Source organism: Nonomuraea terrae (genome assembly GCF_004348995.1).
GTDB lineage: Bacteria > Actinomycetota > Actinomycetes > Streptosporangiales > Streptosporangiaceae > Nonomuraea > Nonomuraea terrae.
The window spans coordinates 1-57,671 of sequence record NZ_SMKQ01000027.1 but is presented as its reverse complement, the minus strand read 5'-3'; the positions used below and the strand labels follow the sequence as shown (position 1 = coordinate 57,671).

The 57,671-nt window shown below is 70.5% G+C and carries 51 protein-coding genes (1 of these 51 running past the window's edge); 16 read left to right on the top strand and 35 right to left on the bottom strand.

Going from position 1 to position 57,671, the window contains the following annotated elements; genetic code table 11:
* The 4 genes from E1286_RS12680 to E1286_RS12665 all read left to right on the top strand — a co-directional run.
* A protein-coding gene (locus E1286_RS12680; protein ID WP_132611967.1) for a hypothetical protein crosses the window boundary here: on the top strand, positions 1-512 show its 3' portion. Its footprint begins 217 nt before the window's first position; the window shows 512 of its 729 coding nt (coding positions 218-729); the start codon falls outside the window, past its left edge; the stop codon is at positions 510-512.
* 62 nt (positions 513-574) lie between these two features.
* Positions 575-1,738, top strand: coding sequence for a thiolase family protein (locus E1286_RS12675; protein ID WP_223189864.1), 1,164 nt, complete (start codon positions 575-577; stop codon positions 1,736-1,738).
* Positions 1,735-3,822 (top strand): 3-hydroxyacyl-CoA dehydrogenase NAD-binding domain-containing protein, encoded by a 2,088-nt coding sequence (locus E1286_RS12670; RefSeq protein ID WP_132611963.1) that lies wholly within the window; start codon positions 1,735-1,737, stop codon positions 3,820-3,822. Before E1286_RS12675 ends, E1286_RS12670 begins: the two co-directional genes overlap by 4 nt.
* A 100-nt stretch (positions 3,823-3,922) precedes the next feature.
* A complete protein-coding gene (locus E1286_RS12665; protein WP_165969705.1) occupies positions 3,923-4,303 on the top strand; it encodes an SSI family serine proteinase inhibitor in 381 nt (126 codons plus the stop codon).
* 50 nt (positions 4,304-4,353) lie between these two features.
* On the opposite strand, the gene E1286_RS12660 is transcribed toward E1286_RS12665, so the two are convergent.
* Together E1286_RS12660 and dxs are read right to left on the bottom strand one after the other, a co-directional pair.
* A complete protein-coding gene (locus tag E1286_RS12660) occupies positions 4,354-5,826 on the bottom strand; it encodes an amino acid permease (protein WP_132611959.1) in 1,473 nt (490 codons plus the stop codon).
* 114 nt (positions 5,827-5,940) lie between these two features.
* A complete protein-coding gene (gene dxs, locus E1286_RS12655; RefSeq protein WP_132611977.1) occupies positions 5,941-7,821 on the bottom strand; it encodes a 1-deoxy-D-xylulose-5-phosphate synthase in 1,881 nt (626 codons plus the stop codon).
* Positions 7,822-7,954: 133 nt separating this feature from the next.
* Here dxs and E1286_RS12650 point away from each other — a divergent pair, with 133 nt between their 5' ends.
* Together E1286_RS12650 and E1286_RS12645 are read left to right on the top strand one after the other, a co-directional pair.
* Positions 7,955-8,851, top strand: coding sequence for a neutral zinc metallopeptidase (locus tag E1286_RS12650; protein WP_132611957.1), 897 nt, complete (start codon positions 7,955-7,957; stop codon positions 8,849-8,851).
* 46 nt (positions 8,852-8,897) lie between these two features.
* Positions 8,898-9,662: a neutral zinc metallopeptidase gene (locus E1286_RS12645; protein ID WP_132611955.1), complete on the top strand. Its 765-nt coding sequence runs from the start codon at positions 8,898-8,900 to the stop codon at positions 9,660-9,662.
* Here the strand turns inward: E1286_RS12645 and E1286_RS12640 are convergent.
* From E1286_RS12640 to E1286_RS12570, 15 genes are all read right to left on the bottom strand, one after another.
* On the bottom strand, positions 9,655-10,866 hold the full coding sequence (locus E1286_RS12640; protein WP_132611953.1) for an ROK family transcriptional regulator: 1,212 nt from the start codon (positions 10,864-10,866) through the stop codon (positions 9,655-9,657). The genes E1286_RS12645 and E1286_RS12640 overlap by 8 nt on opposite strands.
* Before the next feature lie 35 nt (positions 10,867-10,901).
* Complete coding sequence (locus E1286_RS12635) at positions 10,902-12,164, bottom strand: sugar ABC transporter permease (protein ID WP_132611951.1); 1,263 nt, start codon at positions 12,162-12,164, stop codon at positions 10,902-10,904.
* Positions 12,161-12,925: an ATP-binding cassette domain-containing protein gene (locus tag E1286_RS12630; RefSeq protein ID WP_132611949.1), complete on the bottom strand. Its 765-nt coding sequence runs from the start codon at positions 12,923-12,925 to the stop codon at positions 12,161-12,163. Before E1286_RS12630 ends, E1286_RS12635 begins: the two co-directional genes overlap by 4 nt.
* Before the next feature lie 58 nt (positions 12,926-12,983).
* The gene (locus E1286_RS12625; RefSeq protein WP_132611947.1) at positions 12,984-14,093 is read right to left on the bottom strand and encodes a sugar ABC transporter substrate-binding protein; all 1,110 of its coding nucleotides are present in this window, start codon (positions 14,091-14,093) and stop codon (positions 12,984-12,986) included.
* A gap of 368 nt (positions 14,094-14,461) precedes the next feature.
* Complete coding sequence (locus E1286_RS12620; protein WP_132611945.1) at positions 14,462-15,337, bottom strand: sigma-70 family RNA polymerase sigma factor; 876 nt, start codon at positions 15,335-15,337, stop codon at positions 14,462-14,464.
* Positions 15,334-15,726, bottom strand: a complete 393-nt coding sequence (locus E1286_RS12615; RefSeq protein ID WP_132611943.1) for a VOC family protein — start codon at positions 15,724-15,726, stop codon at positions 15,334-15,336. The genes E1286_RS12620 and E1286_RS12615 overlap by 4 nt, the downstream gene beginning before the upstream one ends.
* Before the next feature lie 301 nt (positions 15,727-16,027).
* Positions 16,028-17,008, bottom strand: a complete 981-nt coding sequence (locus E1286_RS12610; RefSeq protein WP_246074798.1) for a sugar-binding transcriptional regulator — start codon at positions 17,006-17,008, stop codon at positions 16,028-16,030.
* A 134-nt stretch (positions 17,009-17,142) separates the two neighbouring features.
* Positions 17,143-18,144, bottom strand: a complete 1,002-nt coding sequence (locus tag E1286_RS12605; protein ID WP_223189860.1) for a D-ribose ABC transporter substrate-binding protein — start codon at positions 18,142-18,144, stop codon at positions 17,143-17,145.
* Between the two features lie 80 nt (positions 18,145-18,224).
* On the bottom strand, positions 18,225-19,364 hold the full coding sequence (locus E1286_RS12600; RefSeq protein WP_132611939.1) for an ABC transporter permease: 1,140 nt from the start codon (positions 19,362-19,364) through the stop codon (positions 18,225-18,227).
* Positions 19,357-20,898 carry a sugar ABC transporter ATP-binding protein gene (locus E1286_RS12595; RefSeq protein WP_132611937.1) on the bottom strand — a complete coding sequence of 514 codons (1,542 nt, stop codon included), beginning with the start codon at positions 20,896-20,898 and terminating at the stop codon, positions 19,357-19,359. Before E1286_RS12595 ends, E1286_RS12600 begins: the two co-directional genes overlap by 8 nt.
* Positions 20,895-21,572: a DUF2291 domain-containing protein gene (locus E1286_RS12590; protein WP_132611935.1), complete on the bottom strand. Its 678-nt coding sequence runs from the start codon at positions 21,570-21,572 to the stop codon at positions 20,895-20,897. Before E1286_RS12590 ends, E1286_RS12595 begins: the two co-directional genes overlap by 4 nt.
* Before the next feature lie 12 nt (positions 21,573-21,584).
* Positions 21,585-23,048: an FGGY family carbohydrate kinase gene (locus E1286_RS12585; protein WP_132611933.1), complete on the bottom strand. Its 1,464-nt coding sequence runs from the start codon at positions 23,046-23,048 to the stop codon at positions 21,585-21,587.
* Entirely contained in the window at positions 23,048-24,001 is a 954-nt protein-coding gene (locus E1286_RS12580) for a transketolase family protein (RefSeq protein ID WP_132611931.1), read from the bottom strand. The genes E1286_RS12585 and E1286_RS12580 overlap by 1 nt, the downstream gene beginning before the upstream one ends.
* Entirely contained in the window at positions 23,998-24,906 is a 909-nt protein-coding gene (locus E1286_RS12575; RefSeq protein WP_132611929.1) for a transketolase, read from the bottom strand. The genes E1286_RS12580 and E1286_RS12575 overlap by 4 nt, the downstream gene beginning before the upstream one ends.
* Positions 24,903-25,934 carry a sugar phosphate isomerase/epimerase family protein gene (locus tag E1286_RS12570; protein WP_187368153.1) on the bottom strand — a complete coding sequence of 344 codons (1,032 nt, stop codon included), beginning with the start codon at positions 25,932-25,934 and terminating at the stop codon, positions 24,903-24,905. Before E1286_RS12570 ends, E1286_RS12575 begins: the two co-directional genes overlap by 4 nt.
* Positions 25,935-26,234: 300 nt before the next feature.
* Between E1286_RS12570 and E1286_RS12565 the strand changes: the two genes are divergently transcribed.
* A complete protein-coding gene (locus tag E1286_RS12565) occupies positions 26,235-27,722 on the top strand; it encodes a DUF1593 domain-containing protein (protein WP_165969704.1) in 1,488 nt (495 codons plus the stop codon).
* Positions 27,723-27,794: 72 nt separating this feature from the next.
* On the top strand, positions 27,795-28,841 hold the full coding sequence (locus E1286_RS12560) for an aldo/keto reductase (protein ID WP_132611925.1): 1,047 nt from the start codon (positions 27,795-27,797) through the stop codon (positions 28,839-28,841).
* Positions 28,842-28,853: 12 nt separating this feature from the next.
* Here E1286_RS12560 and E1286_RS12555 read toward each other — a convergent pair whose 3' ends face one another.
* The 4 genes from E1286_RS12555 to E1286_RS12540 form a co-directional block, all read right to left on the bottom strand.
* Positions 28,854-29,750: a carbohydrate ABC transporter permease gene (locus tag E1286_RS12555; RefSeq protein ID WP_132611923.1), complete on the bottom strand. Its 897-nt coding sequence runs from the start codon at positions 29,748-29,750 to the stop codon at positions 28,854-28,856.
* Positions 29,747-30,574, bottom strand: coding sequence for a carbohydrate ABC transporter permease (locus E1286_RS12550; protein WP_223189859.1), 828 nt, complete (start codon positions 30,572-30,574; stop codon positions 29,747-29,749). The genes E1286_RS12555 and E1286_RS12550 overlap by 4 nt, the downstream gene beginning before the upstream one ends.
* Positions 30,575-30,653: 79 nt before the next feature.
* Positions 30,654-31,949, bottom strand: coding sequence for an ABC transporter substrate-binding protein (locus E1286_RS12545; protein WP_132611919.1), 1,296 nt, complete (start codon positions 31,947-31,949; stop codon positions 30,654-30,656).
* Between the two features lie 51 nt (positions 31,950-32,000).
* On the bottom strand, positions 32,001-32,882 hold the full coding sequence (locus tag E1286_RS12540) for a nucleoside hydrolase (RefSeq protein WP_223189858.1): 882 nt from the start codon (positions 32,880-32,882) through the stop codon (positions 32,001-32,003).
* A gap of 237 nt (positions 32,883-33,119) precedes the next feature.
* On the opposite strand from E1286_RS12540, the gene E1286_RS12535 reads away from it, so the two are divergent.
* On the top strand, positions 33,120-34,130 hold the full coding sequence (locus E1286_RS12535) for a sugar-binding transcriptional regulator (protein ID WP_132611915.1): 1,011 nt from the start codon (positions 33,120-33,122) through the stop codon (positions 34,128-34,130).
* A 17-nt stretch (positions 34,131-34,147) separates the two neighbouring features.
* The gene (locus E1286_RS12530; protein ID WP_132611913.1) at positions 34,148-34,396 is read left to right on the top strand and encodes a hypothetical protein; all 249 of its coding nucleotides are present in this window, start codon (positions 34,148-34,150) and stop codon (positions 34,394-34,396) included.
* A 3-nt stretch (positions 34,397-34,399) separates the two neighbouring features.
* Here E1286_RS12530 and E1286_RS12525 read toward each other — a convergent pair whose 3' ends face one another.
* Complete coding sequence (locus tag E1286_RS12525; protein ID WP_246074797.1) at positions 34,400-35,140, bottom strand: sulfite exporter TauE/SafE family protein; 741 nt, start codon at positions 35,138-35,140, stop codon at positions 34,400-34,402.
* A 365-nt stretch (positions 35,141-35,505) separates the two neighbouring features.
* Between E1286_RS12525 and E1286_RS12520 the strand changes: the two genes are divergently transcribed.
* The gene (locus E1286_RS12520) at positions 35,506-36,099 is read left to right on the top strand and encodes a flavoprotein (protein WP_132611911.1); all 594 of its coding nucleotides are present in this window, start codon (positions 35,506-35,508) and stop codon (positions 36,097-36,099) included.
* Here the strand turns inward: E1286_RS12520 and E1286_RS12515 are convergent.
* Positions 36,072-36,749, bottom strand: coding sequence for an AraC family transcriptional regulator (locus tag E1286_RS12515; protein ID WP_132611909.1), 678 nt, complete (start codon positions 36,747-36,749; stop codon positions 36,072-36,074). The genes E1286_RS12520 and E1286_RS12515 overlap by 28 nt on opposite strands.
* Positions 36,750-36,831: 82 nt before the next feature.
* On the opposite strand from E1286_RS12515, the gene E1286_RS12510 reads away from it, so the two are divergent.
* Positions 36,832-37,596, top strand: a complete 765-nt coding sequence (locus E1286_RS12510; protein ID WP_132611907.1) for a neutral zinc metallopeptidase — start codon at positions 36,832-36,834, stop codon at positions 37,594-37,596.
* Positions 37,597-38,212: 616 nt separating this feature from the next.
* Here the strand turns inward: E1286_RS12510 and acnA are convergent.
* Positions 38,213-40,954 (bottom strand): aconitate hydratase AcnA, encoded by a 2,742-nt coding sequence (gene acnA, locus E1286_RS12500; protein WP_132611905.1) that lies wholly within the window; start codon positions 40,952-40,954, stop codon positions 38,213-38,215.
* Positions 40,955-41,097: 143 nt separating this feature from the next.
* Positions 41,098-41,826 (bottom strand): metal-dependent hydrolase, encoded by a 729-nt coding sequence (locus E1286_RS12495; protein WP_281282668.1) that lies wholly within the window; start codon positions 41,824-41,826, stop codon positions 41,098-41,100.
* A 371-nt stretch (positions 41,827-42,197) separates the two neighbouring features.
* Here E1286_RS12495 and E1286_RS12490 point away from each other — a divergent pair, with 371 nt between their 5' ends.
* Together E1286_RS12490 and E1286_RS50155 are read left to right on the top strand one after the other, a co-directional pair.
* The gene (locus E1286_RS12490; RefSeq protein ID WP_132611900.1) at positions 42,198-42,953 is read left to right on the top strand and encodes a PadR family transcriptional regulator; all 756 of its coding nucleotides are present in this window, start codon (positions 42,198-42,200) and stop codon (positions 42,951-42,953) included.
* 137 nt (positions 42,954-43,090) lie between these two features.
* Complete coding sequence (locus E1286_RS50155; RefSeq protein WP_246074793.1) at positions 43,091-43,648, top strand: DUF1707 SHOCT-like domain-containing protein; 558 nt, start codon at positions 43,091-43,093, stop codon at positions 43,646-43,648.
* Here the strand turns inward: E1286_RS50155 and E1286_RS12480 are convergent.
* The 10 genes from E1286_RS12480 to E1286_RS12435 all read right to left on the bottom strand — a co-directional run bounded on the left by E1286_RS12480 (position 43,611) and on the right by E1286_RS12435 (position 55,717).
* On the bottom strand, positions 43,611-45,989 hold the full coding sequence (locus tag E1286_RS12480) for a glycoside hydrolase family 2 protein (protein WP_132611899.1): 2,379 nt from the start codon (positions 45,987-45,989) through the stop codon (positions 43,611-43,613). The genes E1286_RS50155 and E1286_RS12480 overlap by 38 nt on opposite strands.
* A 9-nt stretch (positions 45,990-45,998) precedes the next feature.
* A complete protein-coding gene (locus E1286_RS12475) occupies positions 45,999-46,877 on the bottom strand; it encodes an ATP-binding cassette domain-containing protein (protein ID WP_132611897.1) in 879 nt (292 codons plus the stop codon).
* Positions 46,877-47,818, bottom strand: coding sequence for an ABC transporter ATP-binding protein (locus tag E1286_RS12470; protein ID WP_132611895.1), 942 nt, complete (start codon positions 47,816-47,818; stop codon positions 46,877-46,879). The genes E1286_RS12475 and E1286_RS12470 overlap by 1 nt, the downstream gene beginning before the upstream one ends.
* Positions 47,815-48,699, bottom strand: a complete 885-nt coding sequence (locus E1286_RS12465) for an ABC transporter permease (protein ID WP_132611893.1) — start codon at positions 48,697-48,699, stop codon at positions 47,815-47,817. The genes E1286_RS12470 and E1286_RS12465 overlap by 4 nt, the downstream gene beginning before the upstream one ends.
* On the bottom strand, positions 48,696-49,691 hold the full coding sequence (locus tag E1286_RS12460) for an ABC transporter permease (protein ID WP_132611891.1): 996 nt from the start codon (positions 49,689-49,691) through the stop codon (positions 48,696-48,698). Before E1286_RS12460 ends, E1286_RS12465 begins: the two co-directional genes overlap by 4 nt.
* A 67-nt stretch (positions 49,692-49,758) precedes the next feature.
* A complete protein-coding gene (locus E1286_RS12455; protein ID WP_132611889.1) occupies positions 49,759-51,513 on the bottom strand; it encodes an ABC transporter substrate-binding protein in 1,755 nt (584 codons plus the stop codon).
* A gap of 351 nt (positions 51,514-51,864) precedes the next feature.
* A complete protein-coding gene (locus E1286_RS12450) occupies positions 51,865-52,464 on the bottom strand; it encodes a response regulator transcription factor (protein WP_132611887.1) in 600 nt (199 codons plus the stop codon).
* Positions 52,461-53,552, bottom strand: a complete 1,092-nt coding sequence (locus E1286_RS12445) for a sensor histidine kinase (RefSeq protein ID WP_132611885.1) — start codon at positions 53,550-53,552, stop codon at positions 52,461-52,463. Before E1286_RS12445 ends, E1286_RS12450 begins: the two co-directional genes overlap by 4 nt.
* Positions 53,549-54,667, bottom strand: a complete 1,119-nt coding sequence (locus E1286_RS12440) for a sensor histidine kinase (protein WP_132611883.1) — start codon at positions 54,665-54,667, stop codon at positions 53,549-53,551. Before E1286_RS12440 ends, E1286_RS12445 begins: the two co-directional genes overlap by 4 nt.
* Positions 54,668-54,718: 51 nt before the next feature.
* Positions 54,719-55,717 (bottom strand): glycoside hydrolase family 18 protein, encoded by a 999-nt coding sequence (locus tag E1286_RS12435; RefSeq protein WP_132611881.1) that lies wholly within the window; start codon positions 55,715-55,717, stop codon positions 54,719-54,721.
* A 119-nt stretch (positions 55,718-55,836) separates the two neighbouring features.
* On the opposite strand from E1286_RS12435, the gene E1286_RS12430 reads away from it, so the two are divergent.
* Together E1286_RS12430 and E1286_RS12425 are read left to right on the top strand one after the other, a co-directional pair.
* A complete protein-coding gene (locus E1286_RS12430; protein ID WP_132611879.1) occupies positions 55,837-56,742 on the top strand; it encodes an LLM class F420-dependent oxidoreductase in 906 nt (301 codons plus the stop codon).
* A 41-nt stretch (positions 56,743-56,783) separates the two neighbouring features.
* Positions 56,784-57,671 (top strand): 3' terminal RNA ribose 2'-O-methyltransferase Hen1 (locus E1286_RS12425; RefSeq protein WP_132611877.1); only part of this gene is annotated, 888 nt, incomplete at its 3' end.

Genomic DNA, 57,671 nt, shown 5'->3' with positions numbered 1-57,671 from the left:
CACTGGCCGTCACCCAGTACGTCTGGGGCGTGCGCGCCCGCCGGGTCCGGCGTCGCGAACGCGAGCTGTACGGCCTGGCCCGCTCCGGCCGGGCCCGCCCGCTGACCCGGCTGGCCGTCGCCTGCGGCTGGACGGTGACGCTGCTGCTCGGCTGGACCCTGCCGCGCTTCTTCCACGAGTCCGCCCTGCACGCCTTCGCCAACGCGCTGAGCTGGGCCGTCGAGGCGCTGTCGGTGGTCAGCGTCGCGGCGGGGGTGTCGTTCGCGCTGTGGTGGGCACGGGACGTTGTGGGGATACTGGCGCGTGCCGTGCGCTCGGGTGGGTCACCTGGCGATCCTTGGGATCCCGGCCGCGGCGCGCGCCCACGCGTGGGCCCGGCACTCCGGACGGGTGCGGTCCTCGCGGTCGCGGTCCTGATCGCGGCCCGCGCGCACCTCTGGGAGCCGGCCTCGTGGCTGGTCTACCTCCTGGTCACGGCAGCCCTCGTCTGCGCGGTAGTTACCGACGAGTAGCATTGGGCGCGGAACCACATCCAGCAACGAGGAGCGAATCCGTGCCTTCCTCTCGTGACGTCGTGTTCGTCGACGGCGTTCGCACCCCTTTCGGCAGGTCGGGGCCGAAAGGGCTGTACGCCGAGACCCGCGCCGACGACCTGGTCGTCCGGGTCATCCGCGAGCTCATCAGGCGTAACCCCACCCTGCCGCCCGAGCGGGTGGACGAGGTCGCCATCGCCGCGACCACCCAGATCGGCGACCAGGGACTGACCATCGGACGCTCGGCGGCGGTGCTGGCCGGGCTGCCCAAGACCGTGCCCGGCTACGCCATCGACCGCATGTGCGCGGGCGCGATGACCGCCGTCACCACGGTCGCGGGCGGCATCGCGTTCGGCGCGTACGACGTCGCCATCGCGGGTGGGGTCGAGCACATGGGCCGCCACCCGATGGGCGAGGGCGTCGACCCCAACCCGCGCTTCCTGTCGGAGAAGCTGGTCGACCCGAGCGCGCTGGTCATGGGCATGACCGCGGAGAACCTGCACGACCGCTACCCGCGGATCACCAAGGAGCGCGCGGACGCGTACGCGGTGCTGTCGCAGGAGAGGGCGGCCAAGGCGTACGCCGACGGCAAGATCCAGCCTGACCTGGTGCCGACCGCGATCCGGACGGCCGAGAAGGGCTGGGGCCTGGCGGTCGAGGACGAGGCGCCCCGGCCCGGCACCACGATGGAGGCGCTGAGCGGGCTGAAGACGCCGTTCCGGCCGCACGGCCACGTCACGGCGGGCAACTCCTCGGGCGTCAACGACGGCGCCACCGGCTGCGTCGTGGCCGCCGCCGACGTGGCGGCCGAGCTGGGCCTCACGCCGAAGATGCGGCTGGTGTCGTACGCGTTCGCGGGCGTGGACCCGGAGGTCATGGGCGTGGGGCCGATCCCGTCCACGGAGCGGGCGCTCCGCCTGGCGGGTCTCGATATTTCGGACATCGGGTTGTTCGAGATCAACGAGGCGTTCGCCGTCCAGGTGCTGGCGTTCCTCGACCACTTCGGCATCGCCGAGGACGACTCCAGCGTCAACCCGTACGGCGGCGCGATCGCCTACGGCCACCCGCTCGCCTCCTCCGGCGTGCGGCTGATGACGCAGCTCGCGCGGCAGTTCGGCGAGCGTCCCGACGTGCGTTACGGCATCACCACCATGTGCGTCGGCATGGGCATGGGCGGCACTGTGATCTGGGAGAACCTGGCATGAGCGGTATCGAGACCTGGCGCGCGCTGCTCGGCGAGCGCAACCCGGACGAGGTCGTCACCAAGGCGCTGGTACGCGACGTGCAGCTGCCCGGCGGGGCCGGCACGATGGCGCTGATCACGCTGGACAACGGCTTCGACCACACCAAGCCCAACACGTTCGGCACGCGCGGCCTGCTCGCGCTGAACGGCGCGCTGTCGGAGATCGCCGCGCGCACCGACCTGGCCGCGGTGGGCGTGACGGGCAAGCCGTTCATCTTCGCCGTCGGGGCCGACCTCAAGGGCGCGGCCGACGTGACCACCCGCGAGCAGGCCCTGGCCATCGGGCAGCTCGGCCACCACGTGTTCCGCCGGCTGGGCGAGCTGCCGATCCCGTCGTTCGCGTTCGTCAACGGCGCGGCCATGGGCGGCGGCCTGGAGATCGCGCTGCACTGCACGTACCGGACGATATCCTCGGGTGTGCCCGGGCTGGCGCTGCCGGAGTGCTCGCTCGGCCTGGTGCCGGGCTGGGGCGGCACGCAGCTGCTGCCCCGCCTGATCGGCCCGGCGAACGCGATCAAGCTGATCGTCGAGAACCCGCTGGCGCAGAACCGCATGATCAAGGGCGCGCAGGCGTACGACCTGGGGATCGCCGACGCGATGTTCGAGCCGGCCGACTTCCTGGAGGAGTCGCTGCGCTGGGCCGCCCGGGTGCTCCAGGGCGAGGTGAGCGTCGAGCGGCCGTCCCACGACGGCTGGAAGAAGGCGGTCGCCGACGCCCGCTTCCTGGTGGACATGAAGCTGCACGGGGCCGCGCCGGCGCCGTACCGGGCGCTCGACCTCATCGCGCTGGCCGAGACCGCCACCCGTGACGAGGGCTTCGCCGCCGAGGACGAGGCCCTGGCCGACCTGCTCATGAGCGACGAGCTGCGGGCCGGGCTCTACGCCTTCGACCTGGTGCAGCGCCGCGCCAAGCGGCCGGCGGGCGCGCCGGACAGGTCGCTGGCCCGCAAGGTCGCCAAGGTCGGCGTGGTGGGCGCGGGCCTGATGGCCTCGCAGATGGCGCTGCTGTTCGCCCGCCGCCTGGAGGTCCCGGTCGTGCTGACCGACCTCGACCAGGCCCGCCTCGACAAGGGCGTCGGGTACGTGCACGCCGAGGTGGACAAGCTGCTGGCGAAGGGCCGCGTCTCCGCCGACCAGGCCAACCGGCTCAAGGCGCTGGTGACCGGCTCGCTGACCAAGGATGCCTTCGCCGACGCCGATTTCGTCATCGAGGCCGTCTTCGAGGACCTGGCGGTCAAGAAGCAGGTGTTCGCCGAGGTCGAGGCCGTGGTGTCGGCGGAATGCGTGCTCGCCACCAACACCTCCTCGCTGTCGCTGACCGAGATGGGCGCCGGCCTGGCCCACCCCGAGCGGCTCGTCGGCTTCCACTTCTTCAACCCGGTCGCCGTCATGCCGCTGCTGGAGATCATCCGCGGCGCCGCGACCGACGACGCCACGCTGGCCACGGCGTTCGCGGTCGGCAAGTCGCTGAAGAAGTCCTCGGTGCTGGTCAAGGACGCCCCGGCGTTCGTGGTGAACCGGCTGCTGACCCGCTTCATGGGCGAGGTCATCAGCGCCGTGGACGAGGGCACGCCGCTGGAGACGGCCGAGCACGCGCTCGACGGGCTCGGGCTGCCGATGACGCCGTTCGCGCTGCTGCAGCTCGTCGGCCCGGCGGTCGGCCTGCACGTGGCCGAGACGCTGCACGAGGCGTTCCCCGACCGCTTCGGCCTGTCGGAGAACCTCGCCAAGCTGGTCGCGGCGGGCAAGCCGGGCGTCTACCGTCCGGACTTCACGCTCGACCCGGAGGCGGTGGCGCTGTTCGAGGGCGGCACGGCCCCGTCCACCGCCGAGCAGGTGCGCGAGCGGGTGCTGACGGCGCTGGCCGCCGAGATCCGCATCATGCTGGACGAAGGCGTGGTGGCCGCGCCGGAGGACATCGACCTGTGCATGATCCTCGGCGCCGGCTGGCCGTTCCATCTGGGCGGGATCACGCCGTACCTGGACAGGTCGGGCATCTCCCAGCCGCGGTTCCTCGCGCCCGGGGTGGCGTCCGTCCCCGCCTGATCTGGTGCTCCCGGTTTTGGAGGCGCGCACGACGGGCCTCCACTCCGGGTTGTGTACTCTCTCGTAGCGTTCCATGCCTACCTACGAACGGAGAGTCACCATGCTGAGAGCAGCCGGTGCGATCGCGCTCTGCGGAGCCGTCCTGCTGGGCTCGTCCCCCGCCCTGGCCGCGCCGCCGCCGAAGGTGCAGGTCAAGGTCATCTACGCGGTCAAGGGCGGCGAGACCAAGTCGGTCTGGCTCCACTGCGGGCCCACCGGCGGCGACCACCCCCGCGCCCAGGCGGCCTGCCGTCTGCTGGAGAAGGCCAAGGGCCAGCCGGGCGAGCTCAACATCAAGTCGGCGGCGGCCTGCAAGAAGGAGCTCAAGCCGCACGCCGCCGCGGTCGTCGGCCGCTGGAACGGCCAGGTGCTGAAGTGGGGCAAGGTCTACGCCAACGGCTGCCAGATGCGGGCGGCCACCGGGGCGCTCTTCGCGCTCTGACGCGGGCCGGGCGCCCCCCGTTCTCCCCCCGGGGCGGGCGCCGGCGCGGCTCAGCCGCGCGTCTTCTGCCACGGCATCGCGGTCCGGCTGTGCCAGTAGCCGTAGGTGAAGTAGAGCACCACGCCGAGGACCATCCAGATGAGGAACCTCAGCCACGTCTGCGCCGGCAGGTTGAGCATCAGATAGAGACAGGCCAGCACCGACAGGATCGGCAGCACCGGCACCAGCGGCGCCCTGAAGGCCCGCGGTAGGTCCGGGCGCGTCTTCCGCAGCACGATGACTCCGGCCGAGACCACCACGAACGCGAACAACGTCCCGATGTTGACCAGCTCGGCCAGCTCGCCGAACGACACGAACCCGGCCAGCGCCATGGTGACCACCCCGATGATGACCGTGAGGCGGGCGGGCGTGCCGAAGCGCGGGTTGACGATGGCGAGCGAGCGCGGCAGCAGGCCGTCGCGGCACATCGCGAACAGCACCCGGGTCTGGCCGAGCAGCAGCACCAGCACCACGGTCGTCAGACCCGCGACGGCGCCCACGCTGATGATCGTGCCCAGCCAGGCGTGGCCCACCGAGGTGAACGCGTCCGACAGCGGCGCGGCCGTGCTCAGCTCGCTGTAGCGCTGCATGCCGACGACGACGAGCGAGACGGCGACGTACAGGACGGTGCAGATGGCCAGTGAACCGAGGATGCCGCGGGGCACGTCGCGCTGCGGCTCGATGGTCTCCTCCGCGGCCGTGGCCACGATGTCGAAGCCGATGAACGCGAAGAAGACGATCGCGGCGGCCGAGAAGATGCCGATGACGCCGAACGCGACCGGCGTGATGCCGAACAGCAGCTGGATGAGCGGCGCCTTGAGGCCCTCCACCCGCTGCGTGGCCACCGCCTCGGGGATGAACGGCGTGTAGTTGGCGGCCTTGACGAAGAACAGGCCCGCCACGATGACCAGCAGCACCACCGCGATCTTCGTGATCACCAGGATCAGGTTGACCCGCGAGGACAACTTGATCCCGGCCACCAGGATCACGGTGAGGGCGAGCACGATCAGCATGGCCGGCACGTTGACGACGGGGTTCTCGCCCGCGATGGACGGGGGCAGGCCGAGGCCGATGGAGGACAACATGGAGGCCACGTAGCCGGACCAGCCGACCGACACCACGGCGGCGGCCAGCGCCAGCTCCAGCAGCAGGTCCCAGCCGATGATCCAGGCGGGGAACTCACCCAGCGTGGCGAAGGAGAAGGTGTAGGCGGAACCGGCGACGGGGATGGTGGAGGCGAACTCGGCGTAGCACAGGGCGGCCAGCCCGCACACGACGCCGGCGACGATGAACGAGATCGCCACGGCGGGTCCGGCCAGCTCTTTGGCGACCTGCCCCGTGAGCACGAAGATTCCGGTGCCGACGATCACGCCGATGCCGAAGACGGTGAGGTCGGTGGCGGTCAGGCGCTTTCGCAGCTGGTGCTCGGGGTCTTCTGTGTCGCGGATCGACTGTTCGACGCTCTTCGTGCGAAAGATGTCCACGCTCGGCGATCCTTCCCACACCGCCGGTGATCATGCCCGTGGAAAACGCGGGATTCCCTTACCGCTCGGGGGATCGCGAGGCCGGGGACGGTCCGACCGGCCCCGGCGAACTCGTCAGCTGCGGGCGGGCTCCACGGGGGAGGTGCGCTTCGCGATGGCCTCGGTGATCTGGCGGGCGAGGTCCTGCCCGGTCAGCCCGATCCGGCCGAGGATCACGGCCCGCTTGGCGTGGTCGAGGAAGCGCTGCGGGATGCCGAAGGTGCGTACGGGCACGTCGACGTCGGCGTCGCGCAGCTGGCGGGCCACAGCGTCGCCCACGCCGCCCACGCGGCCGTTGTCCTCGACCACGGCCACCAGCTTGTGCGCGCCGGCGGCCAGGGCCAGCGCGTCGTCGAGCGGCTTGACCCAGCGCGGGTCGACCACGGTGGAGGCGATGCCCTGGGCGTCGAGCAGGACGGCGGCGTCCATGCAGACCTGCGCCATGGGGCCGACGCCCACCAGCAGCACGTCGGGCTCCGCCTCGGCGGCGCGCAGGAGGTCCATCTCCCCCAGCTTGCCGACGGCATCGAGGGGCTGGGCGACCGGGCCCTTGGGGAAGCGCACGACGGTCGGGCCGTCGGAGACCGCCACGGCCTCGCGCAGCAGCTCGGTCAGCCGATCGCCGTCGCGCGGCACCGCGATCTTGAGCCCCGGCACGACCTGGAGAATCGACAGGTCCCACATGCCGTTGTGGCTGGCGCCGTCGTCGCCCGTGACGCCGGCCCGGTCGAGCACCACCGTGACCGGCAGCCGGTGCAGGGCGACGTCCATGAGGAGCTGGTCGAACGCGCGGTTGAGGAAGGTGGCGTAGACGCCCACGACCGGGTGCATGCCGCCGAGGGCGAGCCCAGCGGCGCTGGTCAGCGCGTGCTGCTCGGCGATGCCGACGTCGTAGATGCGATCGGGGAACGCCTCGGCGAACGCGTTGAGCCCGGTCGGGTGGAGCATGGCCGCGGTGATGGCGACGAGGTCGTCGCGCTCCTTGCCGAGCCGGACGAGCTCCTCGCCGAAGACGTTGGTCCAGCTGCGGTCCTTGGGCTTCTCCGCCCCGGTGGCGCGGTCGAAGGCGCCCGGGGAGTGGAACTGGTCCTCGTCGTGGTTCTCCGCGGGCGTGTAGCCGCGGCCCTTCTGGGTGAGGGCGTGCACGATGACGGGGCCGCGGAAGTCGCGGGCCTTGCGCAGCGCCGCCTCCATGGCCTGCTCGTCGTGGCCGTCGATGGGGCCGACGTATTTGAGCCCCAGGTCCTCGAACATCACCTGCGGCGCCAGGACGTCCTTGACGCCCTTCTTGAAGCCGTGCAGGGCGTCGTAGAGGACGGGGACGTTGCCGAGCTTGTCCTTGACGTACTCGAGGACGTCCTCGTAGCGGCGGTTGACGCGCAGCGAGGACAGGTGGGAGGCCAGGCCGCCGATCGTGGGCGAGTAGGAGCGGCCGTTGTCGTTGACGACGATGACGACGGGCAGGTCTTTCACGGCGGCGATGTTGTTGAGCGCCTCCCAGGCCATGCCGCCGGTCAGGGCGCCGTCGCCGATGATCGCGACGACCGTGCGGTCGTGCTCGCCGCGCAGTTTGTAGGCCTTGGCCAGGCCGTCGGCGTAGGACAGCGCGGTGGAGGCGTGGGAGTTCTCGACGAAGTCGTGCTCGGACTCGGCCTGGCTCGGGTAGCCGGACAGGCCGCCCTCCTGCTTGAGCGCGTCGAAGCCGGTGGCGCGGCCGGTGAGGATCTTGTGCACGTACGCCTGGTGGCCGGTGTCCCACACGACGGGGTCGTGCGGCGAGTCGAAGACGCGGTGGACGGCGATGGTGAGCTCCACCACACCGAGGTTGGGCCCCAGGTGGCCGCCGAACCTGGCGCAGGAGTCGACGAGCAGGTCACGGATCTCGCCCGCGAGCCGCGGCAGCTCCTCGTCAGTGAGTCGTTTGACGTCCTGCGGTCCCTTGATCGAGCCCAGCAACCCGCTCACGGATGCGACTCCCCTCTGCTCTGTTCGCCGACCTCCCAGAGTCTAGTTCGCAAAGGCCCCGTTGACTCCATCGAGTCAAAGTGCGCACACATATGTCCGATCTTGACCTAGTCTTGCGGACCATATGAATTCCGTCACCAAGGGCAAAGTGGTAGCGATCGTGGCCTCCGTCGCGGCTCTTGCCGTGGTGTTGGCCGCCCTGGTGGTGGTGCTGGCCGACAGAGCCACGACCTCGGCGGCGTCCCCGCCCGCCGCTGCCGGGCAGTCCGCCGCACCGCCCCCGAAGGACCAGGCGGGGCAGAAGCAGGGGGGCGGCGCGGCGCAGGGCGTGCGGATCGCGACGGCGAACCCGCTCTACCGCACCGGGCGGCTCACCGACGTGAACTGCCGGCCGGGCGACCTGCCCACCGGGAGCATGACGGCGTACCGGCGCTTCCTGACCCGGGTGACGCAGTGCCTGAACAAGGCGTGGGCCGCGCAGTTCCGCAAGGCCGGGCTGCCGTTCACCAAGCCGGAGCTGCGCATCATCACCCGCCGGGTCACGACGCTCTGCGGGACGTGGAACACCGGCGCCGACGGCGTCTACTGTTCCACCGACCGCACGATCTACCTGATGATCGGCAAGGACCAGTTACGCAACCCGTTCCCGCTCGGCATCACCCGCCTGGTCGCCCACGAGTACGGCCACCACGTGCAGCAGGTCTCGGGCGTGTGGGGCTACTACTGGGCCGCGCGGACGATCGCCGGCAAGGCCAGGCGGCTGCAGCTGTCGCGCAACTCCGAGCTGCAGGCCGAGTGCTTCTCGGCGGTCTTCATGAGCACCATGAAGGGCACGCCGCTGGTCACCGACGCCGACTGGGCGTACACGGTCGACTGGTTCAGGAAGAACGGCGCCAAGGGCTGGCCGCAGAACGACCACGGCAGGGGCCCCACACAGGCGGCGTGGATGACCCGCGGCTTCAACCGGGGCACACCGGGCGCCTGCAACACCTGGGCCGCCAGCCCCCGCAACGTGACCTGAGCCGCCCGCTCCCCGCTCGGCCGGGAAACGTCTAGGATCCGCGATCGTGCGCATCTTCCTCCTGGCGCCGCTCCTGTGCCTGCCCGTGATCCTGGGTGTGGTCCTGGGCGTGCCCGCACCGGCCCTGGCGGCCCCCGGTCCCGGGCAGGGCGGCGGGCTGATGGGCGTGATGGGCGGGGAGGTGGTCCCGCATGACTGCGCGATCCCCTCGATCCGGGCGGGCCGGGTGGCCTCGCTCCGGTCCTTCCACCGGGCGACGGCCGAGTGCGCCGACCGTTTCTGGGCGGGACGGTTCGCCGCGGCGGGGCTGGCGTACACGCCGCCGGCGGTCCAGATCACGACCGGGGACGACTCGGTCTGCGGGGCGATAGGCGGCAGCGGCGCGCAGTACTGCCCGCAGCAGCGCACGATCGTGATCCGCGTCACCGAGGAGGACGTGCGCGAGCCGTTCAGGATGAATCTGGCGCATTCGGTCGCCCACGAGTGGGGCCACCACGTGCAGGGCCTCATCGGGGTGCTGTCCGCGCAGAGCGCCCTGTACGGCCCCGCCTCCGGCGACGCCCGCCGGCTGCTGAACCACCGGCTGGAGATGCAGGCCGAGTGCTTCGCCGGCGTCTTCTACAGCGCCGCGCTCGACTCGATCGACCCCGGCATCGGATGGGAGGCGTGGATGGACGCGGTCCGCCTGGCCGACGAGAGCGACATCCACGGCAAGCCGCGCAACCTGGCGTTCTGGCAGAACCGCGGCTACCGGGGCGGGGCCACGGGCTTCTGCAACACGTGGACAGCCGGCCGGGACAAGATCAGCTGAGCCGGCCGTGCGCCCGCGCCAGCACTTCCAGCGGGTCGGACAGCACGTTGGAGAAGGCCAGCTCGGCGGCGCCCACGAGGGTGGCGGCGTCGCCCAGCGACGAGGTGCGCAGGCGCAGGCGCTCGCGCTGCGGCGCCATCGCGTGCAGGGCGAGCTGGCTGCGGACCTGGGCCGCCGAGCCGAGGTAGATCTCCCGCAGCATCCCCCCGAAGACCACCATCTCGGGGTTGAAGATGTTCACCAGGTTCGCCACCCCGAGCCCGAGCCACTCGCCGACCCGGTTGAGCGCCTCCTGGGCCACGATGTCGCCGCGGTCGGCGGCCTCCACCACGGCGCGGACGGCGTCGCGGCCCTGCTGCCCGCCGAAGCGGCCGGCCGACTCCAGCAGCGCCCGCTCCCCCACCTCCGCCTCCAGGCAGCCGTGGGAGCCGCAGCCGCAGGCCCGCCCGCCGGGGTTGACCACCATGTGGCCGACCTCGCCGCCGTAGCCCTCGTGGCCGCCGAGCAGGTGGCCGCCGGCGATGATGCCGCCGCCGATGCCCACGTCGCCGTGCAGGTAGATGAGGTCGCGCGCGGCCGCCCCGATGCCGCGGCTGTGCTCGGCCAGGGCGCCGAGGTTGGCGTCGTTGCCGACGCTGACGGGCAGGCCGAGGCCGAGCCGGCGGGCGAGCTCCTCACCGAACGGCACCTCCTCGGCCTTCAGGTTGGGCCCGAACCGCACCACGCCGTCGCCCTTGCGCACCCCGCCCGACACGGCGGCCGCCGCTCCCACGCAGACGGTGTCGGCGGTGGTCTTGCGCCGCATCCGGCGGGCGAACCCGGCCAGCACCTCGGTCAGCTCGTCCAGCTGGAACGCGCCGCGCTCGCGCACGGCCTCGCGGCGGTCGAGGATCACCCCGCCGAGCCCGACGCGGGCGGCGGCGAGCCGGTCGGGGCCCACGTCGAAGGCGAACACGTAGACCCGCGCCGACTCCGGCCGCACCACGAGAGAGGGCCGCCCGGCGCGGCCCGTCTCGCGCGGCAGCTCCTCGCGCACCAGCCCGGCGGCGGTGAGGTCGGAGGTCAGCGCCATGATGGTGCTGCGGTTGAGCCCCATCCGGTTGGTCAGCTCGGAGCGCGAGATCGGCCCGCCGAGGTGGACATGGCGGAGCAGAGCGCCGAGATTGTGGCGCCTGATGTCCTCCTGTGAGGGGCCGGCACGCATGGTCTGGGGTTCCCTGAAGGGCCGCGAGTCGCTGATCACCTTAGCCCGGCAGCGGACGCCCGTTTACGCGCCAGGGCGTCGACGCCCGCGGCCAGCAGCAGGACGGACCCGGTGACCAGGTATTTCACGCTGGCACCGTACCCCATCAGGCCCATGCCGTTCTCGATGACCGCCACCACGGCGCCGCCCATCACGGCGTCGAGCACCCGTCCCTTGCCGCCGAACAGGCTCGTGCCGCCGATGACGGCCGCGCCGACCGCGTACAGCAGGACGGAGCTGCCGCCGGTGTTCGGGTCGACGGAGCTGGCCCTGGAGACGGCCACGATGCCGCCGATCGCGGCCATCGAGGAGCAGATCACGAACGCCATGATCTTGATCCGGTCCACCGGGATGCCCGCCCGGCGGGCCGCCTCGGTGTTGCCGCCGACCGCGTACAGATGGCGGCCGAACGAGGTGCGGCGCAGCACCACCGTCCACAGGACCAGCAGCGCCAGGATGATCGGCACCACGATCGGCACGCCGGTCAGCGAGACGAGGTTGGGGTTGCGGCTGCGCTCGAGGTTGAGCGCGGCCACCGCGAGCCCGGCGATGAGCGCCAACGTGCCGACGCGGGCGCCGATCAGCCACAGCGGGTCGGCGGCCAGCTCCCGCCTGGTGCGGCTCCTGGCCCGGCGGAGCTGGACGCCGGCGTAGATCGCCACGCAGACGAGGTACAGGGCCCAGCCGAGCCACGGCGGCAGGTTCCTGTTGGCGATGGCGACGACCATCTCGTCGCGGATGGAGATGTTCGTGCCCTCGTCCACCAGCACCAGCACCAGGCCCTGGAAGGCGAGGAACGCGGCCAGCGTGACCACGAACGACGGGATGCCGACCTTGGCGACCAGGGTGCCCAGCACGACGCCGATGACCACGCCCGTCACGATGGCCGCCAGCATGCACACGTACCAGGGCAGGCCGGCGCTGGTGAGCGTGACGGCGAGCACCGCCGCGCAGACGCCGCTGGCGAAGCCGGCCGACAGGTCGATCTCGCCGATCAGCAGCACGAAGACCAGGCCCATGGCGATGAGCGTGACCGCGGCGCCCTGCGTGAACAGGTTGGCGAAGTTGATCGCGGTGAAGAAGGACGGCCGGGCCGTGGCGAAGACCGCGCAGAGCACGACCAGGCCGAGCACGGCCGGCAGCGCTCCCATCTCGCCGCCGCGCACCCGCTGGACGTACGCGACGACGGTGTTCCTGACCGACGGGGCCTGCGTCGCCGCGACGATGGCCTCCCCGGGGAGTTCCTTGACCTTGCTCATGCGGTGACCCCGTTCTTGAGGCCCAGCTCGCCGCTCCGGCCGGAGGTGATGAGCTCGACCACCTGCGCGTGCGTCACGTCGGCGGTCCTGACCTGCGCGGCCATCCTGCCGAGGTAGAGCGCCGCGATCCGGTCGGAGACGGCGAACACGTCGTTCATGTTGTGGGAGATGAGCACCACGGCCAGGCCGGTGTCGGCCAGCCTGCGCACCAGCTCCAGGACCTGCGCGGTCTGGGCCACGCCCAGCGCCGCGGTGGGCTCGTCGAGGATGACGACCTTGCTGTTCCACAGCACGGCCTTGGCGATGGCCACGGTCTGCCGCTGCCCCCCGGACAGGCTGGAGACCTGCTGCCTGATGGACGTGACCGTGCGCACGGACAGCCCGCTGAGCGTCCGTTCCGCCAGCTCCTCCATGGTGTCCTCGTCGAGGAGAAGGCCGTTCTTGCGTTCCCTGCCGAGGAACATGTTCTGGACGATGTCCAGGTTGTCGCAGAGGGCGAGGTCCTGGTAGACGATCTCGATGCCCAGTTCGCCCGCGTCGCGGGGACTGTGCACGTGGACCTCGCGGCCGTCGAAGAACATCTGTCCGGCGTCGATCGGGTAGATGCCGCTCACGCATTTGACCAGCGTCGACTTGCCCGCGCCGTTGTCGCCGACGAGCGCGGTGACCTCGCCGGCGTACGCGGAGAGCCCGACGTCGTGCAGGACCTTCACCGGACCGAAGCTCTTGTCGATCCCGCGCAGTTCAAGGAGGGGGGTCATGTGGCTCCCTAAACAGGGGGTACGGCCCCGCTCGTGGCGCAGGCCGTACCCCTCAATGTCATTGAATTCCCGCCTCGGTGCACTTCTCGGCGAAGTCGCCGGTGCACAGTTCCTCCTTGGTGACGTAACCGTCGGCCACCACGTCCTTGACGTTGTCGGCGTAGATGGCCTGCGGCTCCATCAGCTCGGCGGGCACGTCCTGACCCGTCTCCGGGTCCTTGACGCTGCTGGTCGCCGCCGGCTTCTCGCCCTTGGCCAGCGCCACGGCGAGCTTGGCCGCGGCGTCGGCCTCCTTCTTGATGGCCTTGTAGACGGTCATGCACTGGTCACCCGCGAGGATGTTCTGCAGGCCCTGGACGGTGGCGTCCTGGCCGGTGACCGGGATCTTGCCGTTGAGGTTGTTCTTCTTCAAGACCGTGATGGCGGCGTTGCCGAGGCCGTCGTTGGCGGTCAGCACCCCGGCGATGTCGGGCTCCTGGGTCAGCATCTGCTCGAAGATGGTGCCGGCCTGGGTGTTGTCCCAGTCGGGCACGGACTGCTCGGGGCCCTTGACGTACTCTCCTGCGTCGAACTTCGGCTTGAGCACGCCGTCGTAGCCGTTCTTGAACAGGGTGGCGTTGTTGTCCGTCGGCGAGCCGTTCAGGTAGGCCACGATCGGCTTGTCGGCGTTCTTGTCGGTCAGGCACTTGACCAGGCCCTCGCCCTGGAGCTGGCCGACCTTGGTGTTGTCGAAGCTGACGTAGTACTCGGCGCCGCCGCCGAGCGTCAGGCGGTCGTAGTCGATCGTGGCCACGCCCTGCGACCTGGCCTTGTCGATGACGGTCTTGCCCGTGCCGCTGTCCAGGTTCACGATCATCAGCACGGTGGCGCCGTTGGTGATCATCTGGTCGGCGATGGTCTGGAACTGTGTCTTGTCGTTCTGCGCGTTCTGGATGTCGTACTCCACACCGGCGGCTTCGAAGGCCTCCTGGAGGTACTTGCGGTCCGCCGTCTCCCACCGGTCGGAGGACTTGCTGTCCGGCAGGATGACGCCGATCTTCCCCGCGGGCGCCGATGGCGCGGCGGACGAGGTCGACGTCGTGGTCTGACCGCTTTCGCCCCCGCAGGCGGTGAGACCGAGGGCGAGCGCTGCTGCCGCGGCGGTCGTGCTGAGGATCCCCTTGCGCATAGTGCAGGGTCCTTTCTTCCGGAGGGGCCCGGATGAATGTTGTTTGCGGCAACGTATTCCGGGACGGCCTGCTTGGGAAGGGCGCCATTTGTTGTTTCAAGTAACAATCCAGAAACACCGCCTCAACCTGCACCACGCCCGCTGTTCGAGGCTGTGAGCCATAGTCGGCCTTTGGACGCGGTGGTCGGCCGCCAGTGAGGACCCGTTCCGGCCACGACCTGGAGAACGTCGAGGTGCCCGTGCCGGCGCTGCACCTGATCGGGGCCGCCGTCAGCTCCCTCGACACCCACCTGATCCAGATCGCCCTGCGCGGATCCGGCCTGGTACAAGCGGCTGAGCGCGGCCGAGCCCGCCCTGACGACACCGGCTCAGGCCGGGGCCGGCAGATGGATCGAGGCGAGTTTGGCCGGGTCGACGACGATGTGGATGCCCGTGATCCGGCCTTCGGCGACGGTGAAGGCGATGACGGAGAGAGGGGTTCCGTCGGGGCGCCAGGACATGTGGCCGCGGATGCCGTTGATCAGCACGGGTCGGTGGCGGGCGGCCTCACCGGAGAACATGCGGGCGCCGGCGGCGACCCCGGTGGCGCCGAGGGTGACGACCACGCCGTCGGGGGTGTCGACGGTCAGCTTCACGTTCGGGTCGAGGACACGCAGGAGCGCTTCGAAGTCGCCGCTGAGCGCGGCGGCGCGGAATGCCTGGACGGCTTCTTGGTGCTCGCGGCCGGTGCCCGCCGGCCGGTCCGTGGCTTGGGCCTTGCGGCGGGCGCGACTGGCGATCATCTTGGTGGCGTCGGTGGATTTGCCCAGGATCTGGCCGATTTCGTGGAAGGGGACCGCGAACATGTCGTGCAGGACGAACGCCAGCCGCTCACTCGGGGTGAGCGAGTCGAGCACGACGAGCAGAGCGAGGCCGACCGAATCGGCCAGCGCCACCTGATCGTCCGGCGCGAGGTCGTCGGCCGGCGTCACCACGAGGTCCGCGAACTCGTGCCCGTAGGCGGCCTCGGGGTGGGCTTGACGGGATCTCAGGAGGTCCAGGCTGATGCGGCCGACCACGGTGGTCAGCCAACCCGCCAGGTTGCCGATGCTCGCCTCGTCCTGGCGGACGAGGCGCACCCAGGCTTCCTGGACCACGTCCTCGGCGTCGGCGTGCGAGCCCAGCACGCGGTACGCGAGGGCGCGCAGCCGATCGCGCTGGGCTTCGAACGCCTCGGTCACGAGGCCGGAGGGGTGGGCGGTCACGGCTTTCGCCGCTGACGGAGCGAGACGCGGTTGCCGTCCGGGTCCACCGCCTCGACGCGGACCCCGAACGGATAGTCCACGGGTTCCCACTCTTCGAAGACGACGCCGCGCCGGCGCAGGATCTCGAAATCCTTTCGCAAATCATCGGATTCGAGGATCAACGGACCTGGCGCGGCATGCTGACCCACGTCGCCCGGCTGTCCCGCGGCCGCCGCATGCGACCACAGGAGGATCTGCACCGGGCTGTCGGGAACGCCCACCGTGAGGAACCGTCCGTCGGGCCCCGAGAAGTCGATCCGCTTTTCCAGGCCGAGTCGCTCGGTGTAGAACTCCAGCGCGCGGTCCTGATCGGTGACGTAGATCGTCACGTACATGATGGTGGTCAGCATCCTGTTCTCGATTCACTCGGGTGCGACGACCGTTCGTATTCGGTCGTCGCCCCTATGACGAGTGCCGACGGGAGAAGGTAACAGCACCGGTCCGCCGGAGCGGCTACCGGGCGCTCGGGGGTGTGGCTCGGCGGCACGCGTCCGGGCTCAGCACATGCCTCGGCCACGCCGACGACCGCTACCTGCGGCTGTGCACCAACCCACCCGACGACATCGCCGCCGGCTACGTCGAGGACCTCTGGCACCGTCCGGACGCCATCAGGCGGGGCCGCTGCTCCGGGGGTCGGCCTCCTGACCTGGGTTAACGCAACCGCGTGCCGCGGTTGAGCAGGGCCCGGGCGACCTCGACGTCGGTGATGAGGATGTTGACCCAGCCGCCGCGGACGGCTCCTCGTATCGCGGCGATCTTCGACTCGCCCCCGGCCACGCCGATCCGCCGCTCGACAGCGCGGAGCTGGTCGGGCGAGATGCCGATGATGCGATCGTCGAAATCGGCCTCGACGGGCCGCCCGTCGGCGTCGAAGTAGCGGGTGCACACGTCGCCGACCGCGCCGAGCTCCTCCAGCTGGCGCTGGTCCGCGGGTTCTATCGCGTTGCCGGAACGGCGCAGCAGGGGCGAGGGCTCCAGCGTGCCGATGCCGAGCAGGGCCAGGGTGAGCCGTGACCACGACTTCATCACCTCGGCCATGGCCGGTTCCTTCGACAACAGGTCGCGCAGCTCGCGGCTGTGCACCAAGGCGGCCGACGGCGCGAACACCGGCCGCGCCCCGGTGAGCTCGGCGAGCCTGCTGGTGAGCCGGGTCGCGTGCAGTTGCACCTCGGGGCTGCCCGACCCGCCGACGATCTGCACGACCTCCTCGGCGACCGGGACCGTCTTGGCGCGCATGGCGTTGACCGCCTCCAGGAGCGTCGCGCTCCAGGAGGAGATGCCGATGACGTCGCCGCCCTTGAGGGTGGCGTCGAGATAGGTGGCGGTCGCGGCGGCGAGGGCGGGGATGACGTCGGGGCCGACGCCGTCGGTGTCGACCACCACGGCGTCGCGCAGGTCGTACTGCTCGACCAGCGCCTCCTCCATCTCGGCGTGCACGCCATCGGGCGAGACCACGACGGTGCGCACGACACCGCGGGCGACGGCCTCCTTGAGCAGGCGCGAGACCCGGGGCTGGGACAGGTTGAGCTGCGAGGCGATCTCCGGCTGGCGCAGGCCCCGCTCGTGGTACATGCGGGCCACCTTGACCAGCAGCCGCAGATGGTCGGGGCTGGGAGTCGAAGCGATCGCCACGGGTTCGTCCTGTCTTCTCTTGCTCCGGCGGACGCCCCCGAAGGCGCCCGTGGAGCGTCCGGTCTGCATGGTAGACGGTGGGAACGGCCGAGGGGAGACGCGGGCGTCCTGCCTCGTCCCTCGGCCGTCACGGCTCACAGCTTCGCGAAGACGCCGTACTGGTCGGCGTTGTCCTTCGTGATGAGCTCACAGTCGATGGACTGCTTCTCCGGCTGGCCCGTGGAGCCCGTCTTGATGAACTTGTCGGCCTGCTCGACGGCGCGTTCGGCGCCCAGAGCAGCCGGTTGCAGCGCGGTCGCCAGCATGGTCCCCGCCTTGATCTGGGCGATGGCGTCAGGGCTGCCGTCGAAGCCGACCACGACGACATCGGTCTTCTTGGCGGCCTTGAGCGCCGCGACTGCGCCGAGGGCCATCGTGTCGTTGCCCGCGATCACGCCTTGGACGTCGGGGTTGCGCTGCAGGATCGTCTCCATCTTGGAGAAGGCCTCCTGCTGGTCCCAGTTCGCGGTCTGCACCGCGACCTTCTTCATGTCGGGGTACTGCGAGATGACGTCGTTGAACCCCTTGGAACGCACGCCCGCGTTGGTGTCGGACTCCTTTCCGGTGAGCTCGACGTAGTTACCCTTGCCGTCCATGCCCTTCACGAACTCCTGTGCGGCCAGCTGCGCGCCCTGAGAGTTGTTGGAGACGATCTGGGCCTTGGCGATGCCGGTCTGGTTGATCTCCCGGTCGATGAGGAAGACCGGGACTCCGGCGTCGGTGGCCTTCTTCACCGGGCCGATGGAGGCATCGGCGCCGGCGTTGTCGAGGATGATCGCCGCGGCCTTACGCGAGATGGCGGCGTCGATGAGCTCGCTCTGCTTGTTCGGGTCGTCGTCGTGCGAGGCGACCGAGGTCTCGTAGCCGAGGCTCTCGGCCTTCTTCTTGGCGGCGTCGGCCTCGGCCTTGAAGAACGGGTTGTCCGGCGACGGCGTGATGATGGCGATCAGATTGCTGCTGGCCGAGGAGCCGCCGGACGAGGCCGAGGCTCCCTCGGGCGCGTCGGACGATGACGATCCGCAAGCGGTGAGCGACAGCAGTCCTGCTGCCATTACCGCTGCGGCCTGGACGGCCAGGCGACGGCCGGGGTGGTTCATGGTTACCTCCATTGGGTGTCTCGCCGTCGGCTCGGCAAGGGGATGAGGCTGGGCATGGAACGTGCCGGTGAAGGGATGGGTCAGCGGTCGGATCTGGCCGCGGTGGCCGGTTCTGGTTCGGCCGCGGCGGCCACGGCGACCGCCGACGCGGCGGCTCCGCGCCGCTGGAAGCGCTGCTGGCTCTGGTCGAGGATGACGGCGACCACGATGACCGTGCCCTTGATGACGATCTGCCAGAACGTCGAAACGCCCAGGATGACCAGGCCGTCGGCGAGGAAGCCGATCACGAAGGCGCCGACCAGCGTGCCGCGCACGGTGCCCCGCCCGCCCGACAGGGCGGCGCCGCCGATCACCACGGCCGCGATGGCGTTCAGCTCGAAGCTGTCGCCCGCCTGCGGCGCGGCAGAGGTGAGCTCGGAGGCGATGATCAGGCCGGACATCGCGGCGCAGGCGCCGGAGACCATGTAGACGATCGTCTTGACCCGCTGCACGGGGACGCCACTGAGCTGGGTGGCCCGCTCGTTGCCGCCGGTGGCGTACAGCCAGCGGCCGAAGGCCGTCGAGCGGAGCAGCACGGCGATCAGCACCGCAAGAATGATCATGATCCAGATCGCCACCGGGAGACCCAGCGGCCGGCCGCCACCGATCCAGTCGAAGCCGGTGTTGTGCGTGCTGGGATCGCCGGCTAGATCGGGGTACGTCGTACCGCCCGAGATCAGCAGGGCCGCGCCGCGGGCGACGTACAACATGCCGAGGGTCGCGATGAAGGGTGCGACGTTCAGGCGGGTGACGAGGATTCCGTTGATCGTGCCGACCACGGCCCCGGCCGCGACGCACAGGATGACCACGGCCCACACCGGAGGGTAGGCGATGACGCCGAAGAGGCTCAGGTGCACGCCCTGGAGCAGCTCGCCGGCGATCACCCCCGACAGGCCGACGATGGAGCCGACTGACAGGTCGATGCCGCCCTTGAGGATCACCAGCAGCATGCCGAGCGCGAGCACCGCGTTGATGGCCACGTGCTTGGTCATCGTGATCAGGTTGTCGACCGTCAGGAACGAGTCCGACAGCAGGGAGAACACGATGATCAGGACGCCGAGCGCGATGAACGCGCGCAGCTCGAAGATGGTGTTGAGGGTCTTGAGCCGGCGGGCCTCCGCGGCCGCCTGCCGGCGTTGACCCGCCAGGGCCGCGTGGTCGTTGGTCAGTGTGTCAGACATGGCTGGTCTCTTCGCTGGTGTCGGCGCCGTCGGCCAGGCTCATCAGCCGGTCGCGGGTGATCTCGCCCGCCCGTAGGTCGGCGACCAGGCGGCCGCGGACCAGGACGAGCAGGCGGTCGGGAATGTGCAGGGCCTCTTCGGCTTCTGAGGTGGTGAACAGGACGGCCAGGCCGCGCTCGGCCTGCCGCGCCATCAGCTCGAAGACGTCGGCTTTGGCGGCGACGTCCACGCCGCGGGACGGCTCGTCGAGCAGCAGCACGCGGGGGCCGGTCATCAGCGCCTTGCCGATGACGACCTTCTGCTGGTTGCCGCCACTGAGCGAGCCGATCGGGGCGTCCGGCCCCGCCGTCTTCACCGTGACGTCGGAGATCATCGATTGCACGGCCTGGCGCTCACCGCCTCGGTCGACGATGAGCCGCCGGACGAACCTGGTCACCGCGGCCAGGGACAGGTTCTGGCCGACGCTCATGGTCTGCACCAGGCCGTCGCGCTGGCGGTCCTCCGGCACCAGGGCGAGCCCGGCCCGGATGCGCTGCCGGACGCCGCCGGTGACCGGCTCGCCATGCAGGCGGACCTCGCCGGACGCCGCGGGCAGCCGCCCGGCCAGGCATTCCATGAGCTCGGTACGGCCGCTGCCCATCAGCCCGTAGACGCCGACCGTCTCCCCCGCCCGCACGGTCAGCGAGACGCCGTCGACGGCCAGCCGGTCGGGGTTGGCCGGGTCGGCGACCGACAGCTCCACCGTCTCCAGCGCCACCGGCCCGAGCTTGGGGTCGCGGACGGGGAAGAGGTCGTCCTGCTCGCGCCCGACCATCTTGCGGACCACCCAGGCCAGGTCCACGTCGGCGGCCCGGGCCGTGGCCACCATGGATCCGTCGCGCAGCACCGCCACGTCGTCGGCGATGTCGAGCGCCTCCTCCAGGTGGTGGGAGATGTAGACGATCGCCACGCCGTGCGCCTTGAGCTCGTGGATGACTTGAAAGAGCACCTCCACCTCGGGCGCGCTCAGCGCCGACGTGGGCTCGTCCATGATCAGGATTCGGGCGTTCTGCAGCAGCGCCCGGGCGATCTCGACCAGCTGCTGCTGGCCGAGGCGCAGCTCGCTGACCGGCAGGTCGGGGTTGAGCGCGTCGTCGAGTCGGCCGAGCACCTGCGCGGCGGCCGAGCGCTGTGCCCGCCGGTCGAGGAAGAGGCCGCGGTGGATGCGCTCGCGGCCCAGGAACAGGTTGTCCTGGATGCTGAGGTTGGGGCAGAGGCTGAGCTCCTGATGGATGATCGAGATGCCCCGGTCGGCCGCGTCCCGCGCGCTGCCGAACTCCACCACCTGCCCGTCGAGCTGCACCTGGCCGGTTGTGGGCGACTCCACGGCGCTGAGGATCTTCATGAGCGTGGACTTGCCGGCGCCGTTCTCGCCGAACAGCACGGTGACCCGGCCGGGGAGGATGTCCAGCGAGACGCCCTTGAGCGCCTGCGTCCCGCCGTACACCTTGGTGACGTCGACCGCGCGCAGGACGGGGGCGGGCGGCGCGGTCACGAGGCGGCCTCGATCGAGATCGGGGTCACCGTCAGCACGTCGGCGGTCAGCGGCGTCATCGCGCCCACCACGGTGACCTTCTTCCCCTCCAGCGCATCGGGGTCGAGCGAGGCCAGCACCTTCGCCTTGACCTGGTTGTTCAGGGCCGTGCCGGCGTCGGCGTACTCGACCTGGTTGGTGAACTGGCCGAACTTGACGAAGCCGACGGCGTCGCGCAGCGCCGTGCCGTTGATCGCCGGGCCGATCTGCACCGACACCCTGGTGTCGTCGTCCAGCTCGGGCACCTTGACCTCCAGCAGGCCGCTCTCCGGCTTGCCGGCGGTGCCGGTCAGCGAGACCGCGAAGCTGTAGGGGCCGGTGCCGTCGCGGGCGCCGTACTTCTGGCCGGCCGCGTCGGGGTCGGCGGCGATCGCCTTCTGCAGCGTGACGATGTCGACGGCCTTCTCCTGGATCGCCGGCACCACCTTCGGCTCGTACGTCTGCGCGCCGTACTTCGCCGGGTCGAACTTGGCCTGCTCGCCCGCCCGCGGCGCGGTGTCCGGCCGGTACGTCGTGCTCGTCAGGATCGCGATGATCACGAGGACGAGCACGATCAGGCTGACGCGGCCGAGGGTGATCGGGCCGCGGCGGGCGGGGGCGCTCCAGCCGGGTGGCTGATCCTGCGCAATTGTCATGGCGTACTCCCGTTAGCTCCCGTTAGCGCGTGCGCCCAGGTCTCTGGCGACCTTGAGGCACTGGTGCCACCTCGCGACGGCGCGCTCTCGCCGCTCGTCGTCCCAGGCAGGGGTGAAGACCTCCAGGTCGCGGTCGGCTCGTGCCTCCAGGTCGGCGATGGTCCACAGGCCCGGACCGAGCCCGGCCAGCCCGGCCGCGCCCGCGGCGGACAGCTCGGGATGCGCGGTGCGGGCCACCTCGACGCCGGTGAGGTCGGCTTGCAGCTGCATGAGGGCGGCGCTGCGGGTCAGGCCGCCGTCGGCGACCAGCCTGCGCAGCCCGGGAAGGTCGGCCAGCACGTCGGCGACCTGGTGGGCCACCGACTCCAGGGCGGCCCGCGCGAGCTGCGCGCGCGAGGTTCCGAGGTCGAAACCGGCGATCAGCGGCACCGCCCCGGGGTCCCACCAGGGCGCCCCGAGCCCGCCGAAGGCCGGCACCAGGGTCACGTCTCCCGCGTCAGAGCCGGCCGCGAGGTCGACGATCCGGTCGACGGGAACGTCGAGCAGATCGGCCAGCCAGGTCAGGGTCCGCCCGCTGGAGCGGATGTTGGCCTCCAGGGCGAACGACGGGCTCCCGTCCGACCAGGCGATCGTGTCGCACAGGGCGCCCGCGGGGCCGCCCGGTTCGGCGACCGTCATCACCGATGATCCGGTGCCGTAAGTGGCCTTGACCACCCCGGGCCGCCAGCCCGCGTGCGCGAACAGCGCGGCGTGCGAGTCGCCGAGCACCGCCGTCACCGGGACCCCGTCGGGCAACGGCCCGAGGCCACGGATCTCGCCGAAGGGGCCGGCGGAGGCCACGACCCTGCCCAGCGCGGCACGCGGCACGTCGAAGAGGTCGAGCAGCTCGTCGTCCCAGTCGCCGGTCGCGAGGTCCAGCAGCTGGGTGCGGGAGGCGTTGCCGACCTCCGTGACGAACTGGCCGGTCAGCGAGTCCAGCAGCCACGCGTCGACGGTGCCGAGCCGCAGCTCGCCACGGCGGCTGCGGCGGCGCGCCGGGTCGTGCCGGTCGAGCAGGGCCGCCATCTTCGACGCCGAGAACATCGGGTCGAGCGGGAGGCCGGTACGGCGCCTGACCAGGTCGCCGTACCCTTTTTCGGCCAGTCCGGCGGTCAGCGCCGCGCCCCGCTGATCCTGCCAGCCGACCAGCGGCGCGACCGGCAGGCCGGTCCTCGCCTCCCACAACACCACCGACTCGCGCTGGGTGCTCAGCCCGACGCCGCGCACCGCGGCCGGTCCGGCCTCGCGCAGGCAGCCGGTCACCGCGTCGCGGACGCTGCCGAGTAGCTCGGCGGCGTCCTGTTCGGCCAGCCCAGGGCCGGGATGGGTCTGCGACAGCGGCGCGCTCGCCCGGGCGACGATCGCGCCCGAGGCGTTGACCAGCAGCGCCTTCGTGGAGCTCGTGCCCTGGTCGACGGCGAGGACGAGCGGTTCCATCAGGACCGTCCCAGGGCCTCGCGGGCAGCCTTGGCGATGCCGTCGGCGTTCAGACCGAAGTGGTCGAGCAGGAACGACGTGCTGCCGGTCGGCGCGAACGTGGGCACACCCACCATGCGCACGGGCACGGGCCGGTGCTCGGCGACGACCTTGGCCACGGCAGCGCCCAGGCCGCCCGAGACGAGGCCCTCCTCAGCCGTGACGATCACGCCGGTCTCCTCGGCGGCGGCCACGACCTCGGCCACGTCGAGCGGCTCGACGAACGTCATGTTGACCACACGGGCCTCGACGCCCTGCTCGCGCAGCAACGCCGCGGCGTCCAGGGCGCGCGAGACCATGGTGCCGACGGCGATCACGGTCAGGTCGCCGCCCTCGGCCAGCCTCGTCGCCCTGCCCGTTTCGAAGACGGCGTCGGCGGGGGTCACCGCAGGGACCTTGAAGCGGGGGATGCGCAGGTAGGAGGGGCGTCCCGACGCGGCGGCCCAGCGGACGGCGGCGCGGGTCTGGGCCGGGTCGGCGGGCACCACGACCGGCAGGCCGGGGACGGCCCGCATCCACGAGATGTCCTCGATGGAGTGGTGGGTCGGGCCGAGCTCGCCGTACGCCATGCCGGGGCTCTGCCCGCACAGCACCACGTGCCGGTCGCTGTAGACGACGTCGGCCTTGATCTGCTCCAGCGCCCGGCCGGTGAGGAACGGCGCAGCGGCCGACACGAACGGGATGAAACCGGCGTTGGCCAGCCCTGCCGCGACGCCGACGAGATCCTGCTCGGCGATGCCGACGTTGACCAGACGGTGCGGGAACTCCTCGCGGAACTTGACGAGGTTGCTGGACCCCACCGAGTCGTTGCACACGGCCACGATGCGCTCGTCGGCGCGAGCCATCGTGATCAGCTCGTCGGCGAAGTCGATCCGGCAGTCGAAGGTGGGGGTCTGCTCGGCCACGACGGTCATCGGCTCAGCTCTTCGAGTGCGAGGCGGACCTGCTCGTCCGTAGGCACCTTGTGGTGCCACTCGACGCGGTCTTCCATGAACGAGACTCCCTTGCCCTTGACGGTGTTGGCGACGACGGCCACGGGCCGGCCGGTCGTCGACGGCGCGTACGCCTCCTTGATCGCCTGGTGGTCGTGTCCATCGATGATGCGCACCTCCCACCCGAACGCCGCCCACTTGTCGTCGAGCGGTTCGAGCTTGTTGGTGTCCTCGGTGCGGGCGCCCTGCTGCAGGCGGTTGCGGTCGACCACGGCGGTGAGGTTGTCCAGGCCGTAATGGGCGGCCGTCATGGCGGCCTCCCAGTTGCTGCCCTCCTGCATCTCGCCGTCGCCGAGCACCACGATGGTGCGCCAGCTCTCCCCGCGCAGCTTCGCGCCGAGCGCGCACCCGGTGGCGACCGGGAACCCGTGCCCGAGCGGACCGGTGTTGGTCTCCACGCCGGGCACCTTGACGCGGTTGGGGTGGCCGTTCAGCGGTGACAGGGGCGCCATGAACTCCGACAGCCGTTCGCGGGCGAAGAAGCCGCAGGAGGCCAGCGTCGAGTAGAGAGCGGCGGCGCAGTGGCCCTTGCTGAGGATGAACCTGTCGCGTTCGGGGTTGGCCGGGTCGAACGGATCCAGCCTGAGCGTCCCCCACATGGCGGTGACGAGCAGGTCGGTCACCGAAAGGTCGCCGCCGACGTGGCCCATCCGGGCCGCCTGGATGGTGGTCAGGACGTCACGGCGGATGCCTGTGGCGATCTTCGCCAGTTCGGGGGCCGCCTCGGCGGGAGTGGCCGCGCGCAGGCCTGCGCCGCGCTCGACGTAGGCGCGGGCGGCGGCCTCGTCGAGTTCGAGTGGCCGAGGGGCGATGTCCAGGGCGGTCATGCGGATTCGCTCTCGGCGAGCGCGCGGTAGAGGGCACGCTTGGCGACCCGCTGGGCGGCCAGCGCGTCCTGGGCGGACTGGGCGGCGGCCAGTTCGTCGCGGTCGAGGTAGTTGAGCGCGTGGTGGAAGGCGCGCATCGTGCGGATGCCCGCGCGGGCGGCCTCGACCGAGTCCTCCCTGAACGGGAACTGGTCGAGCTGCCACACGCCCTGCCAGCCGGCGTCGCGCAGGGCGAAGAAGAACTCGAAGGTCTCCAGCAGGTGCACGGAACCGACGACCATGTCGTCGTCCCAGCCGCGGAAGTTGTCGTTGACGTCGATCGCGAAGAGTCTGCCGCGGCTGATCGCCATCTTCGCGGCCTCGGCCGGGGTCTCGCCGCCGTACAGCGAGTGGCCGAAGTCGAGCAGGATGCCGACGTTGTCTACGCCCATGTCCTCGATCGCGAGGAGAGTGCGGGCCACGGAGGAGAACACCATGCGGTTGCGCGGCTCGCGCGGTTTGTACTCGATGGCGAACTTGAGGTCGGGGAACGCCTGGGCCAGTTCCCTGACCGCGTCGACGGACTTGTCCCAAAGATCGGAGTAGTCGGCCTGGAAGGGGTAGTCGTAGCCGTCCTGGCCGGGCCACAGCTTGACGTAGTCGATGCCCAGCTCGCGGCCCACCTCGGCGGCGGCGGCGACCAGCTCGATGGCGTCGCGGCGGAGCGCCGGGTCAGGGTTGGTGAAGCCGCCCTTCATGAACTTGCCGGTGTAGAACTCCGGCGTCACGGCGATCGCCCGCAGGTTCTGCTCGGCCAGCGCGTCCTTCACCTCGGCGGTGCTGATGCCGCCGGGCGGGAACGGCCAGTTGAGGTCCACGACGGACAGTTCCCCCACGGCCCCCGCGAGCTTGATCGCGTCAAGGACGGTCCGGGGCTCGCCGTAGCCGTCGGTGGCGTACCGGTCGACGTAGGTGGCGAAGTGCCAGATGCCGGCACCGTAGATCGGCTCATCGTGGGTGTGAATGTTTATGCGATGACGATCAGACATGCTCGCACGTTAAGGGAGGATTAATTCGAGTGTCAATGGCCGCCCGGAGCGGCACCGGGGCGTGGCCACGGCCGGGACCGTCTCGGGGTCTTTGCTGTCCGTCGTCCGCGTCGGCGCCTGACGATCTGTCACATTTTGGAAACCTTGACGAGATCTACCGGCAAAGCGGATACTCCCCTTCGGCTCAGTCGATAGCGAATAGATATGCACAGAAGGGTTGCCGTGCCTCCAACCAAGCCCTCAGTCCCCTGGCGCCGCCGCACCGGCGTACTCGCCTGTGCGATCGCGACCCTCGCCGGGATGCTCAGCGTGACCGGCGGCGCGCTCCCCGCCGCGGCCGACTCCCGGGGAGGCGACCGGCCGAGAACGGTCGTCACCACGGACATGGAGCAGGACGACTACGCCTCGCTCATCCGCTACCTGCTCTACACCAACGAGCTCGACACCCTGGGCATCGTCTACACCAGCAGCAAATTCCACTGGTCGGGGGACGGCATGGGCACGCCGTTCTTCCTGCCCGACCGGGAGTACTCCACGCCGCAGACGTCGTGGCGGTGGACCGGAACGCGGACCATCCAGGACCAGGCCCTGCGCGCGTACGCCGAGGTCTACCCCAACCTGCGCAGGCACGACCCGCACTACCCCGCCCCGAACGAGCTGCTGTCCAAGGTCAAGATCGGCAACATCGAGTTCGAAGGCGAGATGGCCAAGGACACCGAGGGGTCGGACCTGATCCGCGACCTGCTGCTCGACCGTGACGCCCGTCCCCTGTACCTCCAGGCGTGGGGCGGCACCAACACCATCGCCCGGGCCCTCAAGTCGATCGAGCAGCGGTTCGCCGGCACGAAGCAGTGGCCCCGCGTCAAGGACCAGGTGTCCAAGAAGGCGGTGATCCTCGCCAGTGGCCTCCAGGACGAGACCTACGCGAAATACATCGCCCCCGTCTGGCCGGACATCCGTGTGCAGAACATGGCGGCCGGTTACGCCACCTGGGGCTACAACTGTTCACGGGGGCAGGGCAATGTCCGAGGTCTCCCGGCTGACCGCGTCTACTTCAGCGGCGCGTGGATCAAGCAGAACATCCAGATCGGGCCGCTGGGCTCGCTCTACCGTTCCTGGCTCGACGGTCAGTCGATGCCTGGCGACCCGCTCGACATCTTCGGCGACCCCGAACGCGCCCCGTCGGGCTGGTGCAAGCCGCTGGAGCGGTACGACTTCCTCTCCGAGGGAGACAACGTCGCCTTCAACCCCCTGCTCGACACCGGCGTCCAGGACCCGGGCAACCCGCTGCTCGGCAGCTGGGGCGGCCGGGCGACCCGGACGAGCACCACGCCGAACCTGTGGACCATGGTGGACACGGAGAAGGACGACACCGGCGACGACGTCAGCGACTACACGACGCTGCGGTGGGCCGGGGCCGCGCAGAACGACTTCGCGGCCCGCATGCGGTGGACCCTGACCCCCAGGTACGGGGACGGCGACCACGCGCCCACCGTGAAGATCCTCGGCGGCGAAACGGTCCGGGCACGCCCCGGCTCCACGGTCACCCTCGCCGGCCGCGCCGACGATCCCGACCGAACCCCCGTGCAGCTCAGCTGGTGGCAGTACCGGGAGGAAGGCACCTATCCCGGCACCGTCACCGTCACCAACCGCGGTCACGACCGAACCTCCGTCACCGTCCCGTCGGACGCCACACCGGGCCAGACCATCTCGATCATCCTCCAAGGCACCGACCAGGGTACGTTCCCCCTTACGCGGTACGACCGGGTCATCATCCGGGTCGTCTGACACCACACGACACCACCCGGCGGGCGTGACGGTTCGCCGGGTGGTGTCACGATTCAGCAGAGGATCAACGCCATGGAATACCGTCAACTAGGCCGGTCAGGCCTGCGGATATCGGTGCTCACCATGGGCACCATGAGCTTCGGCGGCACGGGCAAGTTCGCCTACGTCGGCTCCACCGGTGTGGAGGAGGCGCGCCGCCAGATCGACATGTGCACGGACGCCGGGGTGAACCTCATCGACACGGCCGATGTCTACTCCGCCGGCCTGTCCGAGGAGATCGTCGGCAAGGCGATCGAAGGGCGCCGCGACGAGGTGCTGCTCGCCACCAAGGTCCGCATGTCGATGGGCGACGGCCCCAACGACGCCGGGCTGTCCCGGCACCACGTCATCAGCGGCGCCGAGGCGAGCCTGCGCCGTCTCGGCACCGACCACATCGACCTCTACCAGGTGCACGAGTGGGACGGCAGCACCCCGCTGGAGGAGACTCTGGCCGCCCTGGACCACCTGGTGACCTCCGGCAAGGTCCGCTACGTGGGCGTCTCCAACTACGCCGGCTGGCAGCTCATGAAGGCGCTGGGCATCGCCGACAGGCTCGGCCTGCCGCGCTTCGTCAGCCAGCAGATCTACTACTCCCTGCAGGCCCGTGACGCCGAGTACGAGCTGATCCCGGCCGCCGTCGACCAGGGCCTCGGCGTGCTGGTGTGGAGCCCGCTGGCCGGGGGCCTGCTGTCCGGCCGCTACCGCCGGGGCGTGCGGCCGGCCGAAGGCCGCCAGCTCACCGACTGGAACGAGCCGCCGGTCCGCGACGAGGAGCAGCTCTACGACACGGTGGAGGTGCTGCTCGACATCGCGGCGGGACACGGCGTCTCGGCGGCTCAGGTGGCGCTGGCGTACCTGCTGGGCAGACCGGCGGTCACCTCGCTGGTGATCGGCGCCCGCACCACGGATCAGCTGGCCGACAACCTGGCCGCGGCCGACCTGAAGCTGTCGGACGAGGAGCGCGCCCGGCTGGACGAGGTCAGCCGCCAGCCGCTGCTCTACCCCTACTGGCATCAGGCGGCGACCGCGTCCGACCGCCTCTCACCGGCCGACCTCACGCTGCTCCAGCCGCACCTGTAGCCGGGACACTCCTCATCCCTTGGTGGCGCCGGCGGTCAGGCCGGCGACGATCCACCGCTGGAGCAGCGTGTACGCGAGGAGGATCGGCACGACCGCGATGAGGATCCCCGCGGCCAGGCCGGTGGTGTTGTTGGAGAACTGGCCCTGGAAGTTGAGCAGCCCGACGGGAAGGGTCTTGTTCGCGTCAGAGTTCAGCAGGATCAAGGCGAACAGGAACTCGTTCCACGTGGCCACGGCGTCCAGGATCAGCACCGTGACCAGGGCGGGCGCGGACAGTGGCAGCACGATGGTCCAGAAGATCCGCCAGTCGCCCGCCCCGTCCACGCGCGCCGCCTCGATGATCTCGTTAGGGAGCTGCCGGAAGAACGACTGCAGGACGAGGACCTCGAACGGGATACCGAAGGCGAGGTAGGGGCCGATCAGGCCGATGACGCTGTCGGTCGCGCCGGCGGTACGCATCATGATGAACACCGGGACGATCGCGATGTAGATCGGGATCGTCAGCCCGAGGAAGACCGAGAACATCACGGTCCGGCGGAATTTCATCCGGAGCTTCGCCAGGGCGAATCCGAGCATCGCCGAGATCAGCACGCCGAGCGGCACTTTGAGGATCAACAGCAGGGCGCTGTTGCCGTACGTGGTGGCGAAGTTCCCGATGTCCCAGGCGTCGGAGAAGTTCTCCCAGGTGAACGCCGACGGCCAGGAGAGCGGGCCGTTGCCGATGAAGTCCGACAGCGGCCGGATCGCGGTCACGACGAGCAGCGCCAGCGGCGAGATCCAGAAGACGGCCACCACGCCCGTCACGACCGTCAGGACAAGGCCGCCCCTGACGGTGTCCTTGGCGGAGGGGCGCTCCGTCTTCGACGGGGCGACGGCCGGGGTCGTGGTGATGGGGGTGACCGAGGTCATGCCGCACGCTCCCGGGTTTGCGACCGCACGTAGGGGATTCCCACCGCGATCGCGATGAGAGTGATCACGACGGCGATGGCCGTGCCGTAACCGGCCTGGTAGTACTGGAAGACGTTCGCGTACATCCAGGTCCCCATCACCTGGGTGGCCGTGCCGGGGCCGCCGTACGTCATGGCGTAGATCATGTCGAAGACCTTGAAGGAGTCGATCAGGGACAGCGCCAGCACGATGTAGTGCGCTGACCGCAGGCTGGGCATGGTGACGTGCCAGAACTGCCGCCACCGGCTCGCCCCGTCCACCCGCGCCGCCTCGTAGAGCTCCGCGGGGATGCTTTGCAGGGCGGCGACGTAGAGCAACATCGGGAACCCCGTCCGCAGCCACACCGCCGGCACCATCACGGCCCACAGCGCGGTGGAGTCCTGTCCGAGCCACGGCTGGGCCAGGTCACCGAGGCCGATCAGGCTCAGGAAGGAGTTGATGGCGCCGTACTGGGGGTTGTAGAGCCACCCCCAGATCGAGGCGATCGAGACCAGCGGGAGCACGCCCGGCGCGTAGAAGATCAGCCGGAGCACGGGCTTGGCGCGGACCTTTCCGTTCAGCAGCAACGCTAGCGCCAGGCCGATCGTCACCGGGAAGACGATCGTCACCAACGACCAGATCAGGTTGTTCTTCCCCGCGGTCAGCACCACCGGGTCGTCGAGCATGCGCGCGTAGTTGTCCAGCCCGACGACGTTGTACGCCGGGCTGAGGCCGTCCCAGTCGGTGAAGCTGAACCACAGGGATGACACGGCCGGATAGACGAGGAAGACGACATAGACCGTCAAGGCGGGCAGGGCGAACAGCCATGGCCGCCATCGCCCGCCCCGACGCCGAGGTGAGAGGGAAGTCATGAGCCCGCCCGTGTCAGTTCCCGGCCCAGGCGGCGACGATCTCCTGCATCTTCTCGGCCGCCGCGGCCGGTGTCATCGAACCCTGGAGAAGATCGCTCTGGATGCTGAAGTACTGGTCCGCCTCCTTCTTGGGGAAGGCCTGGTCCTGGATCGTGTAGAACGGGCTGTCACCGTATTTCTCGGCCCATTCCGCCGCCAGCGGTGTCGTCTCGGCGTCCGGCTCGGCGCCCTTGACCGTGGACGAGCCGATCTGCATGGCCTTCTGGCTCTCCGGTGTCAGCAGGAAGTCGAGCAGGGCGGCGGCCTTGTCCTTGTTGCCCGATCTGGCGTTGATCATGTAGCCCTCGACGAACCCGGAGTGCCGGGCCGGGGACTGGTCGGTCGGCAGTTGGAAGACCCCGAAGTCCTTGGGGTCCTTCTCGGCCGCCAGGATGGCCGCCGTCTCCGTCCACTGCCCCTCGATGTCGTAGGCGACCTTGCCCTGCACGTACCAGTTGCCGACGTCGGCGGGGTCGAGGCCGAGTGCGCCCTCGGGCAGCCACTTCTTGTCCTGCCACTTCTTGAACAGGGTGAACGCCTCGATGACCTCCGGCCGGTCCCAGCTGTCCTGGCCGAGCAGCAGTCGGTCGTGAAGCTCGGGGCCCGCGGTGTGCTCCAGCAGGTACTCGAACAGGCGCATGATGTGCCAGCCGTACTTGCCGCCCAGTCCGCACGGCGTGATACCGGCGGCCACGAGCTTGTCGTTCATCTCCTCGAGCTCGGCGTACGTCGTGGGCACGTCGGTGACGCCGGCTTTGGCCAGCAGTTCCTTGTTGTACCAGGCGCCCAGCGCGCGTGCGGTGAACGGGACACCGGCCTTGACTCCGTCGAAGGTCATGCCCTGGACGGCCGCGGTGTTGATGGAGGAGTCCCAGCCGTACTTCTGGTAGTACGGCGCGAGATCGGCCGCCTGCTTCGCCTTCGCGAACGGCGCACCGATCTGCCCACCCCAGATCCGCCAGATGTCGGGGCCGCTGCCGCCCAGCAGTTCCGTCCGGAGCTTGTCAGGATACTGGGCGGCACCCGATCCGGGGAGGCTGTCGACCGTGGTGGTCGTGCCGTTCTGCTCGTCGAACTTCTTCACCTGGGCCTTCAGCGACCCGATGGTCGTGTCGTCCTCGTAGGTGAACAGGCGCAACGTGTTCGACGCGGGCGCCGTCGCGCCCCCACCGCTGATGGACGCCCCGGTGCAGGCGCTGATCCCCAGCCCGGTGACCGCGACGGAGGAAAGGGCGAGGAATCCCCGACGGGTGTACGACCTGCCAGTCATGTCGATCTCCTTTGTCAGCAGGACAGCTGTTTCCCCCGAGGAACGTGTGCGTCAGTGGTGCTCGCGTCCGAAGGCCCGGATCTTGGCGAACATGTCCGCCAGGAGGAACCGCACATCGACCTCCTCGCAGACCCAGATCGGGTGGTTCGAACCGGGCAGGTAGGAGCCGTCCGCGCCGAAGCGGGGAGCGGGTCGCACGCGCAGGTTTCCACTCTGCGGGAAGAGCATCAGCGCGATGGCCGGCGAGTCACCCAGCGAGCGCGACTCGATCGGCTCGGGATGGTGGGCGGCGTTCCACTCGCGCAGCTGCTCGATCAGGTAGCGGCCCAGCGGGCCGGCGTCGCCGATCTCCTCCTCCAGCTCGGCATAGCTCACCGAGACCTTGGTGTAGACGTCCCTGGGCACCTGCCAGACGGTGATGCCGGAGCCGAACACCACGTTGGCGGCGTGGATGTCGTTGGAGAGGTTGAACTCGACCTGCGGGCCCTCGGCGTAGCCGCGGTATCCGGGGCCACCGATCCAGATCACGACCACCGGCCGCCGGACGAGCTCGGGGGCCAGGAGGATCGCGGAGGCCATGTCGGTCAACGGCCCGAGGAAGGCCACATGGAGCGGATGGTCCTGGCTCGCGAGCTTCGACTCCTCGATGATCAGCCGTGCGCCCGGTGAGTCCACCGGGGTGTGCTCGTCCGGCAGTGCCGTCGGCGCGCCATCGGCGACGGGGACGGAGCCGGTCATCCCGAGCAGGCCGAGCAGGAGGTCGATCTCTTCGCGGGACTCCTCCATGCTCCGCTTCGTCCGCCGGGTGCCGAAGTGGGCCGGGATCAGTCCCCGCAGGTCGAAGGTGGGCGACAGTAATCCGTGGACGATGGCGAACTGGTCATCGGCTTCGTTCTTGGCATCGGTGTTGATGATCACTCTGCGCTGGCGCATCACAGCCTCCGACTGCATAATTATGCGATGCCGCATAATCCGTGCCCGTAGATTGGCCGATCCGCGAAGTGCTGTCAATAACTTCGTGCGACGTTCGACGTGAGGAGTGCTTCTCCCGCGCGCACAACGGTGTGAGGGCGGGGCGGCCGAGCAGACATTGGGGCTGCGCGAGGAGCGACACCGCCATGGACAATGTGGTGCGACGGGATTCCGCGACGGTGAAGAGGACGGGGCCTGATGACTGTGCACGCGAGCGGCGCCGGCCGGTCCGTCTCCGACGGGCGGGTGCGGCTGATCACCAAGGTCGCGCACATGTACTACGAACAAGGCATTCGCCAGGCCGACATCGCGGACGCGCTGCACATCTCGCAGACGAAGGTGTCCCGGCTGCTCAAGCGGGCGAGTGAGATCGGCATCGTGCGTACGGTGGTCATCGCCACCCAAGGGGTGCACCTGGCACTCGAACAGGCCCTGGAGAGCCGATACGGCCTGCAGGAGGCCGTCGTCGTGGACGTCGACGGCGACGAGTCGGAGATCATCGCCGGTATCGGCTCGGCAGGGGCGGCCTATCTCGAATCCACCCTTGCCGGCGGGGAGCGGATCGGCATCTCGCCCTGGAGCCAGACGCTCCTGTCGGTCGTCGACAGGCTGCGCCCCCTCCGCGTGACCGGCGCCGATCGCGTCGTCCAACTCCTCGGCGGCGTCGGGGAGCGTGCCGTCCAGGCCAAGGCCAACCGCCTGCTGAGTCATCTCGCCGAACTGATCGGGGCCGAACCGACCTACGTCCAGGCTCCCGGCCTGGTCGGCACGGCCGAGATCCGCCAGAGCCTGATCACCGACGCGGCCATGCAGTCGGTGGCCGAGGAGTGGCAGAACCTCACGATGGCGCTCGTCGGCATCGGCAGCGTGCAGCCATCGCCGCTACTGCGCGACAGCGGCAACGCCATCGACCCTGCCGACCAGGATCAGCTGATCGCCGCGCACGCGGTCGGCGACGTCTGCCAGCGCTTCTTCGACTCGACCGGCGAGCTGATCCACAGTGACCTGAACAGCCGGGTCGTCGGCATCGACCCCGAGGTCTTCCGCACGATCCCGCGCCGGATCGGCATGGCCGGCGGCGAGCGCAAGCACGCGGCCATCCGCGCGGCGATCACCGGCGGCTGGGTCAATGTCATCATCACCGACGTCGCGACGGCCAACGCGCTCCTCCATGAGAATCAGCACGCAGAGCGGCCGACAGCGCCGTGAAGCCGATGCTGCCGGCCTTGCTCGGTTCAGGGCTGGTCGTCCTCGCGCTGGGTCTCCATCTCGGCCGTTGCGACTCCTTCGGGCTCTTCACGCTCGAAGTGATCGCATTCCTCGCGGGCACGACCCTTGTCGGAGCGGCCGTCGTCCTGCGCCTCAGGCCCGGCGTGGCGATGTCGGTGCTGATCCTCATCGGGGTCGCCGCGATCGCCTTCCTCGTCGCCTCTCTGGCGGTTGCCGCGTCCTTCTCCCGGTGTTACGAGCTCTGACGTTCAGGCAGGCCACATCCGGGTGACCACGTTCTGCGCGAGCAGCCACACGGCGGAGCCGGCCGCCACCGTCAGCACCGCCACGCGCACCTTTCCCCCGTCGAGATAGCGCCGCAGCGGCCCCGACACCGCGAACCCGAGCACCATGGGAACGATCAGCGCCGCCCCGGTGGTCAGCGCGGAGGCGGGCAGCTCCCCCACGACGGCGAGGATGACGAGCGACTGCGCGGCGCTGAGGAAGAAGAACATCGCCAGCGTGGCTCTGATCTGGGCGCCCTTGGCGTTCTGGTAGACGAGCGCGATCGGCGGGCCGCCGATGCCCGTGGCGGTGCCGGTGATGCCCGACACGAAGCCGGCCGAGGTGACGGTCAGGCCGTTGCGCGGCACGCTCAGCGCCCTGGCGGTCAGCACCACGGCGACCAGCACCATGACGGCGACGAAGATGCTGCGTGCGTATACGGAGACATAGACGATGACGACCGCGCCGATGATGCTGCCCGGGAACCTCCCGAGGGTGGCGAACCCGACGCCGCGCCAGTCCACCCTCCGCCACTCGGTGGCCAGCGTGAACAGCGGAAGCGTCATGTTGACCACCTGGATCGCGCCCGGCATGACGCCGGGGTCCAGCATCGTGAGCACGGGCGCCGCGACCAGCCCCACCCCGAACCCCACACTGCCCTGCACGATCGCCCCGACGAAAACCGCCAGACCACCCACCATCAGCACCAACACCACATCAGTCATGCAGAGAGTCAACCATCTTTACTCTCCGTTGCCGGTACAGGGCCCGCAGTCAGGAACCTCCCGTATCGCACCCTAGTGGAGGGGTCTCATCACGTTTCCCGAGGAGAGAGATGAGGGTGATCCAGGGCGAGACATGACTCGCCGACCTGGGCGCGCCGACCGGCGGTGAGCAGCGCTCTCGCCGCCCCCTGTTGAGATGACGACGCCATCCAGGGATTCGCCGCCCGGCGAATACCTGGTTCGCCGGGTGGCATGCGTCATCGTGCCACATGCCGACGGCGTGTTCTTTCAGGCGGCACACATGGTCACCCGAACCGGCACGCCCGGTTGCCCGCCCGCCCTTCCGTGGCCGCAACCTTGGCTTCATGACGAGTAAGGAAACCTCTCCCTTCCACGGACGCCTGCTCATCGGCGCGACCGGATCGGCGGCCGTCGCCACGTTGCCGATGTACATCGGCGCGCTGCGCGCCGTTTTCCAGGGCACGATCACCGTTCTGATGACGCACACGGCGTCGGTCTTCCTGCCCGCGCACACCGCCGGCCTGTTCGCGGACCGCGTCGTCACGGGAGAGTCGGCGGACACCTGGCCGGAAGCGAACCACGCGACGCTGGCCGCCGGGCATGACATGACGGTGGTGCTGCCGGCGACCGCGCACACACTGCACGTGACCGCCTCGGGCGGCGCGCCCAACATGCTCGCGACCACGATCCTGGCGGCCACCCATCCCGTCGTGTTCTTCCCGGTGATGACCGGTGACATGTGGAACAAACCGGCCGTCCAGCGCAACGTGACCCAGTTGCGGTCCGACGGTTACCACGTGATCGATCCCGTGTGGGGCCAGAGGTACGACGTCACGCTCGGCCGGTTCGTCGACAGCCCGCAGCCGCCGCCCCCGCCGCTGTTCCTCGACGTGGTGCGGGAGCTGATGCCTCAGAGCGCGCTCTCCCCGGCCCGGTAGGCCCCCGGCGTCGTGCCGGTGACGGAGCGGAACGCGCGGTGCAACTGCGCCGTACCGGCGAATCCGCACTCCAAGGCCACGGCCGCCAGCGGAAGACCCGGCCGGGCCCGCAGGAGCTGGCGGGCACGGGCCACGCGAAGGCGCCGGATCAACGCGGTCAGCGGCTCGCCGTCGGCGGCCAGCACGCGGAAGAGCGAGCGCCGCGACATCCCACAGCCGGCGGCCACGGCCGGGGCGTCGAGACGGAGGTCGTGCGCATGCCGCTGGACGAACCGGTGCACGCGTTCCAGGGCGTACGGGCGCGTGCTGTCCAGGAAGGTCATCGATCCCGGCGCCAGCGCGGCGGCGCGCCCGTCCTGCCGGACCACGGCCTGGCCGGCGGTCTGGATGTTGACCAGCAGGAACTCGTCCTGATCCCGCGCGATCATCCGGCCCGTGCGTGTCACCTGCTGAGGGCCGGAGGACAGCGTCGACCATCCGATGCCGTCAAGAACGGTGTGCTCGATCCACCCCTGAAACGGCTGCTCCCCCGTCGGCCGGACCGCGACGTGCACGAGCGTGTCACAGATGACGTCGGACCAGTAGGCGAAGGCGTCCGGGGCAGCCACGTCCTCGGTGGAGCGGATCGTACGTGAGGCCGGCTGTCGCACACCTCCATGGTGTCACTCGACGCCTGGAGCGATTCCTCGGCCCTGTGACTCCTTCACTCCGGCACGTCCTAGGCTGCCGGTCGTGGCATTCTCACCCCTCAGCCGTGTTCTCGCGCTCGCCGCGGTCCTCTTCTCGTCCGGCCAGATCGCCCACGCCGCTCCCGTCGCCGACCCGTTCCCGGAGAAGGCGGGGAAGCTGGGGGCGGTGTCGTGTCCCGAGACGCCGATCAGCCAGGGCGGGATCCCCCGGCCGCGGCAGTACCTCCAGACAGTCATGAAATGTCTGGACAAGTCGTGGAAGGCGTACTTCACTCGCGCCGGGCGTGATTTCACCAGGCCCGTCGCCCGCTACTACGACGAGCCGGCGTCGACCATGTGCGGCATGCCGTGGCCCGGACACGTGGAGGCCGCCTACTGCCCCGGGAACGCGACCATCGTCTTCTCCCTCACCGGCCGCTGGATCGAGGACCGTGCCGACCTCTACCCGATGAAGGTGGCCGCCCACGAGTACGCGCACCACGCGCAGAGCCTGCTCGGCATCCGCCGCGACTACGAGAAGGCGTACAAGAGCGCCGCGGAGGACCGCAAGCGCGAGCTCCAGCGCCGCTACGAGCTCCAGGCCGACTGCCTGTCCGGGGTGTTCCTCGCCAGCGCGTGGCACTCCCTGACGCGCACGCCCGAGGACTGGGCCGACCTGCTCGACGCCACCCGCGCCTCCGGCGACGAGGACGGCCCGCGCACCCACGGCAAGGGCGCCACCCGGGTCGCGTGGCTGCAGCGCGGCTATCGGGCCCTGTCCCCCGCCGCCTGCGACACCTGGTCGGCCCCCTCCTCCAAGGTGTCCTGACCAGGGCGGACGGGTCACCGCGCCGAGGTGAGCCACTGCTCGACCGGCGGTCATGACCTTCGTCACGCTGGCGATCGGCACAGGGACCTGCTCCCCGCTGACGCCCAGGCTGCCCACGCCCTCGACCTCGACCGCCGCCTGGCCCTCGGCAGGCCACGGCAGGGACACGCCGGGGACGGCGGCCCCGGAGACGGCCGGTACGGCGCCACAGCCGGCCAGAGCCCCCGCCAGCAGGAAGAACATCAACAGACGTCGCATACCGGACACGTTCTGCGGTCAACGTGTCCGTCCGGCCGTGAGCGTGTCTCCGGCGGGGCTTGACCGTGTATCAGCCGTGTATCAGCGGGGCAGCCGCAGAGTGGCGACGGCGCCGCCGTCGGGGGCGTGCGTCGTCGTCCTCGACCAGCAGGATGAAGGTCACGCTGTACCTTACGCGCGGGCAAAGGGAGAGCCGCCCGGCCGGTGGTCGTCCGGACGGGCGGCTCTCGTGGAATTCGGGTGGTTCCCCCGATGCGGGCGCGTGAGGATCACGCCCAACCCCCGGCGCCAGGCCAAGGGCTCCCGCAGCTTCCCGCCTGGCTCATGACCGGACGGGAAGGCGGGAAGACCTAGCGGCTCACTTGGCGAGCAGGGAGCGCAGGACGTACTGCATGATGCCGCCGTGGCGGTAGTAGTCGGCCTCGCCCGGCGTGTCGATGCGGACCACCGCGTCGAACTCGACGTCGCCGGCCTTGACGTGGACCGTGCGCGGGATGCCGCCCTTGTTGAGCTCTTCGACACCGGTGATGTCGAACGTCTCCTCGCCGGTCAGGCCCAGCGCCTCGGCCGAGGCGCCCTCGGGGAACTGCAGCGGCAGCACGCCCATGCCGATCAGGTTGGAGCGGTGGATGCGCTCGTAGGACTCGGCGATGACGGCGCGGACGCCGAGCAGCGCGGTGCCCTTGGCCGCCCAGTCACGCGAGGAGCCGGAGCCGTACTCCTTGCCCGCCAGCACGACCAGCGGCGTGCCGGCCGCGGCGTAGTTGACGGAGGCGTCGTAGATGAACGACACCGGGCCGTCGGGCTGGGTGAAGTCGCGGGTGTAGCCGCCCTCGGTGCCGGGCGCGATCTGGTTGCGCAGGCGGATGTTGGCGAACGTGCCGCGGATCATCACCTCGTGGTTGCCGCGCCGCGAGCCGTAGGAGTTGAAGTCCTTCACCTCGACGCCGTTGGCCCGCAGGTATTGGGCGGCCGGGGTGCCGGTCTTGATGGAGCCGGCCGGCGAGATGTGGTCGGTGGTGACCGAGTCGCCCACCTTGACCAGCACGCGCGCCCCGGTGATGTCGGTGACAGGCTCCGGCTTCTCCGGCATGCCGTCGAAGTACGGGGCCTTGCGCACGTAGGTGGACTGAGGGTCCCACTCGAACGTGTTGCCGGTCGGGATCGGCAGCGAACGCCAGTGGTCGTCGCCCTTGAACACGTCGGCGTAGTCGCGCTCGAACATGTCGCGGCCGATCGAGGAGTGGACCACCTCCGCGATCTCCTCCGGCGAGGGCCAGATGTCGCGCAGGTAGACCGGCTCGCCGTCGCTGCCGAGGCCGAGCGGCTCGTGGTCGAGGTCGAGGTCCATCGTCCCGGCCAGCGCGTACGCCACCACCAGGGGCGGCGAGGCCAGGTAGTTCATCTTGACGTCGGGGTTGATGCGCCCCTCGAAGTTGCGGTTGCCGGACAGCACCGCGGTGACCGCGAGGTCGTTGGCCTGGACCGCCTCGGAGATCTCCGGCGGCAGCGGGCCGGAGTTGCCGATGCAGGTGGTGCAGCCGTAGCCGACGAGGTTGAAGCCGATCTTGTCGAGGTACGGCTGGAGCCCCGAGCGCTCGAAGTAGCCGGTGACGACCTGCGAGCCGGGGGCGAGCGAGGTCTTGACCCACGGCTTGCGGGTCAGGCCCTTCTCGACCGCGTTGCGGGCCAGCAGCGCCGCGCCGAGCATGACGTACGGGTTGGAGGTGTTGGTGCACGAGGTGATCGCGGCGATCGAGACGATGCCGTGGTCGATCTCGAACGAGGTGCCGTCGGCCAGCGTGACGGGCACCGGCTTGTGCGGCCGGCTACCGTTGGCGCTGGAGTTGGAGGCCGGCGAGTCTGAGGCCGGGAAGGTCTCCTCGACCGCCTCGTCGACGCCGTCGCTGACGTAGTTCTGTACGTCGTGGCGCCAGGTGGTCTTGGCGGCCGACAGGGCGATGCGGTCCTGCGGGCGCTTGGGGCCGGCGATCGACGGCACGACGGTGCCGAGGTCGAGCTCGATGTATTCGGAGAACACCGGCTCGGGCGCGGACGGGTCGAGCCAGAGGCCCTGGGCCTTGGCGTACGCCTCGACGAGGGCGATCTGCTCCTCGGAGCGGCCGGTCAGGCGCAGGTAGTCGACGGTCTGGCCGTCGATCGGGAAGATCGCGCAGGTGGAGCCGAACTCGGGGCTCATGTTGCCGATCGTGGCCCGGTCGGCCACCGGCACGGACGCGACGCCCTCGCCGTAGAACTCCACGAACTTGCCGACCACGCCGTGCTTGCGCAGGATCTCGGTGATGGTCAGCACCAGGTCGGTGGCGGTGGCGCCGGCCGGCAGGCGGCCGTTGAGCTTGAAGCCGACCACGCGCGGGATGAGCATGGAGATCGGCTGGCCGAGCATGGCGGCCTCGGCCTCGATGCCGCCGACGCCCCAGCCCAGCACGCCGATGCCGTTCTCCATCGTGGTGTGCGAGTCGGTGCCGACGCAGGTGTCGGGGTAGGCCCGAAGAACGCCACCGTCCTCGCGGGTCATGACGACCCGGGCCAGGTGCTCGATGTTGACCTGGTGGACGATGCCGGTGCCGGGCGGGACGACCTTGAACTCGTCGAAGGCGGTCTGGCCCCAGCGCAGGAACTGGTAGCGCTCGTGGTTGCGCTCGTACTCGCGCTCGACGTTGCGCCGGAAGGCGTCGGGGTGGCCGAAGTAGTCGACGATGACCGAGTGGTCGATGACCATCTCGGCCGGCGCGAGCGGGTTGACGCGCGCCGGGTTGCCGCCGAGGTCGCGGACGGCCTCGCGCATGGTGGCGAGGTCGACGACGCACGGCACGCCGGTGAAGTCCTGCATGATGACGCGGCCGGGCGTGAACTGGATCTCCACACTCGGCGCGGCCTCCGGGTCCCATCCGCCGAGCGCGCGGATGTGGTCGGCGGTGATGTTCGCGCCGTCTTCGGTGCGGAGGAGGTTCTCCAGCAGGATCTTCAGGCTGTACGGGAGGCGTCCGGCGCCGTCGACGGCGTCCAACCGGAAGATCTCGTATGACGCGTCGCCGACGCGTAGCGTGTCACGGCTGCCGAAGCTGTTCGCGGACACGGTGTTCGCCTCCTCGATAGACAAGTGTTCACTCCAAATCCTGCCGCAAGCCCGGAGCGGGAAACACGTTAGGTGAGCCTAAGTCTCAGGCCCGCGACAGATGTCTCGATGTCAAGATATCTCTAGGGTATCTCGACATCAAGTTAAACGGGTGCCAGGCGCCAGAAGAGCAGCCCGATGATGGCCACGGACAGGACCGGGGCGAGGATCTTCTGCTCGAACTTCCTGCCGGTCTTGATGCCGATCTTCCAGGGCAGCACGAACTTCGCCGACAGCGGCCAGAGCACCGGGCAGCCCCTCTCGGTCATGCAGTCGCCGACGACGTGGGCCAGGCAGCCGATGCCCACGACGAGCCCCAGCCAGGCGTAGCCGACGTCGAGGGAGAGAAAGACGGCGTACAGGCCGGCGGTGAGCCCGATGTTGATCATTGCGGACCCGAGCTTGTTGCCGGGGATGCCGACGCCGATGGCCCGCAGGGCGAGGCCGACGAGCAGGACGACCATGATGTCGCGCCCGATGGGATAGGCGTTCGCCAGCCAGTGCGCCGCGAAACCCATCGCCACGGCGAAGGCCAACGAATGAGTCGCCCCGCGATGGCCCCCGCCGAGCCAGTTCACGACCTTGCTGAGGGCCCAGGTGACGGGCCCGAACGTCTGCGCGATCGTCGCGCTCGGATGGTCGAGGTCGGGCAACATCGCCGCGCCCGCGCAGATGACCGCTCCGGCGATCAGCTCGGCGGGATTGAGGGCGTTGGCCATGATCCCGGTCTCGATGAAGCGGGAGGGCGCGTCGTTCAGCAGCGGCAGAGCGGCCAGGGGCGGAGCGAGCCCCAGCCAGGCGATGGCCCCCGTCATCGCATGTGTGTGCCCCATCATGATCGGGACCCTACGGCAAAGAAAGCCTTTACGCGTCCCGGCATGCCAAGGCCCTGCGGGGCCGGGAACAGAGATGTGACCCCCGGGCGAACACGGCCGCGGGGCATCGCAGGTCAAAGCTCGGGGAAACCCGGGACGACCGGGCGTGAAACGCAGACGAGGCCGTCTCCACGGCGACAGCACCCCCCAGCCCTGCCGACGCGGAACGACCTCGTCTGATGTGTAGAACGCGTACCGCTTCCGATCCTGTTCCCCTGATTCCGCAACTTTTTCGTGATCTGGCTCACTCTGTCGCGGGCCTTGATGACAGCGTTCTATCGATATATCGTTGACGCATCGAGAATGGATCGCGATATAGGAGGACAGACATGAGTCACCCTCTCGCGGCGGGTCTCCCCTGGCTCGGCGCACAGGCGTGCGGGCGCGCGGCCCGCGAGGCGCTGCGCGGCATGGCCGGCGCGTTCGACCTCGGCGGGCACCACAGCGGGCATCACAGCGGGCATCACAGCGGGCACCACAGCGGGCACCACGGCGGGCATCACGACCGGCGGGAGCGCGGCATGCGGGGGCCGGGCCCGTTCCCGTTCGACTTCGGGCGCGGCCCGTGGGGGCCGCCGGGCGGGCCCTGGGGCGGCGGCCACCGCGGCTGGGGCGGCCGGGGCCGCAAGGCCAAGCGGGGCGACGTACGCGCCGCCATCCTGGCGCTGCTCGCCGAGGAGCCGCGCAACGGCTACCAGATCATCCAGCAGATCGCCGAGCGCAGCGAAGGCGGCTGGAAGCCAAGCCCCGGCGCCGTCTACCCGGCGCTGCAGCAGCTCACCGACGAGGGCCTGGTGATCCCCGCGGAGAGCGAGGGCCGCAAGACCTTCCGCCTCACCGACGAGGGCCGCGCCTACATCGAGGAGCACTCCGACGAGGTGCGCGCCCCGTGGGACGAGATGCGACCCGACATCGACGACAACACCGCCGATCTGTGGCACATCGCCCGGCAGTCGGCGTTCGCCATGACGCAGATTCTCCACACCGGGAACGACGCGCAGATCCGCGAAGCGCGTAAGACTCTGGTTGAGGCCCGGCGCAGGCTCTACCAGATTCTGGCCGACGACGAGCCCGGCGACGAGTGACCCGGGCGCGCACGGCTGGAGCGACGGGACGCGGCGGCCTCGGGGGTGACCCGGGCCGCCACACCGCACGAGGCACGACCATGGGCATGACCGGCGCCGCACCGGATGGCCGGTTCGGGCAGAGCGAGGAGCCAGAGATGGACCGCGACGATCTCCGCGTCGGCGACGCGGAGCGGGAGCAGACGATGGCCGCCCTGCGCGAGCACTTCGCGCAGGGCCGGCTGACCCACGAGGAGCTCGACGAACGGCTCGACCAGGCACTGACCGCCAAGACGGGCCGCGACCTCGCCCGCGTGACGGCCGACCTGCCGGGCCACGGCCCGTCGCCGGTCGCGCCGGAATGGGCGCCCGAGCGTGGCCCGTGGCACGGGCCGGGCTGGGGCCACGGCCATCACCCCGGGCCGGGATCGTTCCACGACGTGGCCGGCTGGCGGGCGGCGGCGCACGCGCACCGGCAGCAGATGCGGGCCGTGCGCCACACGCAGCGGGAGGCCCACCGCGCCGCCTGGGCGGGCCGGCGCGGTCACCTGGGGCCGCGGCACCACGGCCCGCGCCCGTTCCTGCCCGTGCTCTTCGTGATCACGGCGCTGGCGCTGATCTTCGGCGGGGCCGGGCTGTTCAAGGTGCTGTTCGTGGTGTTCGTGGCGGCGCTGCTGTTCAGCGTGGTCCACCGCCACGTCCACTCCCGCCGCTGACGCGGGGGCTCTCGTTGACGCAGCGCAGGACGGGGAAGGCGGTCAAGGCGGCCGGGTCGAGCTCGCGCGCGGTGGTGACGTGGAAGACGGCGCTCTCGCCGGGCAGCAGCGTGACGAGCTGGTCGTCCACCTCCGCGTCCGGGTCGAGGCGGTCGGGGAAGAGCGCCAGCTCGCGCAGCACGGTGACGGCTGTGACCGTCACCCGGTAGCCGCCCTCCACCCGCTCGGTGCACGCCTCCCAGGCCGCCGGCGGGAAGCCGGCGGCGGAGTCCTCGGCGTAGCAGGCGACCGCGCGCACCTCTCCCAGGCGGGCCACGAGCAGCTCGCCCGCCGGGTCGCCGGGCACGGCCACCGCCGGCGGCAGCTCCACCCGGGTCACCGCCCTGGGCGCGACGTGCACGGAGACGACCTCCTTGGCCAGCGGCTCGCCCGCGAGGCCGTGGCGGACCAGCGCGAGCTCGCCCGTCCAGGGCTCGGCCGAGTCGTTGACCAGGCTCACCTGCCCGTCGTGCACGGTGAGCAGCCGGTCGGCGTAGGCGCGGCGGAGGGCGTACCACAGGGGCTTGCGCCGCCCGTCGCCGTCGACCGCCGACCATGACGTGACCGGCCAGCAGTCGTTGAGCTGCCAGACGATCGTCCCCATGCAGTACGGCATCAGCGACCGGAACCGCTCGATCCCGAACGCCATCGCCCTGGCCTGGTTGAGCTGGGTCAGGTAGTGCCAGTCGTCGAACGTCTCCGGCCGCGGCAGGTGCTCGCCGAGCCCGCGCAGCAGCTTGTCCTGCCCGTCGATCGCCTTCTGGTGGGAGGAGCCGGGCGTGAGCGGCTCGTCGGAGGAGGCCCGGCGCAGCGTTGCGTACGCGGGCGGCCCCTGGAAGCCGAACTCGGCGACGAACCTCGGCCGGTAGGCGGCGTAACGGGTGTAGTCCTCGCGGTTCCAGACGTCCCAGATGTGGATCGTGCCACGGGCGGGGTCGTTCGGCGGCAGGCCGGGCGCGCCGGAGTAGGGGCTGCCCGGCCAGTACGGCCGGGCCGGGTCCAGCTCGGCCACGACCGACGGCAGCAGGTCGTGGTAGAAGCCCGCGCCCCAGCTGCGGTGCTCCAGCCGCTCCTGCCAGCCCCAGTCGGCGTGCCCCTCCAGGTTCTCGTTGTTGCCGCACCACAGGGCCAGGCTCGGGTGGCGGGCCAGCCGGGCGACGTGCTCGCGGGCCTCGGCCTCGACCTCCGACCGGAACGGCTCCTCCTCCGGGTAGGCGGCGCAGGCGAACGGGAAGTCCTGCCACACCATCAGGCCCAGCTCGTCGGCCAGGTCGTAGAAGTCCTCGCTCTCGTACGTGCCGCCGCCCCAGACGCGCACCAGGTTGACCCCGGCGTCCACGGCCTGGCCGAGCCGGCCGGTCAGGCGTTCGCGGGTGACGCGGGCGGGGAAGCAGTCGTCGGGGATCCAGTTGACGCCCCTGACGAACACCGGCACGCCGTTGACCGCCAGCCGGAACGCCTCCGGCTCCAGCTCGACGTCACGGAAGCCGATCCGCCCCGTCCACTCCTCCGCATCCAGCCGCACGGACAGGTCGTAGAGCGGCTGGGCGCCGTACCCGCGGGGCCACCACAGCTCCGGCTCGGGGACCCGCAGGGTGAGCGCGGCCGTGCGCCCGTCGAGCCGCCGCTCGGTGCGCGCCCCGGCGACCTCGGCGGTCAGCGTGAGCGGCTCCTCCGTGGTGCGCTCGACGCGGACGTGCACCTCCACCGTGCCGTCGGCGCGCGCCAGCGGGCGCACCTCGGCCAGGCGGGCGCGGCTCCAGCTCTCCAGCCCGATCGGCCGCCAGATGCCGGCCGTCACGACGTTCGGCCCCCAGTCCCAGCCGAAGTTGCAGGCCGTCTTGCGGATGAACGGGTAGGGCTCGTCGTACGCGCCGGGCCGCTCCCCCAGCGCCGCCCGGCGCTCCTCGGCGTAGGCGTAGGCCGAGCCGAAGTGGACGACGAGCTCGTTGACGCCCTCGCGCAGCAGGTGGCGGACCGGGAAGCGGTAGGAGCGGTGCTGGTTGGCGGTGCTCCCCACGCGCACCCCGTTGAGGGTGAGCGCGGCGACGGTGTCCAGCCCCTCGCACACCAGGTCCGTACGCTCGTGCTCGTCCGGCGACCAGGTGAACGTGGTGCGGTAGGTCCATTCCTCGCGGCCGATCCAGGACAGCAGGTGCTCGTTGTCGTCGAGGTAGGGGTCGGGGATCACCCCGGCGGCGAGCAGGTCGGTGTGCACACAGCCGGGCACGGTCGCCGGCACCCCGTCGAGGTCCCGCGACGACAGGGTCCAGCCGTCGTGCAGCGGACGGTACGAACTCACGTGTTTCTCCTATTGACAGGTGCTGAGCCGGGCGCAGGCCACGAAGTGCCCCGATCCGGCCTCGGCGAGCACTCCGGTGCCGCCGTTCAGGTGGTAGGCGCAGGTGTCCACGGGCGTGGCGTCGTCCCAGGGCTGGTGCAGGCGCGGCACGGCCGCCAGCAGCTCGCGCGTGTACGGGTGCAGCGGGCCGCCGAAGACCTGCCCGGTCGGCCCCATCTCCACGACGCTGCCCCGCCGCAGCACGATCGTGCGCTCGGCCAGGTAGGTGCCGAGGGACAGGTCGTGCGTGATGTAGAGAACGCCCAGCCCTCGCGACTTGAGCTCGGCCAGCAGGTTGAGCACCTCGATGCGGGTGGAGGCGTCCAGCATGCTGGTGATCTCGTCGGCGACCAGCAACCTGATCTCCAGCAGCAGCGCGCGGGCGATGAGCAGGCGCTGCAGCTGGCCGCCGCTGAGCTGGTGGGGGTACTTGCCGAGCACCTGGCCGGGGTTGAGACGCACGTCCCGCAGCGCGTCCTCGACCCGCGCCGCCCACTCCGGCCCGGGCACCGACGGGAAGTAGGCGTCCTTGACCATGGCGAACACCCGGTCGGCCTTGAACACCGGGTTGAACGAGCTGAACGGGTCCTGGAAGATTCCCTGGACGCCGCGGTAGAACTCCTTGCCCTGCCGCACCGGGCGGCCGTCGAAGGTGATCGTGCCGCTGGTGATCGGCTGCAGCCCGAGGATCATCCGGCCGATCGTGCTCTTGCCGCTGCCGCTCTCCCCGATCAGCGAGACGACCTCGCCGGGGGCGACCTCGAAGCTCACGTCGCTGACGGCGGTGAGGCTCCTGCCGCCGAGTGCGCCGATCCTGAACCGCTTGGTGACGTCGTCGAGTCTGAGCATCAGGCCTTCCAGCAGGCTACGTGGTGGTCGGGGGCGAGCTCGGTCACCGGCGGGTCCTCGCCGCACTCCTCGCCGGCGAGCGGGCAGCGGTCGCGGAAGCGGCAGCCCGCGGGCGGGTCCAGCAGCGACGGCGGGCTGCCGGCGATGCCGTCGAGCCTGCGGTCGGCGTAGCGGACGCCCACCTCGGGCAGCGAGTCGAGCAGCAGCCGCGTGTACGGATGCCGGGGCGCCTTGACGATCACGTCGGCGGGGGCCTTCTCGGCCAGGCGGCCGGCGTACATGACCATGATCGTGTCGGCGATGTGGTGGGTGAGGGCGAGGTCGTGCGTGATGAAGATCATGCTCTTGACGTAGCCGCTGTCGCGGAAGCCGAGCAGGGCGCGGGCCACGGCCTTCTGGGTGGAGACGTCGAGCGCGGAGGTGACCTCGTCGGCGATCAGCAGGGACGGGTCGAGCAACGTGGAGATGACCATCACCATGCGCTGCCGCATGCCGCCCGACAGCTCGATCGGGTAGCGGTCGAGCACCGCGGGCGGCAGGCCGACGTGGGCCATGCGGCTCTCCAGCTCGGCGGGGTCCACCGCGGCGCCGCGCGACCTGAGCAGCTCGGCGACCAGTCTGCGAATCTTGCGGGTGGGGTTGAGCGCGCTCATGGCGTACTGCGGGATGAGGGAGACCCGGCGGAAGCGGAAGTCGTTCATCCTGCGGTCGTCGTCGATCGGCAGCTCCTCGCCGTCGAGCGCGACCGTGCCGCCGGTGCGGCGCATGCGACCGTCCATGCGGATGAGGGCCTTGCCCAGGGTGCTCTTGCCGCAGCCCGACTCGCCGACCAGCCCGAGGATCTCGCCGTCGGCCAGGTCGAAGGAGACGCCGTCGAGCGCGCGCACGTCGCCCTTCAACGTCCTGTAGTGCACCCTCAAGTCGCTGACCTGCAGGCTCATAGCTCCCTCAGCTTCGGGTTGAAGACCTCGTCGAGGCCGACGTTGGCCACGTAGAGCGCGCCGACGACGGCGGTGATGGCGGCGCCCGGCGGGACGAACCACCACCACATGCCGAGCTGGAGTGCGCTCCACTGGGTGGCGTTCTGCAACATCAGGCCGAGCGAGACGGCGTCGGTGGGGCCGAGGCCGATGAAGTCCAGCGACGAGGCGATGAGGATGGAGCCGCCGAACAGCAGGATGAACGTCATGAACAGGTAGGAGCTCATGTTCGGCGCGATCTCCCTGGTGATGATCCGCCAGGTGCCCGCGCCGCTCATCCTGGCCAGGTCCACGAACTCGCGCGAGCGCAGCGTGAACGTCTGCGCCCGGATCGCCCGCGCCGCCCACGGCCACTGCGTCAGGCCGATGAACAACCCCTGCACGGCCACGCTGCGGATGCCGAGATAGGCGTTGACGATCAGCAGCACGGCCAGCGCGGGGATCACCAGGACCACGTTGGTCAGCATGTTGAGGACCTCGTCGACCACGCCGCCCCGGTAGCCGGCGGTGAAGCCGACCAGCATGCCGATGACCGCGGCGATGCCGCCGCCGATCGCGCCCACCGCGAAGGTGCTGCGCAGACCGTGCACGAACTGGGCGAAGATGTCCTGGCCGAAGGTGGTGGTGCCGAACCAGTGCTCGGCCGAGGGCGGGCTCATGGGGCGGGGGCCGTACTGGTTGGGCGGCACGTCCGTGAACAGCGGCCCGACCAGGCCGAGCACGAGCAGCACGGCGACGACGCCGAACCCGGTCAGCAGCTTGCCGTTGCGCACCGCGAAGTACAGCGCCTCGCGCCGTACGCCCTCCCGCTCCTGAGGGGTGACTTCCTGCAGCGCCGTCATGCGTCAGCACCCGCCATTCCCGCCCGCGTCCTGGGGTCGACCACGACGTAGACGATGTCGATGATGAAGTTGGCGATCAGCACGCCGAGCACGATGAACAGGAACGTGCCCTGCAACAGGAAGAAGTCACTGTTCTGGATCGCCTTGAGGATGAGGCTGCCGAGCCCCGGATAGGCGAAGACGATCTCGGTCACCAGCGCGCCCGCTACGATCACGCCGAGCTGCAGCGCCAGGCCGGTGATCTGGGGCAGGACGGCGTTGCGGAAGGCGTACCTGCGGATCAGCCTGGACGGGGCGCCGAGCGCGGACAGGTAGTTCGCGTAGTCCGACTCCAGCTCATAGATGATCATGTTGCGCATACCGATCGCCCAGCCGCCGAGCGCCACCAGGAACAGCGACAGGAACGGCAGCGCCCAGTGGTGCAGCAGGTCCAGCAGGAACGCCCACGACCAGGTGGGCTGCATGGAGAAGCTGTAGCCGCCGGCCACCGGGAAGAGACCCGCGACCACGCCGAGCCCCCAGGCCAGCAGCACGGCCAGCCACATGTACGGGGTGGCGGTCAGGATGTAGCCGATCGGCAGGACGGTGTTGTCGAGCACCCGGCGGCGGGCGGCGTACGCGCCGAACCAGTTGCCCACCACCCAGCTGAGCAGCACCGACGGCACCACCAGAGCCAGCGTGTACGGCACCGCGTCGGCGATCACCGTGCCGACGGGCGTCGGGAACAGCCATATGCTGAGCCCGAAGTCGCCGCGCAGCAGCGCGCCCCAGAAGCTGAGGTACTGCTGCCACAGCGGCTGGTCGAAGCCGAAAAGGTCGTTGTAGTAGGCCCGCATGGCGGCCACGGCCTGCGGCTGGGTCATGTTGGCCCGGGCCACCATGCTGGCCACCGGGTCGCCCGGCATGAAGCGCGGGATCATCCAGTTGACGGTGACGGCGACGAAGAACGTCAGCCCGTAGACGAGCAGTTTCCTGCGGAAGTAACGGCGCACGTGTGTCTCTCCGTGAAGGGCCCCCGCCCCCGGGGCTCTGCGGGGGCGGAGGGAGGGGTCGTCCCGGTCAGGAGCCGGCCGGCTGGAGCTGCGTGAGCGTCTCGAAGCCGCCGAGCTCGAACCAGTTACGCCACATCACGGCGCCGGTCTTGGGGGCGTTGCCCTGCGAGGAGGGCCAGTTCTTCCACGCGCTGGTGCTGTGCTGCGCCCACAGGCCGTTGTACCAGAGCGGGATGACCGGCAGGTCGTCCAGATGGATCTGCTGGAGCTGGGAGGTGATCTTCTGCATGCCCGCGACGTCGTCGGTCTTCACCCGGTCGAGGTCGCGGACGAGGTCCCAGGCCCGCTCGTTCTCGTAGCGGGCGAAGTTGACCGTGTTCTGCTGCTCCAGGACGGGCATCTTGAACATGTACTCGTAGTAGGTGTAAGGCGAGTTCGACAGCTGCCGCTCGTTGTTGATCAGCAGGTCGAAGTTCCCCTCGGTACGCTGCTCGACCAGCGCGTTGAAGTCGGGGAACTCCGCCGTGACGGAGATGCCGGCCTCCTTGGCGCTCGCGGCGATCGAGCGGGCCGACTCCATCCAGTCGGTCCAGCCCGACGGCACGATGAGGGTCAGCTCGATCTTGGAGCCGTCCTTGTTCTCCACGAGTCCGTCGCCGTCGCGGTCGCGGTAGCCGGCGTCGGCCAGCAGCTGCTTGGCCTTGGCGGTGTCGAACGTGAAGCCCGCCGAGGAGACCACGTCCTGGTCGACGAACTTCTCCCACTGCGGCAGCAGCCCGGTGGGGCTGGCGGGGCGCACCAGGTTTCCGTACACGCTCTCGACGATCTGCTTGACGTTGATCGAGTGGGCCAGCGCCTTGCGGAAGGCCGCGTCGTCCATCGGCTTCTTGGTGGTGTTGGGCACCAGCCAGGCGGTGTTGGCCGACAACATGTACGGCGGCTCGTTGTAGTACGTCGTCAGCCCGAAGTTGCCCTGCACCAGGTTGGCCACGCCGGGCAGGAAGTTGTTGCTGAGGTCGAGCTGCCGCTGCAGCAGCATGCCCATCGCGACCTCGTTGCTCGGGGTGGCGATGTCGACGATGTAGCGGGGCTTGGGCTCCATGTTCAGCGCCGTCTTGCCCCACCAGTCGTCGCGGCGCTGCAGCACCACGCGGTCCTGGTCCTTGCGCAGGATCTTGTACGCGCCGGTGCCGACCGGGTTCTCGTTGACGCCGTCCAGGACCTCCTTCTCGGAGCGGTCCTTCCAGACGTGCTGCGGGACGATCGAGCGGCTGTAGAGGTTGAAGTCCCACTGCTGGTAGTTGGCCTGGGAGAAGGTGAAGCGCACCGTCTGGTCGTCGACCGCCTCAATGCCCTCCAGCCAGTTCCACAGGTCGTGGTAGGGGACCGTCTCCATCTTGCCGAGCTCGTAGGAGAACTTGACGTCCTCGGCGGTGAACGGCTGCCCGTCGGACCAGGTGATGCCGGGGCGGAGCTTGACCTCGTACGTGGTGTCGTCCGACCAGGCGCCGCCGGCGGCCAGCCAGGGCTTGAGCTGTGCGTTGACGGTGTCGTAGTGGAACAGCGTCTCGTACACCAGGCCCTTGGTGCCGACGGCCGAGTCCCACTCCCTGATCGGGTTGAAGTTGGCCGGCGGCCCCCACTGGGTGCCGGTGGTGTAGAGGGTCTCGCTGCGCGGCAACTGGCCGGGGTCGGCCACCGCGCCCTGGCCGCCCTGAGGCTGCGAGGCCGCCGGCGACGGCGTGGATCCGCCGCTGGTGCAGGCGGAGGCGAGCAGGCTCGCCGCCACGAGCGGGATCATGAACCGAGCCCGGATACGCATCGCTACTCTCCTTCCTCCGCGCGCGGCGCGAAGGTTCGCAGTCTGCCGAGACACCCCGATGGGCCGGCTTCCGACGGTGGTTGGGAGCGCTCCCAAAAGCGGCGCGCACAACGCCCCCGCCCGGAGACCGGTGAGCGATCAGTCTTCACATGGACTCATGGCCCGAAAGGGCCTGCTGAACCGGATAAGTACCGCGAACGTAAATTCCGTGTGACCGTGGAGTCAAGGGCTGTGACGCTTTCGAGACGTGGCCCTGCAAACGCTCTCAGCGGTGAGCGGCCGACCGGTTCGACGAGGCCGGCCCGCCCATCTGCGGCGGGCCGGCGTCATCACAGCAGCGTCACATCAGCGTCAGATCCAGCCCATGCGCTGGGCCGTGCGGATGGCCTCCAGGCGGTTCTGGGCGCCCAGCTTGGTCATCGCACTCGACAGGTAGTTGCGCACGGTGCCCTCGGTCAGGTGCAGCTCGCCGGCGATGCGCGCGATCGTCGCGCCGTCGCCGGCCAGGCGCAGCGCGTCGCGCTCGCGCTCGGTCAGCGGGCTGTCGCCCGCCGCCATGGCCGCCGCGGCCAGCTCCGCGTCCAGGTAGCGGCCGCCTCCCTGGACCTTGCGGATGGCCATCGCCAACTCCTCCGCCGAGGCGTCCTTGCCGAGGAAGCCGCTGACGCCCGCCGCCATGGCCCGGCGCAGGTAGCCGGGGCGGCCGAGGCTCGTCAGAATCACGATCTTGCACTGGGCGCTGATCTGCTCGGCGGCGCTCAGGCCGTCCATGCCGGGCATCTCGATGTCGAGCACGGCCACGTCGGGGCGGTGCTCGGCGACGGCGGCCACGACCTCGTCGCCCCGGCCCACCTGGGCCACGACCTCGATGCCGTCCTCCAGGTCGAGCAGCGCGGCGATGGCGCCGCGGATGAGGTGCTCGTCGTCGGCCAGCAGCACGCGGGTGCTCATGCCGGCACCGCCGCCCGCAGCATGTAGCGGTCCTCGGGAACCGGCCGCGCCTCCAGAGTGCCACCGGCGGTGCGTACCCGCTCGGCCAGGCCGGCCAGGCCGATCTGCGCGTGCTCGCCCACGGGCCCGCTCACGCCGTCGTTGGACATCTCCAGCACTCCATCCTTGATTGTGATCGTGCAGCGTTCGGCCTTGCTGTGCTTGAGCACGTTGGTGGCGCCCTCGCGGACGACGGTGGCCAGGAGCGTACGGGTCTCCGGCGCCAGCGAGCCGGTCTCGGCGCGCACGGTGCAGCGCACGTCGGCCGCCTCCAGCACCGCCCGCACGCTGGCGAGGACCTCGTCCAGGTCGAGGGCCCGGTAGTTCTGCACGGTCGCGCGCACCTCGCGCAGCGACTTCCTGGCCAGGTCGCGCACCTCGAACATCTGGGCCGCGGCGGCCTCCTGGTCGGCGCGCAGGGCCCGCTCGGCGCTCGCCGTACGGGCCGCGGCGTCGATCAGGCTCTGGCCGAGCAGGTCGTTCAGGTCGCGGGAGAAGCGCAGCCGCTCCTCCGAGACCGCAAGCTGGGCCAGGGCGTCCTGCCCCTCGTGGGCCTCCTTGGCCACCCGCCAGAGCCAGAGGTTGGCCAGCACACCACCGACGCTGATCGCGGTCAGCACGCTCTGCATCACGAAGAACGGCGGCTCGAAACCCTGCGCCAGCGTCACGTACAGGTTGAGCACCGCGATCGACGCGATCGACAGCACGATGACGGTGCGCCTGCGGACGAACGGCGCCAGGGCGGACAACCACGGCGGGTGGGCCCACATGATCGGGAAAATCGACAACAGCGCGACGATGAGACCGCTCACCACGAGGACGGCGGTGGGCCGCGAGCCCTCCCGCAGAGCCACCCGGAACGACCGCATCGCGAGCACCTGGAGGGCGAGCAGGAGCACGGCCGCGACGGCGACCACCTGCCACGGCATCCCCATCCCCATGCGGACGTACAGGTCGTAATAGCCGACGAAGGAGATCAGGACCACGAAGTCCGTGGTGTAGACGATCAGCCAGCGGATCTTGTCGAGCTTCGTCGCGCGCCGGATCACGCGGGCACCGCCGCGCGCAGCAGGAACTCACCCGTCGGCGTCGGCTCGGCCGAGAACGAGCCGCCGGCCGTTACCAGCCGCTCCGACAGGCCGCGCAGGCCGCTGCCGGGGTCGGCGGCTCCGTCGCGGACGCCGTCGTTGCGCATCTCCAGCACCCCTCGGTCGATGGTGATCGCGCAGCGCGTGGCGGTGCTGTGCTTGAGCACGTTCGTGGCGCCCTCGCGCACCGCCCAGGCCAGCAGCGCCCTGGCGGCGGGCGACAGGCCGTCGGCGCGCACGTCGACGACGCACCGGGCGCCCGCGGCCTCCAGCGCGGCGCGTACGCCGGCGAGCTCCTCCTCCAGGTCGAGCGTCCGGTAGCCGTCGACGGCGAGCTGCACCTCGGTCAGCGCGTCGGCGGCCAGGCGGCGTACGTCGGCCATCTCCGCCTCGGCGCGCGCGGCGTCCTTCGTCGACAGCTTGGCGGCCAGCTCGCTCTTCAGGCTGATCACCGCGAGGCTGTGGCCGAGCAGGTCGTGCAGGTCGCGGGCGAAGCGCAGCCGTTCCTCGGCCACGGCGAGCCTGGCCTTGGCCTCCTTGCCGTCGTGGGCGTCCTTGATCGTCCGCCAGAGCCAGCGCCACACCAGCATGGCGGCCACCAGCGCGACCCCGCTCAAGATCTCGCTGAACAGCACGCCGGCCCAGTGGCGGCCGGTGACGGACGAGCTCCACCAGGTGGCCAGGCTCACCACCACGATGCCGAGGACCACCGTGGCGCGCAGCGACAGGTAGAGCGCGGCGGCCGACAGCCACAGCACGCCCACCTCCATCCAGTTGGGCGTGGCGGCCAACTGCTCATGCGGCAGCAGCACCAGCGCGCCCGCCGCGCACGCCCCGGCGACGAGCAGTTTCGGCGACGGGCTTCGAGGGCGGTCGTAGGTCTCCCGCATCAGGAAGGGGAAGAGCCCGTACAGGCCGAGCTGACAGGCGACGGCGGCGACGAATTGCGGCAGGGAGATCGCGCCGTGCTCCCAGTGGATGACGGTGAGCACGAGGAACATCACGGCGAACATCGCCACCATGCCGTCCATCCAGTACAGAAGGAGCTTGCGTGCCGTCTCCGGACGTGCCGCCATCACGCCCTCCCCCGCAGACCAGAACCTTGCCGCCTGCCCGGAATCCTATCTTCAGGGAGAAGTGCTCCAAAGAATGCGCAAAACGTCGGGTATGGGGTTGACGCCGCGGAGTGACAACCAGGCCAGGCCGTGACGGTCGGCGTAGGCCGCCAGCGTACGGGCGTCCGCCCGGCTCAGGTCGCCCGCGCCGGCCAGCACCGGCGTGAGCGCGATGCGCGGCCACGCCTCCTCCGGCGTGGCCAGGCCGTGGGCCCGCGCGATCTGGTCGCGGGCCGCGCGCACGGCCGCGGCCATCCTGCGCAGCCGGCCGTCGCCGGCGGCCCGCGGCTCGACGGTGGCCAGCAGGTTGACGGTGGCGACCTCGGCGCCCTCGCGGCGGGTGAGCCGCAGCATCGTGACGTCGGACGGTTCCAGCCCTTCGGGGGTCAGCGGCAGCGTGAGGACCACCCGCAGCGGGCGTTCGTGCTGCACCGCCCGGAGGGCGCGGGCCCGGCGCAACACGGCGGCCCGGTCGGCGCCGTCGCGGACCTCGAACTCGACGGCCTCGGCGCCGAACGCCCCCACCACCCGCCGGTAGGCGGCGGCCAGCGCGGCCGGACGCGGGCAGGCCACGGCCAGCTCCTTCCCGCCGGGGCCGCCGAAGATCGGCACGGCGTCGCCGCCGAGCGCACGCAGCCGCCCGATCCGGTTGGCGACGGGGTTCCTCCCGAGGGCGAGGCGGCCGGTCCACCGCGGCGCGCAGCCGTCGCCGCCCGCGACGAGGTGGCCGAGCGCGTAGTGGCGCACGCCGCTGCGGCGGGCCTCCCCGGGCAGGTCCAAGCCGGGGTCGCGGGCGGTGTCCACGAACTCCACGAAGGCCGGCGGTGGCTTCTGCGGCGGCGGGGCGACGGTGATCGTCGGGGAGACGGCCGGACGCGCCGCCACGGGCGGGCGGGCGGCGTCGGCGGGGAGCAGGCGGACCGCCACGGCGGTGGCGGCGGCGAGCGCGAGTGCGGCGAGGACGGCGAGCGGACGCGGGAGCAGGCCGGGCTCCCTGTTGTGCCGAGACATGGACCACCCCACGTAGTCGGTCGGCTACGGTACGACACCGGCGGATGAACGCTAGCAAGCCGGGCGACTCGGCGTGGGGCTTTTCCGATTCGCGTCCGATGTGTGCGGATAATGTGGTCATGAAGCTGCGGATCTTCACCGAACCACAGCAGGGCGCCACATATGACGACCTGCTCACCGTCGCTCAGGCCACCGAACGCCTGGGTTTCGACGCTTTCTTCCGGTCCGACCACTACCAGCGGATCGGTCCCGGCGACCCGGGGCCCGGCCCGACCGACGCGTGGATCACGCTCGCCGGTCTGGCCAGGGAGACGTCCCGGATCCGGCTGGGCACGCTGGTCTCGCCTGCCACGTTCCGGCTGCCCGGGCCGCTGGCCATCAGCGTGGCGCAGGTGGACCAGATGAGCGGGGGCCGGGTCGAGCTGGGCTTCGGCACCGGCTGGTACGACGGCGAGCACTCGGCGTACGGCATCCCGTTCCCGCCGGTGGGCGAGCGGTTCGGCAGGTTCGAGGAGCAGCTGGAGATCATCACCGGGCTGTGGACGGCGGAGAAGTCGTACTCCTTCGAGGGCAGCTACTACCGGCTGGCCGACTCGCCGGCGCTGCCCAAGCCGGTCCAGCGCCCCCGGCCGCCGGTGATCATCGGCGGGTTCGGGGCGAAGCGCACGCCCCGCCTGGCCGCGACGTACGCGGACGAGTACAACGTGCCGTTCCACACGCCGGCCGAGACCGGGGAGGCGTTCGCGCGGGTGCGGCGGGCGTGTGAGGAGACCGGGCGCGGCCTGAAGTACTCGGTCGCGCAGACCACCGTCGTCGGCGCCGACCGGGCCGAGGTCGAGCGGCGCGCGGCCGCCGTCGGTCACGATCCCGCGCAGGGCCTGTGCGGCACGCCGGCCGAGGTGCTGGAGCAGATCGGGAAGTACGCCGAGCTCGGCGCCGAGCTGGTCTACCTGCAGATCCTCGACCTGCACGACATCGAGCACCTGGAGCTGATCGCCGCCGAGGTGCTGCCGCACGTCGGGTAATCCGTTGGCGGCGCTTTGCGCCGTTGGGGCAGACTTGGGCCGTGCTGCTGATGATCTCCACGACGGCGACGCCCGCGACGGATCTGGGCTTCCTCCTGCACAAGCACCCCGAGCGCGTGCAGGAGTTCGGCCAGTCGTTCGGCACGGCGACCGTCTTCTATCCGGAGGCCGGCGCCGAGCGTTGCACGGCGGCGCTGCTGCTGGACGTCGACCCCGTCGCGCTGGTCAGGTCGCGGGGCAAGGGCTCGCCCGACTTCAGCCTGTCGCAGTACGTCAACGACCGCCCGTACGCGGCGTCCTCGCTGCTGGCGGTGGCCTTGGCCGACGTGTTCCGCACCGCGCGGGCGGGCCGTTGCAAGGCCCGGCCCGAGCTGCCCGGCACGCCGCTGCCACTGGAGCTGCGGCTGCCCGCGCTGCCCTGCAGGGGCGGGCCGGAGCTCGCACAGCGGCTGTTCGAGCCGCTCGGGTGGGCGGTGGACGCGCGGCCGGTGCCGCTCGACGAGGGCTTCCCCGAGTGGGGTGAGTCCCGTTATGTCGGGCTCACCCTGCGGGGCACCGTCCGCGTGGCCGACGCCCTCAACCACCTGTACGTGCTGCTGCCGGTGCTCGACGACGCCAAGCACTACTGGATCGCGCCCGACGAGGTGGACAAGCTGGTCAGGGCCGGCGAGGGCTGGCTCGCCGGCCACCCGGACCGCACCCTGATCACCCGCCGCTACCTGGGCCGCCGCCGCGCGCTCGAACGCACCGCCCTGGCCCGCCTCGCCGAGCTGGGCGACGACCTGGAAGAGCGCCTCGACCCCCCGATCGACGAGGACCCCACCGACCCCACCACCGAGACGGACGCCGACCCACGCGCCCGCTCCACCCCCGAGACGGACGGCGTTCATCCCCGTCCCGCCTCGGAGCGGGACGGCGCTCCTGACCCC

Coding starts and splice junctions, on each gene's coding strand:
- E1286_RS12670 (WP_132611963.1), top strand. CDS start 1,735: ATGAGCGGTATCGAGACCTGGCGCGCGCTGCTCGGCGAGCGCAACCCG.
- E1286_RS12590 (WP_132611935.1), bottom strand. CDS start 21,572: ATGACAATTGCGCAGGATCAGCCACCCGGCTGGAGCGCCCCCGCCCGC.
- E1286_RS12475 (WP_132611897.1), bottom strand. CDS start 46,877: ATGCTCAGACTCGACGACGTCACCAAGCGGTTCAGGATCGGCGCACTC.
- E1286_RS12640 (WP_132611953.1), bottom strand. CDS start 10,866: ATGCGTGCCGGCCCCTCACAGGAGGACATCAGGCGCCACAATCTCGGC.
- E1286_RS12605 (WP_223189860.1), bottom strand. CDS start 18,144: ATGAACCACCCCGGCCGTCGCCTGGCCGTCCAGGCCGCAGCGGTAATG.
- E1286_RS12540 (WP_223189858.1), bottom strand. CDS start 32,882: ATGCGCCAGCGCAGAGTGATCATCAACACCGATGCCAAGAACGAAGCC.
- E1286_RS12630 (WP_132611949.1), bottom strand. CDS start 12,925: ATGACCCCCCTCCTTGAACTGCGCGGGATCGACAAGAGCTTCGGTCCG.
- E1286_RS12545 (WP_132611919.1), bottom strand. CDS start 31,949: ATGACTGGCAGGTCGTACACCCGTCGGGGATTCCTCGCCCTTTCCTCC.
- E1286_RS12565 (WP_165969704.1), top strand. CDS start 26,235: ATGCTCAGCGTGACCGGCGGCGCGCTCCCCGCCGCGGCCGACTCCCGG.
- E1286_RS12575 (WP_132611929.1), bottom strand. CDS start 24,906: ATGACCGCCCTGGACATCGCCCCTCGGCCACTCGAACTCGACGAGGCC.
- E1286_RS12580 (WP_132611931.1), bottom strand. CDS start 24,001: ATGACCGTCGTGGCCGAGCAGACCCCCACCTTCGACTGCCGGATCGAC.
- E1286_RS12665 (WP_165969705.1), top strand. CDS start 3,923: ATGCTGAGAGCAGCCGGTGCGATCGCGCTCTGCGGAGCCGTCCTGCTG.
- E1286_RS12555 (WP_132611923.1), bottom strand. CDS start 29,750: ATGACCTCGGTCACCCCCATCACCACGACCCCGGCCGTCGCCCCGTCG.
- E1286_RS12450 (WP_132611887.1), bottom strand. CDS start 52,464: ATGAGCACCCGCGTGCTGCTGGCCGACGACGAGCACCTCATCCGCGGC.
- E1286_RS12615 (WP_132611943.1), bottom strand. CDS start 15,726: ATGCTGACCACCATCATGTACGTGACGATCTACGTCACCGATCAGGAC.
- E1286_RS12650 (WP_132611957.1), top strand. CDS start 7,955: ATGAATTCCGTCACCAAGGGCAAAGTGGTAGCGATCGTGGCCTCCGTC.
- E1286_RS12440 (WP_132611883.1), bottom strand. CDS start 54,667: ATGGCGGCACGTCCGGAGACGGCACGCAAGCTCCTTCTGTACTGGATG.
- E1286_RS12490 (WP_132611900.1), top strand. CDS start 42,198: ATGAGTCACCCTCTCGCGGCGGGTCTCCCCTGGCTCGGCGCACAGGCG.
- E1286_RS12495 (WP_281282668.1), bottom strand. CDS start 41,826: ATGGGGCACACACATGCGATGACGGGGGCCATCGCCTGGCTGGGGCTC.
- E1286_RS12465 (WP_132611893.1), bottom strand. CDS start 48,699: ATGACGGCGCTGCAGGAAGTCACCCCTCAGGAGCGGGAGGGCGTACGG.
- E1286_RS12525 (WP_246074797.1), bottom strand. CDS start 35,140: ATGACTGATGTGGTGTTGGTGCTGATGGTGGGTGGTCTGGCGGTTTTC.
- E1286_RS12635 (WP_132611951.1), bottom strand. CDS start 12,164: ATGAGCAAGGTCAAGGAACTCCCCGGGGAGGCCATCGTCGCGGCGACG.
- E1286_RS12625 (WP_132611947.1), bottom strand. CDS start 14,093: ATGCGCAAGGGGATCCTCAGCACGACCGCCGCGGCAGCAGCGCTCGCC.
- E1286_RS12585 (WP_132611933.1), bottom strand. CDS start 23,048: ATGGAACCGCTCGTCCTCGCCGTCGACCAGGGCACGAGCTCCACGAAG.
- E1286_RS12430 (WP_132611879.1), top strand. CDS start 55,837: ATGAAGCTGCGGATCTTCACCGAACCACAGCAGGGCGCCACATATGAC.
- E1286_RS12600 (WP_132611939.1), bottom strand. CDS start 19,364: ATGTCTGACACACTGACCAACGACCACGCGGCCCTGGCGGGTCAACGC.
- E1286_RS12570 (WP_187368153.1), bottom strand. CDS start 25,934: ATGTCTGATCGTCATCGCATAAACATTCACACCCACGATGAGCCGATC.
- E1286_RS12520 (WP_132611911.1), top strand. CDS start 35,506: ATGACGAGTAAGGAAACCTCTCCCTTCCACGGACGCCTGCTCATCGGC.
- E1286_RS12455 (WP_132611889.1), bottom strand. CDS start 51,513: ATGCGTATCCGGGCTCGGTTCATGATCCCGCTCGTGGCGGCGAGCCTG.
- E1286_RS12435 (WP_132611881.1), bottom strand. CDS start 55,717: ATGTCTCGGCACAACAGGGAGCCCGGCCTGCTCCCGCGTCCGCTCGCC.
- E1286_RS12560 (WP_132611925.1), top strand. CDS start 27,795: ATGGAATACCGTCAACTAGGCCGGTCAGGCCTGCGGATATCGGTGCTC.
- E1286_RS12535 (WP_132611915.1), top strand. CDS start 33,120: ATGACTGTGCACGCGAGCGGCGCCGGCCGGTCCGTCTCCGACGGGCGG.
- E1286_RS12470 (WP_132611895.1), bottom strand. CDS start 47,818: ATGAGCCTGCAGGTCAGCGACTTGAGGGTGCACTACAGGACGTTGAAG.
- E1286_RS50155 (WP_246074793.1), top strand. CDS start 43,091: ATGGACCGCGACGATCTCCGCGTCGGCGACGCGGAGCGGGAGCAGACG.